The sequence below is a fragment of the Cyclobacterium xiamenense genome, assembly GCF_900109255.1.
Lineage (GTDB): Bacteria > Bacteroidota > Bacteroidia > Cytophagales > Cyclobacteriaceae > Cyclobacterium > Cyclobacterium xiamenense.
Genome location: NZ_FNZH01000001.1, coordinates 692,059 through 749,729, shown reverse-complemented (window position 1 = coordinate 749,729; position 57,671 = coordinate 692,059). Strand labels below are relative to the sequence as shown.

Here is a 57,671-nt window from a genome sequence, read left to right as displayed (position 1 = left end):
CTATGAGTTGTTCAACCCTTACAAAATAGATCTGCCAATTCCTGAACATGTTATGGAAATTCTTGTCAATGACGACAAAATAGGTAAATACGATGAGCACTCTACCACCATTATTCCGGCAAAATCTTCCAAATTGATTCATTATGAGTTAACCATTAATTCTGATCAGCTCAAGAACATGATGGGGAAAAACAACAAGATTTCCTTTAACACCTCTATTGAAATGGATCTTACTGCATTTAGTAAGGTGTTACCGAATTATCAGTTGAGCGTATCGGAGGATTTTGATTTAGAAACATCCGAGTTAACACCAATGATCAATAATTTGCTTCAAAGAAAGATCGGAAAATTTAACTTTTCCTACGAGCACGCTACACAGATAAAAATCCCGGCACCTCCCGCTATATCTAAATCTACTGATCCAATAGAAATAAACTTATTAGGTGCTGGAATTAGTGCGATAAACCCTAACGCAATTAAAAACGCACTGATTCCTTTTGGTGATTTATTAGTAAATGGGGAGCTGGATGGCTTAAAGGATCCCTTTATTGATGCCCTGGTCGATTTAACCGTAACGATTCCTGACCCTACCCTTTTAGAGTGGGACAGAACCAGAAGAATAAGAATGGAAACATATCTTTTAAACCTGATAAAGCCTTTTGACTCCCAAATAGTCACTAAATGGAATGGTACAAAATCTCTACTCTATCAATCCACCTCACTACCTGTAGCAGACTATTTTGTGGATAATTTTCTAAACCCCCATGTTGACAGCCAAGCATCCGTAAAATGGAATCAGTTCCAGCAGGCCTATAACCAATTGAAAACAACTGTTTTCCCCACCGAAATTCCTGGACCTCAAACGAAGGGTTTTGAAATCGCTATTCCCTTTATTTTTCATAACAAAAACGAATTCCCAATCAGTATTCCCATTTTCAGCTCAAGTCTTACGCTTTCTGGAGATAGTCCATTCGCTATGTATGTGAAGCCTAAGAAAATGGAAGAAATCGTTCATGGGGAATTACCTGCGAACCATTCCGAAATTCCTGCCAAAACTAAAGAAACCCTGTACGTGGTTTTTTCTTTCAATATGCAAGCTTTTAATCAAGGCATGTATAGCCTTTTTATGAAAAACAACTTCGAGCCCAATCTACGTGGCATGATGAGCTATGATTTTGGTTACGGACCTATGTACATTGATTACGACCTGGAAGATATGCAACTAAATTACAAATAGTAATCTTTAGATTTTCTTATGTAAACATCAAATCCATGAAAAAAAATAATTTCGTCGTACAATCAACACTAGTAAAATTTCCGCATCCTTTCTTCTCCCTATCAACCGAGTTTGTCTTTACACCTCTGCTGCCTGAACGTGCATCCAGTCGAAGTTTCTACGCCTGCCCAAGCTGACCCATCCTTCATCTTCCCAACAACGCCACCATTCGTCGTACACCGGGTGGGCGAAAGCAGCCCGGTCCCTACCCCAGCGCAAGGCATTTCTATCCGGGTCAAAATCCAGGGCAACTCCCCAGGCATGGGTCGACCATAGGGTTCCGCCGCGCATGGGTCGGTTATTGAACGCGCCACCAAAGTAATTTAGCCGCAGGGAATTGATGTCGTTTTCGCCATAGGTATCCCGAACATCCTCCAATACCTTGGTAAGGCTTTCGGCAACCTTTCGGTGGCAGGTAATTTTCGTTGCCTTTAGCCGTAAGTCCCAAGCGATTTTCAGCACAAAGGGAGCCGGGATCGTCACCAGGTTTTCACCCCGGTTGCCGTAAAACTCCAGAAACTCGGGCGTATTTTGTTTGGGCCACCGGTTGGCAGGTACGATCTCTTCCGGTCTCCAGGTGGTTCTTCTTCGGCCATGCTGAAATATAAAGGCCAATTCCTCGAAACCAAATTGGGTTTGGGTGCCCCACAAGCCGTCTACCGGCCCGCCGTCAATGCCTTTCTCTTTGGCCCCCAATTGAATCATGGTGGCAATTTTGCGGGTATTGGGCATTCGAGGATCCATTCCTTCAATTTGATGCAAGGCAGCCAGGGTATTGTCACCCAGTATGCCATCAATGGCTCCACGATACAGTCCTTTTTCTGCCAGAAGGTGTTGAACCACCATGATTTTTTCTTTCATACCATGATCTAGATAGTGTAATGCAAGATATACTTATTTCGCAATAAATCTTAAGAAATTTTGCCTTCTTTTTGTATTTCATTCCGAATACATTGCATTAACACCGCTTCTTTGATGCAGGCGTGTCCGGCGGCCAGCGTTTTTAGTCCTACTTGCTGCACGATGTTTACAATATTTGCACCCGTAAGCGGGTACTTTTTTGCCAAATCCGGTACATGCAGTCCGTTTTCCAGTTCCATGGACTCGGGTAGGTTTTTCTCCCAGAGTAAAAGCCGCTCTTTCGCCCCCGGTGCTTCAAAATCGATGATGGATTGAAATCTCCTGGTAAAGGCGCTGTCCAAATTGCTTTTAAAATTGGAAGCGAGGATCACCATTCCCGGGTGCTGTTCGATTCGCTGCAACAAATAGGAGACTTCCTGATTGGCGTATTTATCGTGAGCATCCCGTACGTTGGTTCGTTTTCCAAACAGTGCGTCGGCCTCATCAAAAAATAAGATCCAGTGCTTTCCTGAAGCCTTATCAAACAAGCGGGAAAGATTTTTTTCGGTTTCCCCTATGTATTTGGATACCATCAGGGAGAGATCGATGCGGTAGACCTCTCGATCCGTATATTTTCCCAGCAAGCCTGCCGTTAATGTCTTGCCTGTGCCGGGGGGACCAAAAAACATGACCCGATAGCCAGGTTTCACTTTTTTCTTTAAATTCCATCGTTCCATGAGCTGTTCGTTGTAGCTCAACCAGTGTTCCAGGCCCTTTATTTGAGCAAGGGTACGATCCGATAAAACCAGGTCCTCCCAGTCCAATTCGGTTTGAATCAATTCGGCAGGAAAATCAGAACTGGGTTTGGGAGTCCGCACTTTTTCAAGCAGAAGCCGATCGCTAAACTCCGTATCCAACAGCAACGGTCCGGCGTAAAATGGCTCCCCCACAGCAGTATCTCCCAAAAACAGGTACTTGTTCCGAAAAAGGAGCGAATCCTCAAAGATGCTCAGGTATTTCTTCCGGGTGGATGGGTCTCTACCGGCCAAAAGGAACAATAGGGTCTCTCCGGTTGGCAGCATTCCCCGGTGGTACTTACCCTTGTATCCGCCAATTTCAGGGAAGTCCGTACCGTCTGGAAAATAGGACTGAATGGTACGGCTAAGAAAACCGGGATCGATGTACGGAACGAGGGCCAATGCCAGCAGCAACAAATCCTGGTCTTTGATACCAAGCTCGTCGATAACTTTTCCCAGGTACTGCCTTGTATCAATAAACAGTTCGAGCTGAGGTTTTTCCAATGCCTGCGTCTTTCCACATTCGTGGTCTAGCCTGCTTTTGATCACCGCTTGCAAAAATTCCAGTAATTCCTTCATAAAACCAGTAATTCCCTCATAAAAATTGTTTCCTCATATGTTGGCCATTTTATCTGCTCATCGCTGCTGTTGGGCTGTCTCTGCCAATTTTTTATAGTGCTGGGCTTTGGGAAAGTCGGGCCGTATGGCAAGCGCTTTGTCCAACCAAAACACCGCCTTCTCCTTCTCCCCCTGTCCCAAAAAAACCACAGCCAATTCTGTCATGACCTGAAAATTTTCTGGATCCAACCGAAGTATTACTTCTAGTTGATGAATTCCGTCCGCCCCCTTGCCTATGGCCAAATAGGTAACTGCCAGGTGTTGGCGGACATCTACCTGATCCGGGTTTTCTGCCAGTGCCATTTTGAAAGCTTTTATTGCCAGACCAAAGTTTTTGAGTTGGTATTCACACTGACCGATCATTCTCCAGGCAAGGGCATCGCCGTCTTCGATTTGTATGCCATGCAACTGATTCAAGGCCTTTTCCCAGCTTTCCAGTTTCATGTATACCTTGGCCAATTCAATAGCATATTGGCTGTCCCCCTCTTCCATCAGCAAGGTTTTCCAAGTAAGGATGGCTTGCTGGTAATCCCCGGTATGGATAGACAGCTGTGCCTGACTTACCCTGGCGCCTTTATGCGCAGGGTCCAATTCCAGCGCTTGTTCGTAGCTACGTGAAGCTTCCGCGTACTTGCCCAACATCGCCAATGCGTTGCCCTGATTGACCAAAAAGTGAGGTTTTTGAGCAAATGAATATGCCTTTTCGAAAAAACTCAAGGCTTTTCTATACGCTTTCTGTTGGTGATAATACAGACCCAGGTTGTTTAGTACCGAAGGATTGGAGGGATCCAAATCGACCGCTTCCTGATAGAAGGCCAGTGCCTTGTCGTATTGCCGATTCAGGAAATACCTCGCACCCTGGTTATTTCGTTCGATTGCTTTCTCTTTGTCCATATCACTAATTTACGCAAATAAATCGTTCTTTATGTCGGAAGCAAGTCCTTTGGCCATCTGAACGACGTCCAAATCAGGGTAAATGACTTCGATATCGTCAAAGGACATGTCGAATGCTTCTCCCTCCTGGTAATGCACCGGAAAAACAATTCCAAACTGTATGGCCGGACCCCATTCGTAAGAAGCCAGGTTATGCCTCCAGGTTTCCGAGACGGAAAGAAACCCAACACCTAAACTCGCCCGAGCAAATGCATTGATTTCAAAAATAAATTTTGGATTGACGGTAATCCTTCCGTTCGCATCAAGTGCCAGGCCGGTTTGAGGACTCCAGTTGACATCCACAGCTGCGGCAGCCTCGCCCTCAAGTCCCAGGGTCCCCGTAAGTTCAATTCCCCCCGATAAGCTGGCTATTGCCACGCTCACGCCCAGGCCCAGGTCTCCGCTGAGCGTGAGGCCGGCATCTGCTGGAATCGCAAACTCACCGTGGCCGGCTACGGTGGTTTCATCTTCTCGCTCGGGATTATAGGTGATTTCTGCGGAAAGGTCCCGTAACTCACCTGGGCCAAAACCGGCCGTAAAATCGAGCCCACCTCCTATTTGTGCTACCAATCCAATACTTCTGGGACCCAAAGGAATGGCAAACAAGGGGATTTCTATCGTGGGCACACGGAAAAGGTTTCTGTTGAATTCCCGTCGTTGAAATACTTCATAGCTTTCAGCGGCCAACCGGGCATTGACCTCAATTTCCCCGTTTGGTAGCAGGCGCACTCCGGCCGTCGCTGCTAACCAGGGAGTGAGCTGCAAGGTTAGTTCCCCTCCTCCATACACCCGCATGGTTTCGTCGGGATCACCTGCAGGTTGTCCGTCATCCCCAATGGGACGATTGGTGGCCCCCACTTCCACCGTTCCGCTCAACATCCCACGGCTGTAGGCAGCAGACCCCTCTATGGTGAGCGCCCCGTTATCGTAAGTTACGGTCAAGGAAGTGGATATGCCTGGGATATCGGGTTGGGCCGTTCCGGAAACAAATACCTCATAGGATTCGGCTCCAGCTGGCTTGGATACCCTGGCTTCTACGTTCCCTCCGGTAATTCCCGGAATATCGGCACTAAGGGCAAAATTACCCCCAATGGAAAATCCCTCTTCCCCATACTGTATGTCCATGCTTCCCCGCTCGATTCCCGGAATATCCAGCTCGGCCTCGCCCGTAGCGGAGAAATTATTTTCACTGTAGGTGGCCGTAATGGTCGCATTTTTGACACCTCGTACCTTCCCTTCGGGAATACCTATTTCACCACCGATCGTCCAGGTATTCTCCTTGTATTCCACGTTGATCGCCGCGGGATCAAATAGATCGGAATCAAAATTAAAGGTGCCTTGCAACTCAAACCCGCCGGAGGTGGAAGCAGTAGCACTGATTTGGCCTTCGCCAACCTGATTGATCCCAAAATCGGTCTGTCCGGTTAATCCCAATCCATCCGCCGAACTGGCAAAAATGGTCAGCGAACTTCCGCTGATTTCAAATGGAGGAGGCACGTTGATTTGTTCGATGGGAAAGGTCTTGGACACCCGTATTTCGCCATTTGAAATAAAAAACTCAATCGGGTTTCCTTGAAAAATGGGAATACTGGGCAGAATATGGCCGTAGGCCTCAATGCCGTTGGGTTGCAGATTTAATTCAATAATATCGACCGGACTCGCCTTTTTTATTCGCAGCCCATACAGGCTCGATTTTATCGATTGCTTGGTGAGGAATCCTGCGTACTTCGATCCCGGATACCGATTAACAGTAATCACTTTGTCTTCCGGCCATGGGCTCCATGTCTTGTCGTTGGCGGGGATATTTATGGAAAGCGAGCCCAAAATTGGCGTGTTCTCTACTGCTTCCCCCTGCGTATTGAATTGCTTGTTTACAATGCGAAAGGGATTACCAAACCAATTTCGCTCGTCGCTTCCCACGGCGCTACCCTCTCCTGTCCAAATAAAGCGTTTTCCCAAGCCGCCCGACTCATTTGGAAAAACCCGCACTTCGCCCTCGTTACCAATATCGGCCAAGTTGCCTACTTCGATCGCATCCAGGTGCTCCGCATCTTCAATTTGCGTTTTTGTCCAAAATTCGTTTTCGCTGATCGCACTATCCCCACCAGGCAAACTTTCGGCTTGCGTAAAAATCAAGGTGTAATTGTTTTTGAAATATCCGTCCCCTCCCGGGTATTCGGTTCCATGCCGGTCCCGGAAGCCGGTTAGTTTCTCGGTGATTTGACCCTTGATCGTGGACCCGCTCGAACTGTTTTTGGAAGAATCCAACAATTCCATGTTAGGAAGCGTATTTGGCCAGGTAGCGGTGTTCCAATTCGCCAATTGAAGCTCCACAATATGGTCCACATCGAAATTCCTGAATGCCTTATTCTTTCCCCAAACGGGGGTGGTCAATTCCTTAGCTACGGTATCGATGTTTCCTATATACGTAGGCTTTACACTGCGACCAGAAATGGCTGCGTTAAAAACATGCGTAGTGGCTGCGGTTGGCGGCGCATGGTGGTGGTTTTCATACAAGGATGTCAACTGGCTTTTGATCGTTGTGGTGGCGATTTCTTCCTTCCATACACCATCTCTTTGGTTTGTTGAGCCTCTGGTATAATTGTTTTTTCGTTTCAACGGGGCTTTGCTGGTATACAGCGTACCCCTGTGTTCCAAAAGTTTAAATCCGGGCACCGGAATGGCATCAAAGGTGATGGTCTTTGCCGTTTCATCGATCACTCCAGTCTCTGGGCGCATTTCCGGGGGCTCGATTTCGTCTTCCCCCTCCTTTTGAATCGCTTGTGGCCTCGCAGACGAGCTTGCCCCCTGTTGCAAGGTATGGGTCAATTCGTGCGCGAGCAGGTGTTGGCCGGATGTGCTGGAAGGGTTATACGTCCCTTCGTTGAAATAAATATCCCTTCCGTGCGTAAAGGCCCGCGCGCCAATATCCTGACTCATTTGCACCGCCTCGGAATCCGTATGGATACGCACCTCACTAAAATCGGCCCCAAATCCCTGCTCCATCTGGTTCTGAGTGGCTGTCTCCATCGTTGTTCCACCCGAGCTTTGGGACAATCTTTGCTCCAACCCGGATGGGGTTGTAGATGCCTGCTGCTCCTTTTTTTGAAGCATTCCGGGCTCCCCTTCTTCTGAAAAAGCGGCCTCAGGGTCAACGGTCTGCGCCTGCACTGCTTCCTCTTCCTCCGCTTGGAGCACCTCTTCCGTTTCGGTAGGCAAGCTTTCACTCACCGAACGGGACAGCGGGGTCACCTCCGCCGACAAGGGCTGCTTGGATACAGTTTCTGCAGGGGTTTCTTTTCGTTGTACGTCCAGATCCGCTTCCTCTGTAGACGGTTCGGATCCTGAGGATTGCAATACCTCCTCGTCTGCCTGCCGTTGCAGTACCTGATCAGCCATGGCGTCGGCCTCTTGCTCGTATTGGTCACCTGCCTGCCCCACTTGAAGTTTGGCCTGAAAAAAATCGCCGCTTCGCTCCCCGGTAGGGGATTGATTGGGCTTGCCGGATGTTCGCTGAAAAACTTTCATGGCAGTATGGGTTGGCAGTTATTTTTCCAATGAATACAAATCCACCAGGCCAAAAATATCGAGTTGATTCAATTTTTTATCCCCGATATTTTGGTCGATGGTATCCAATTGGCTTTCGTTGGTTGTGACAAGCTTGGTATCCGCCTCTGCACCCGAATAACTAGGATGTCCTCCTCCTCTCCACATAATATTGTCCTTGTTTACTTTTGCATGCAAGTCTTTGATCATGGCACCGAGCGTGGATTTTTCTTCGCTTTTCTCGATCAGGTGTTTCAATCCAGCCGTATGGCCTACCTCATGGGGAATGGTATTGGCATCGGCTCCGGAAATCATATTCGGTACGTGCCTTTCGTTTAAATAAACGATGGAACCGTAAAAAGGTGCCCGCCCATAGGTCCCTTTAACTTTCGGATGGGAATTATCCAGTACAACAAACAGGTGCTCCTTTCCAAATTGCAAATCCGATAAGGTTGGAATGACACGTAGGGAGGCTGTGGTAGACACCTCGTAATGAACATCAATCCCCATGATATTTTTTACGATACTTCCCTGAAAACTGGCTTCAATCTGATTTTTCGCAGCAGCGGCGAGCCCTGCGGTGTTAAGGCTGGTATTGCTACTTTTGTTCCAAACTGCTCCCTTAAACTGCAACTGAATCTTTGCACGTATGCGTTTCTTGTCCATTCCCTGGTACACTTCACTTTTGCTCCAGTGGCCTTGCACCTGCTTTGCTTTCTGTCCTTTTTGTTGGAGGGTATGGGTAAGCTCGTGCGCCAGCAGTTTTTTGCCGTCCCGACTTCCTGGTTGGTAGTTGTTATCGTTGAAAAAAATATCGTTACCATAGGCGAAGGCTTTTGCATGCATGACCTGATTCATCCATTGTGCCGAATGATCGGTATGAATGCGTACCTTGCCAAAGTCTGCCCCAAAAGCTTGCTCCATCGATTGCCGAGTGGCGGAATCAAGTGGGTTTCCTCTACCTTTTTCCTGCTTCAGAACGGGCTCCACTTGATCGGCACGCCGCTCCTTTACCGGTTTTTCTTGGGGTTGGTCTTCCTTCGTTTGTAAGGCCTCTTCCTCTTCCTGGAGCTGCATCTCCTCTTCCGGTTGCGAGCGTACTTGTTCCTCCTCCTCTGCCTGGGTCATCTGCAGGGAATCTTCCGGTTCCTCTCCCTGCTTTTGAAGCTGGACTTCCGGGGTTTGCTCCTCTTCTTTTGAAGAAATTCGTTCTTCGGTGCCGGATGGAGCCGAACTAAAAAAACTATTCTCCGACCTTTTCTGAAAAATGGGATTGACGATTCCCACAGATGATTTTCGGTATACCTGTCTTTTCATTTCCGTGTCAATTTACCATGATACAACAATTACTTTTCTTTGCCAGGGAAGCTTTACCAGGGAAAGGTTCCAGGGCAAACTTTCCAGCAATACGTCCTGGGGCTTTCGCTCCACGTACAGTCGATCGCTTGTTTCTTCGATCACCAATTTTCCGCTACGATTTAGAAATTCATTCCTGACGGTTTCCGCACCCGTATTTTTGAGCTTTTTCCAATGATCGATCAGTGATTCCAGCAATTTTTCCGATTTATTTTTCACCGAATCGGACAGGATCGTCTCTCTGGAAAGCGGGCTTGTTAACGGTATCCCGCAGAGAAATTTTTCGAAAACCAACTCAAAGTCGAAGGGCCTTTCCCGGCGTGTAGCCAGGTAGTGGACAGCCTTGACGGCAAGTTCGGCCCGCACCAGCTTTCCCTTATCGTCTAAAAACCCGCAATCGGTAAAAAATGCGGGAAGAAAGGGGTGAACCAAAATCAATCCGGCACGGTCTACGTACTGCTGCTCTTCTTCCAATACTGGATCGCTTATGACCCGCTCCTGCATGTCCGGAGCAATTGGCTCGTTTGTCCGCTTCGTTACCGTATTTCCAGACACGTTCCGAAGGTCTTTCAGAAAGCCGGACCAAATCGAACGCGGTTCGGCGCTTTTCCCACTTTCGATACTTTTGGACAATTCATCTTCGATGCGGCGCCTGAAATCAGGGCTAGTGACTGCAAGGTATTCGCGCAAAACAGCAATCGCTTCGGCCTGCCGCCGATTGTGATGAAAAAACAGGGCGGCTAGTAGTTCCATTCTGGCCTTTCGTTCAGGAAGGCTGGGCGTTTGTAAAAGGATACGGAACGTGTCCCGGTGTAGCGGCAACCCTTCACGTAAAATGGTTTCCAGAATTTGCACGAGTTCCGACCCGGTATAGTATTTGAACAGTCGCTCCCTTACGCTTGCTTCCGCTAGCAGGCTTCGGAAAGACTCCTTTATCGTAGCCGATCCCAGCAATTTCGTTACAAGTAAAGGAGGCAAAAACGCCTCTGCAGCGGCCAAACGGTCGCACCACCACGGTAGAAAGCCCGATCGCAAGAAATAAATCCAGGCTTCACCTAATTTTTCTGAATCTTGCCGCAGGCGCATCTCACTTTTTTCCGCCAAAAAAGGCTGCCTATTTGTAGTTGCTTCCAAACCAAACGCTGGACCAGAATTGGCCGTGGACTGGGTTCCGGAAGACAAAAGGAAGGAATGCAACTCGCTTCTCAGTACTTGCATAGCAGGGCGCATGGCGACCTCCAAATCAAGACCATCGGGTAAATTAGTTGGATCAATCGTAAATTCCAGCGCCAGTGTTGGAATCTCAAGGGTTTGGTCTTCCAACTTACCGGTTAAATCCTCCAAATATTTTTCCAATAGCGGGACTATTCGTTCCCAAAAATAGTCCGTAGCGGTGCGTTCCATGTACTTACCGGATTCGGTGGAAATGGTAAAAATTTCCAGCGTTACTTTTTGTATGGTATGTACTTCACTTTTACGCATTATTTTTTTGAATCCTGATTATTTATTTCTTATTTTTACTAAGCAAAGTCGTTAGACTAAGCTATATTTTACTGGCAATAAGTATGGAATAGGAAGTGATCATAAGTCGAAAAGTCTGGAACATGCGTTCGTTTCGTGTTGTTTACATCACGTTGAGTCGCTAAGTTACTGGATTAACGAGTAAAGATTGCAGAACTAGGAAAGAAGCCCATGAGGGATCAATCGTCAGCCGGAACTTAGACGATTGGTCCCTTTTCATAACCGTATTTTTTCTTCGATCGTATCAATTACCCGCCTCCTTCTACCAGTCGCCGGTCCTTCGATGTACACATCCACCCGGTCCGTCCACTCACTCAGCAGGCGTTCCACCGTCCTCCGATCCGATTCCCTGGCCAATACGATAAATAGGGAAGCCTTTGTCGCTTGCTCTTTTTCGTGGAGTTTTGCCCGGAGGTTCAGAAACCTGAATAGTAGGTCGTTGGTGTTGGTCGTATTCCGGTATTCGTTGATCATTTCAATACTAGCCCAACTCCCATTTGCCCAATCCCCTGTCAGGTACAATTGGTGGTCGATTTCCGCCGTTGCCAGTTCGGCTTGAAGAGGGCGGATTATCCGCTGCAAGGAGGCCGGTAAATCCTGAAAACCTTGCGGAATACGGGGCTTGTTTTCGCCCGTAAACCGGGAGTCCGTTTTCAATTGTTCAATCAAACGGTACCATTCCTTCCACTTACCTTTATACGCACCGTAGTCGTCGTCCTTATCCAGCGGTGCGAATTCTTCCTGCAGTTGCAGGTAGGTAGAAGGACGATACTTTCGTACTTCCTCGCAGCGAACGGCCTGGAGACGAAAGGTTTGATCCGATTTGACCATGCCGTCTTGTGTGTACGTATACAAGGGACCATTTAGATTAAGGGTAGTATCGGCAAAGCTGATTTCGTATTGATCGTCATAGGCCCGGCTAATCACCAACCGTTTCAATGATTCATCAAAGTCGAATACCAAACCATTCGGAAACCGTTCGTTTAGCGCCTCGGTAACGGCGTGCATCCGCCGATTGAACAGATCCTCCAGGGGTATGAGAAGGGTAACCGGACCCGTAGTCAGCCGATGGCCGTTTATTTGGTAGTCCTGAACGACCAGGCGGTAATGATCGGGTTGTAATCCCGACCTGCGCCTGCTTCCCTTAAGGCTTCGGGCAAGGTTATTCAGGTATTTCAGGCTACTGATCCAGGGGTACGAACATGCAGCTACACGGATGTGTCCCGGTCCCGAAGATGCCTGTCGTTCTTCCACCCTGTAGTCCAGGGACAAATCGCCAATCACACGGTTTTCATTGCTGAGTAGAACATAGGTGCCTGATTTGGGAACACCCCCCATCGACTTCAAGGAAGAGTGCGCTTCCATAAAACTCCTGAAATCGCCAGGATTGACCGACAGGTCAAAGTGGTAAACCGTGAACTCCAACCCAAACTGATTTACCATCGAATGAAGGGACTGAAAGGTATTTTCGGCATTTGTGTTCAAATGACCACCCACGAGGTACCGATCCACGTGGGAATCCTCCATCAACAACGGATTGCTGCCGATTCCGAAGTGATAGCTTACCGGTACATGTGGCCAATGCCAGCTTTCTGCCAAATCCGGATTGTTTTGGTAATAAAAAGGTATGGCGGGAAACCGCCCATCTGGATGCATGCTTCCACTGGGTACGATTCGCAATCCTAAATTTTCTTCCAATTCGAAAGAAACCAACAACTGGTGAATTTTTTTCACAAGCGCATTGACCTTCTTGACCTGTTCAGCATAACCTGCTGAAGGCGACGGATAGCGTTGGTGGCGGTAGGATTCGTCACCCAATTTCCCCAACAAGAGGTGTTTGGGAAATGCATGCAGTTCCGGGTTCGGCCATCCATCAAGTCGCTTCAATATCCTAAAAAGTTGGTTGAATACTTCCAGCAAATCCCTCATCAAAAGGTACCGGTACTGATTGAATTGGTAGCCAGCTTCTTCTTCAAAACTAAAATGCTCAAGGAGCAATTCATCGAATTGACTTTTTAAAAGGCTCCGTATTTCCTCGTCAAGCACGAAGCCAAATTCAGCCAAAACCAGATTAACCGCGGCCTGGAAATCCGCAACGGTATTTCCCTCAAAAATGGCCTCCCGGTACACGCGGTCTAGCTGCAGAAGGGAAAGGGAGTTTTCTTTCTGGTGCACTACTTTTAGCAATTGAAGCGGGGAAAGTGCCGCAAGTGCTTCCCGCGTATTTCGTTCTCTTAAAAACAAGGGATCCTGACCGATCAGGTATTCCAATTGAACTTCATCCATCATCAGGAATCGCATCTGACTCACTTGCTCGATTCCTTGATTGTCACAATTGATGTCCCCGCAAATATCCTGGGGTTTGGGATAGCACTCCAGGTACAAAAGAAAAACCTTGTCCTCCCAACCCGGCAATTCGCTCAGGGGTCGGGCTTCTTCTTCCGTGGCTGCGCACAATTCCCAAAGAGGCATTTGGTCTCCATCCGGATAAAAATAAGGGGTATAGGAGGCCTTTTCGTCCGAAAATTCACGATAGTGCGTAAAGGTCAACTCGGAAATAGCGATCGTGTTTTCTTTGGGACGGGTTTCCGGAACCGCCTCATGGAGTACCAAAAGGTCTCCATCGGTGGTCAACCCTACACCCTGGCTAATCCGGATCACCGGCGTTTCTTCCGAGGTTTCCAGGGAGAGGGACAAGCCGTGAAAAATCCCCGCTCCATGAAGGGCCAACCGGGAGAGACGGTCCTGATCCTCAAAATAGGATATGGACTCGTTGAGCTGGGTGTGGGTAAGCACCTGATCGGGTTTGTATCGCCGGTAATTGTAGATAATGGAACTCAGCTTGTTTGACATGGCCTATAGAGTTAAATGGTTCCTAAATTCGTTCGTCCTATAATTATGGTATCGCGAAGGGCATTGCTTTCGTCTTCCTTTTCGCAATTATAAAGGGTACCGGTAGGGTAAATGGACCGCAACTCGGCAAGAGTTTGTATAAACGCTTTGTGCGCCGAATAGCTTCCCTGGCTTAAACCCACCAGAAAATCCCTGTATGCTTCTTCAAATTGGGCCAACTGGTCCGGTTGGTCCTGATTTCCGGTCTGAGGCTTGCCAATCCAACAAATTTTGGCGAGTACATGGGCCGGCAGCTCTTCCCGTATCAGGTTTTCCAGATAATCCCGAAAATCCCGGTCCGCAAACCGAAAGGTATTTCCCGGCAATACTACCGTAACTCTAAACGAATACGGGTCCAGGCAGGAACCTGGCTTACAATCCGCCTCGCAAAAGGGCAAAAAGGTTTTTTCCTCCCCTCCCTCGGGATTAAAATCCGGCCGGGTCAAAATATTTTCCACCAAAAACATCCCTTCGTCGTCAAACTCCAGGTCCATAAAATCCTTAAATGCCAGCAAAGCAGCAGGAAAGTTTGGAAAGGAATAATACCGGTACTGACTGGCAATGATGTAATCGGGAGAAGCGGCATCCTGCACGGACGGATCAACGATGCTGAAAGAAAACCTGCCAGAGGGAGAAAGGGTCACACGAAAACAACCTACCGAAAATACGTCTTCAGGGATCCCTTCAAGGTCCTGAAAATACCGCTCCAACGCTTCTTTCGGAAAAGCTTTTACCAATTGAATGGTCAGGTAAATCTCCTGATGGGCGGCCGTTCGGCTTGGATAGTCATCGGTAGAGCTAAGCAATACACTTCTACGCTGGTCACGGATTCTCCAGCGGTACACGGCGTTCCCTTCTGCATTGGTAAGGGGATATATTTCCACAAACGACCGGGCCAGATTTTTTCGCATAAATTTGCGAACCCCTGCCAATAATGCTACCCGCCTCTCAAAGCCGGAGGTATTGGTCGTATTCCACAAATTTTCAATTGGTTGCCGGTAATAGTTCATTGCCGTTGCCCGGCTTGAACTAAATGATCCGTATTCCTTTAAAAAATGGGCTTTTGTGTCCAGTACTTGCTGATTGACTCCAGACCCATAAATCTTTTTCATTAGAAAGGCATAATCGCTGAATTTCTCGGCAAACCTGGCCAATAGGTGATCCTTAATTTTTTGGTTACGGGCATTGGCCTGATCAAACGGTGAAAGCAGGCTTTCCTGAAACGATTCGTCGGCATACATATCGGGCAAAAATCCCTCCTGATCTCCGATATCGGTAACTGCTTGCGAAAAATAGGTTTTCTCAGCGGTGGTAAACACCGATAACAGGGATTTAACCTGGGACACGTGTTTGAAATAGCTAGCCAAAATCTGGTCAAAAAAAGTCAAATACGCTTTAAACTGTTTGACTTTGGCCTTTTGCTCCACGGATGCAGATTCCGGCAGCCCTATAGGCCCTACCCCGTACACCTCCGGAAAATCGTTGCGAACGCTAAAAAACTCACCCAATGCGTAGCTTTCGGGTTGGGGAAACGGATAGGTTTTGCTTCGTTCCTCGTATTGCTTGCGGTATTGTTCGTTTTGCAACTCGTTTTTGATGGTGCGCACCCTGTCCTCGTCCACATTTACCGGAAGTAGGCCTTTGTAGAAATTAAACTTGCTAGAATCACAAAGTTTAGGTTTTTTGCCGGGATCGATCGGTACTACCCAAGCGCCATTATCGCCACTTTCGTCACAGGTATTGATGCGAATATCCCGGACGAAATTCACTCCCGGTACATTCATGATCAGTTGGATAATATCCGATTGGCGGACCTCCGTACGCAAGGTTGTTTGCTTGACTTCCTCCGGATCTAAAAATCCATGTTTCAGCAAGGGACCTTCTACTATCTGATCGGTGGGATATCCTTTTTCCAACATTTCCCGAAATGAATAAAAACGAAGATCGGGAGCGAAATACTGTTCAATATTCCATTGAATGGTGGCTGAAATTTGCTCTTCGTCGGATTCTGGCGCTACGTCAATGACTGCACAAACCTGAATTTGATGGGGCAATACCTCGGACACTTCTACCAAATCCTCGCACAAATTTCGATGAGCATGATACAGCCTGAAAACTTGTTTTTTAATTGCTGCAAGCGATACACCAGGTTCCAAATCCAGCAAAATATGGTACAGTCCCTTTAATTCAAAAGACTGCCGGTCCTTTTGGGCCAGTCCTTCCCAAATATCAGGCTGATAAGAAAGGATGTGGTTTTTGCAATCTGCATATACCGTTTTTGTGTAGGGATGCAACCAGCAGTTTCGAACCCCCTTCAAATCTATAAAAAGCATGCGGTAGTCCAACTCAGTCAGCGCTTTGCAGGGCAGCACGTCCGGTGCCAGATGAAAATGGTCGGATAGAAAATTTCGTTTGTCTCCATCGAAAATAAGGTCCTGAACGGGTAAGGAAAGCCGATATCCCAAATCCGTGATCGCATAGCTTAACACTTCCAGTAGGGTAATGCCTGGATCGTGCGTGTTGTAATCGGTCCACAGGGAATGGCTCATCTCCCGAATCATGGAGATGCCTTTTTCCCTCAAAAACTGAAAATCCAAATCGTCGTTGCCGCGAACATTTTTGGAAATGGGGTCATATGGGGTAGTACCTCTAGTCATGGATATCGGTTAACTCATTTCGTATAGGGAAATATCATGGGACTTGGCGGAGACCAGGATGTGCAGCGGGCTTTTGGGGAATAAATCTTCCTTAATCTCCACCCCATTTTTATACAGAACTGGTTGCTGAATAAAATCGACATAGTCAAGTTTTTCAAAAAAATAGATCAGTCCGCTTCTATTTACATAGCTACTAAAATCTATCGCCTGCCGATCACCGGTGGTCCACGGAGATAGAAACCCTATCAGCGCCTTTTCCATTTCATTCAAATAGTGAGCTGCATCCAGGCCGGGCTTGAACCGGACTTGTACCTTTACTTTGATTTCTTCATAAACGGGATTGATTACCTCAAGCTGTACCTGAGGAGCAGTTTTAAGCCGAAGAAAGGATGCGATGGCTGCCAGCTGGGCACCACTTAACGTTGGCTTGAATACATCGAATACGTTTTTGTTTACCGTATCGGGAACCACCACAAGCAGTACCTTTCCGGGAGCTAAAAAAGAATCAGGCGTACTGTGGTTCAAGCATTTTACCCGATAAACCTCGGGAAACTCCTGAAGCACCAGTTGCTCGTAATCCCAAAGAGATACCGCTCGGTTTTTGTGCCGCAACCGCTCACTTACCCGGGTATAAAATGCCCGATCGGATTCTTCGGCCTTGCCTCCGACGGAATTAAACGGCTGATAAACCGACTTAATTCCCGCTTTCCGCTCGACCATTTTACCAATACTTTCTGCCGGCAGCCCGTGCTTGAGATGCGCCAAATCGTTTCCACGGTTTTCAAAACGCGTTTTTACTGCCTGGGTGTATACGCCAAGCATTCTGCTGCTGGCATCGAAGGGAGCGGATGAGTGTACCTTAATCCATACCAAATCCCTGGACATTCGGTCATGGGAGTCAAATGCTCCTTCCGGCAAGGACACAACCAAAATACCCGAACGCAAAAAATTCTGTGTCTGGTTGGACACAATCTGCTCTTTGGTCAATAGTTGCCAACGATTGCCTGTCAGGACCTTCCATTGCAACGATGACTCTTGTGCAGAACCGGCATTGGATGGATTTTCGCTACCCTCAAGCACCTGAAACAGGAGCGAAAGCTGCTGATTTTTCTGCAGGTCTTTGATCCCCAAAAACAACTCTCCTCCCACTCCCGGAAATGCCAGCAAATACTTTTCCTCCAAAATGGCTGATGCGTCTCGCTCCATTGCATCTTCAAAATACCCAAAATCATCTCGGTGAAACAACGACAACTCCCCGGATTCCTCTGCAGAAAGAGAAAAGCTATGTTGGGTATCAAAACTGATTTCCAGGTTTTCGAGCAAGGGTGTATAGGGCTCGTTGGGGATGGGCGTTTCCGGTTGGTCACTGGCCATGGCCAGCGCATAGAGCCTGGGAAAAAGCTCGTGGAGAAAGGATTGCAATAACGTGAACTTTACTCCCCCACTTGCGGGCATACTGGTTTCTCCGGGTTTGGAGTTAATTTCGGATTCCAACACAAAGCTCCCGGATTTTTTTTCCAATAAGGTTTCCGAGGGCAGGTAGGTGGTCCAGGATTGCCCGTCTCCTACCGAAACGGCAGCCGAAAAAAACGCTTCGCTTTCTACAAGGAGATTTGGCGGGTCGGTATTGACCACTATCTGGTTGGCAAGCAGAGGCGCTTTCAATCCGCTCGGTTGCCATAGCAACGTTTTTACGGGGGGAGTAGCGGCTGAAACCGTCCGGAAATGTTGCGCAAGATAGCTGTCTTTACTCAAATAATCATTGCCCAAATTCCGGTAACCAAAATACCATTCCTTGAAGTCTTCCGGGGTGTTGGACCATGTTCCCCGTACCGTCACTTTGCTGGGAGATTTTTTCTCCCAATCCGGATACCGAATGTACCAGCTGCTGCCTTTGCGCGGAATACTTCCAAACGGTTGAAAAGGCTTCGAGGCATTGATTACGCCCAGGTCGGATTCCAGCGTTGGCTGCCGGATGCTGGTATTCCGTGTGGTGAGGTTGATTTTTTGAAGGGCTGTTTCGCTCAGGCCTTTAATCCAATCGTAGGCTTTTTTGGAGGCACATTTCAGGTCAAACCAGATCAACGGATCTCCCCCACCCGGACTCGGTCCATGAATTGCCTCCTGCGGAGCGGTTAGCGGGCCCAGGCTTTTTGGCAGGTAGAGAACCACTACCAGTCGGTTAGCAGCCACCGAACAAACCATTCCCTGTTTCGGATGATTGCTTGGCGATAGGGAGATCCATTCCTTTGCCCCCGTACAATGGCAGGAAAAAAGCTGCGCCACATCGGCGTCGGTGCCCTGAAAGGGAAGGTTTTTTTTGAATTCAAATTCAAAGGAAAGATACCTATCCGCGGCGTCCGAGGACCAAAGCACTGCCGCTGCTAGCCCAAAACCAAACGAGGCGTTTGGCAACGCAGGCCAATCCTTATCCGCCAGGGTATGGCCAAACGGCCACCAGCCTTGATTGGAGCGAAGAAAGGACGCACCGGTTCCATCCAGCGAATTTGCCACCTGACTAACCTTTACCTGTTTGCTTCTCCCGTCGGCAAACCGGTTTTTAACTTGCACTACCTGGGCTCGGTTGGCAGAAAACTCCGTGACGGTGCGGTAATGCCGACTAAGGCCTTTTTCGTCCTTCCCCCCGTCAAATGCGGTTCCGATCGGTAAGTGGACCGGTTGGTTTTTTGCCACTTCCACCACCACAAAGGCTTCATCGGGTGCAGCAGCCTTGTTTGGCAGATTCAGGACCGAGCGGTAATAAAAATCCAGGTGTCGCTTACCTATTCCGTTCATTCGTTTGCGGGAGTATTCCAGCAATTCCAGAAAAGCGACCAACACGGTAAGTTGAGGGGCTAAATTTCCAGATTCCGAAAACGCGGCAAGTTTATCCCGAAGGTTTGCTTTCAGTACTTCATAGGCACGAGTTCCTTTTTGGGGTACGTCTGCTATATCCAATAGCTCGGAGAAAAACACCTGCCAGGTGTGCACCGGTTGCCCCGAGCCGGAAACTGGCAAAAAGGGGATAAACTGCGCAAAATTATGGGCAAAAAAGATCCAGTCTTCCACATCCAATGCCATCAGGTCCAGGCTGTCCGGATTGAGGTCGGGCTGCTCCCTATCCTCCCGCGACCTGCCCTTCCGCCACAATATTCGCAATATGTTCAGGTTTTCAGGTTGCATGGACACTATATTCCGTTTCCTTCATTCAGGTAGTAAGGGTAAACCAGGTTACGTCGGGAGTTGGTACCCCGCACGGTGTAGCTGAGGTTGATAGTCAACTTGCCACGAATTAATTCATCTTCTTCAATTTCTATTTTTTCTACTTCGATCCGGGGTTCGTGGTACAAAATGGCGGTTCGAATGAGTTCCGATACATAGGTAAGGGTGGTGCGGTTCAGGTTATCGAATTGAAGTTCATCCAACTGGCAGCCGTATTTGGGCTGCATCACACGTTCACCCAATCGGGTGGACAGCAAGATCCACAAACTTTCCTGAATATCAGCCGTTCCTGAGGACATGTCCACCGAACGGGTATTTGGATTAAATGCAGGTGGAAAACTCCAGCCTTTTCCTAAAAATCCCATTTCTTCCTCCATGTCGTAACAATTTAGTTCATTAACCAATCAAAACTGTAGGAAGCCCAGCCACTATCGAGCCTCCGTGTGCCGTGGTATCCCCCAGACGCGCTGCAGGCATACCCGCTATTAAAACGGTCGCAGAGCCGGCTACAATCGCGTCCGGCGGACCCGAACAGGTGGCCATGTCTCCCACCTTGGCTGCGGGTAATCCCCCGATTAAAACCGTAGGCTCTCCCGGAGGCATAATGGGTCCACCTACATGGGGTGGACCACCCGGGTTCACCATCGGGCAAACGTGCATGTCGGTAATTCTGGCTGCTGGCATTCCCATTTTACGATCAGTTTATTCGTATCAACGATCCTTTCACGGTGGTTACGGCACTGCTGGATAAGGTGGACCCGGCCGAACCTTCCGCTGAAAATTCAGCCTGGGCAGCAATGTTCACGTTGCTCCCCTCCAAAATCAGATCACGGGCAGCCTTAAGTGTCAGGTTTCCCGAACTCTCGAAAACCATACCATCCGAATTAACTACCAGAGAATTTCCATGTTCGTCCGATACGGATATTTCATCGGCATCGTCGTCCAGGTGTAGTTTTTTTCCGGCAGGTGTTTCGAGGGTCAGGGCGCCTAGTTCATCGTCCACCAGGAGCTTGATACCTGTCCGGGACAGATACCCTTTTTGGTGATTGTCGTCACTACCGGGTATGGGGCTGGTATTTTTACTGCTATGCAAGGAACCCAATACTACTGCCTGATTTGGGTCTTCGTTGATAAAGCCCACAATGACTTCGTCTCCGATTTCGGGCCGAAATACGAAACCCCTTTCTTCTCCGGCCTCCAGAGAGGCCACGCGGCACCAAATCCCCTGCTCGGCATCGTTGATGATCGGAAGGGTAACCATGATTCGTTCTTCCGCTTCCGGGTCATCTTGCAGCTGAGAAACCTTTCCTACCTGCAATCCCTTCACAGCAGCGACAAGCCCTGAAGCGGCAGGGCCATGCAGGGGTACTTTTTCGGAAAACCATTGTGGATCCAATCCAAACTGAACATCGACGGTCCAATTTCCCCCAGCTAATTGGTGCAGCACTCCCGAAACATAGGCATTGCCTGAAAAACGGTCACCAACACCACTTAACGCAATTATTTTGCCTGGTACTACCTGAGAGATGCCCTGAAACTTAACCCTTCCTCTTACTTTCGCTAACTGCCGGATGAGCCAATTGGCATCTGCCCATTCCTGAAGACTGCTTTCCGAAATCCGCCCTCCGTTTTTCAATTCCAGCGGTCCGGTTCCCATTTTCTCTGCCAATTGACTGGCAGAAATGTTTCCCTGTAAACCCAGAGCCGGATCAGTACCTGTTATCTTCACCATCGATTGATCCGTCGTATTCCAGGCATAGGATTCCACGGATGAGAACTGGTTTCTGCCATCCATTTCTGCATCGAACTCCAGTATATTGGCTCCGAAGGTGGCTGTCTCCAGTATTTCCTGCGACAAATCAGGCTTTGCTACGAAAACCGTCCCGTCTTCTACCCGCACCACCATGCCGTTTGCCTGTGCCCGGGTCACTAGAAAATCCCAATCCGAACATTGATACTGGATCAATTCCGGATGTACATAGTCGATCGATTCTACCGCTGCCTGCAACCCGTATTTCACAATGAGCGCTTCCATGAGTTCGCTATCGGACTGTTCGTAATAATACGCCGAATTTCGGCCTTGTGTCATTTTGTAAGCGGGATCCCTGCATTCAATCAGCAGTTGCTGACTCCCATCGCGGATGCGTAACCGATGATTGACAATCAGTCCCTTGAACAAGCGTGCATTATCACTGTGGTACCCGGCCAATACTTCGATTTCATTGCCCGGCAAGAAGGTTTCCTCGTTGCTCAAGGGAAAATCCCTGTTGGGAACATCTCCATCCAATAGCGTAATTTTCGCGAATGGTATCCGGTTGACTTCTCTATGGACAAAAACGGACTCAATGTGAACGGTATCTGGAACCGATTCATCCCCGACTACGAGTTCCAGGGTTACCAGGTCGGCACTTCTTCCGGTTTGGATTACATCGTTATTGCGCATGTCATTGCTTTTGTAAGGGCGGGAAATAAATCGCCTGGCCCGGTTTTAAGTTCCTAAAGTTTACCAGTTTATTGGCTTTTGCCACCTCCAGGTAATAGGCCGGATCGCCATAAATGCGGTGGGCCATTAAGGGAAGGGTGTCACCGGCCTTAACCGTCCGGAAATGGGTAAGATCCGGAGAGCTATTGTTTTCTTTCGCTGCCCGCAGGTTGTCTTCTACAAATCCCTTAAATTTGGCCTTTGCCAACGCACGAAGGGGGGTACCATCAGCTCTAAAAAGCTTAAACTCCAGCGACATTTCGGTAAGGCAACCTTTAAACAATAGGCTTCCCCAGGATATCAGAACATAATTCGGCTTGTGCTCTTCGCCATTGTAGTCCAGCACCACTTTCTTAAAATGTTCGATATCGTCAATAACTCCCGCTTCTATCGCTTCCTTTCCTGGTACGATCCCGGTCCGGTCGAATAAAAAATCAAGATCAAGTTCTTCGGGAAGTTTTTTATTAAACCGCGTAGGCGCAGCACTGGTACCCGGTGCCTGATCTTCATTTTGGTCAATTTTGTAGCGGTACAGGTATTTCTCCGGATTCAACAAGGTCGAAAACTCTCCCCCAGCCACCTTTTCGTTAAACTCCGGGTCGCTGTAGGCCACTACTTTCAACTTTTCCAGTTTTCCTTCATTCATCGCTATTACCGTTCTTTTTGAAGTTTGAGTAGTTCCATAACCTGTTCTACGCAGAGCGCCACCAGTTCCTCTTTACCCGCACCTTTTCCTGAATTTTTTTTCCCAGGCTCATCCACGTGAATTTTTATGTGCAGTTCTTTTATTTCTATGGGCATTAATCGAGAATTTTAAAGTATTGGTAAGAAAATTCCAGGGTTTCGATCACCAGTTTGCTTTCCTCGGCATTAAAATCACCCACCACCCATTTTACCGGAAACGCGTGCACAACATTCCAGGTGCGAAGGGGTTCATGCGTCTCGTTAAGCAGGCGAATGGTCAGGTTTTTTGGAGAAAAGGCAAACGATTCCATGGCATCCCTGCACCATTGAATCAATTCAGAATCCATCGCCATCCCACGTTTTAGAACCAAATTGGGATACTTGGTCCGAACCGGGAATTTATGCTTAAACCTGTTTTCACCGCCTTCGGCGAATTCTTCCGTTTCAAGGTCAACTGTCAACCCGGAAACAGATTGGAACTGGGTATCTGCTTCCTCTCCTTCGAGTCCGGAAAAATTAACGGAAAAATGGAATCCAACCGGAGGGTACGTCATCGCCATCCTTACTCGTTTTGAATGCTCAGGCCTTCGTGCACCAGTTCCATGCTCTCAATGGCCACTTCGTTTCCGTCTGCTTTTAAATCGGTGGATTGAACCTTGGTTGGCCAGGCATTTTTCACCTTCCATACCACCACCGGCTCGTGCTCTTCATTAAGTAGGGATATGGTGATATCCCTTCGCTCTATTTGATTTAATTGCACCGAATTCCACCAGGTATAAAACTCGTTGTCGGTGGCAAAGGTCCCCCGTTTCAAGGTGATGTTGCTAAATTTCTGCATTCCTGGCATTTTAATCTTGCTGTATTCGGGGCTCGCTCCGTGCCGGTATTCGATGACTTCTGTTTCCACATCCAGTCCAGAGACTTCTGTAAACCCGATATTTGTCCCAGCCCATTCTACCTGGAAGTGAAACTTTGATAATGGATAACTCATGGTTTGTTACTTTTAAAGGTGTGATTTAACTTTTTCAGGATTCCTGCATTTTGTGAGAAAATTTAAGGATAATGAATTCTGCCGGCCTTACCACAGCCATACCGATCTCTACATTCATTCTTCCTTCCAAAATATCAACGGCAGTCATGGTCTGACCAAGTCCCACCCGTACGTAAAACGCATGCTCCGGTTTTGCACCGGCCAGTGCTCCGGCCCTCCATTGCTGAATTAGAAAGTTTTCAATCATGGCCCGAACCTTCACCCAGGTATTGGCATCGTTGGGTTCGAATACGAATTGTTCGGTAGCCTTTTTTACCGATTCTTCGACCATGTTAAAAAAGCGTCGGACCGATACGAAACGCCATTCGTTGTCGTTGCCCGCAAGCGTACGGGCTCCCCATACGAGCGTGCCCTTCCCGGTAAACGACCGGATGGCGTTGATCGATTTTCCCGCCGTGGTATCGACATTTAGACGGTCCTGCATGTCGTTGGTGATTTTGAGGCTTGGCTTGACCACGTATTTTAAGGATACATTTGCTGGAGCCTTCCAAACCCCGCTATTCGAATCCACGCGCGCGTAAACCCCCGCGATCAGGGAGGATGGGGGCAACACCACCTTTAATTTGTTAATTTCCGCCTTGATGGTATTGTACGTAGCGCTATCGACGGCCTCAACTTCACTCAGAAACAAGCCATCCAACTCTCCTTCGGAAACCATATCCAATTCCTCTATATCCAGCAGCGCATCCAAAATCGGTGGATCAATCAAGTCCAAAATACCTTGAAGCAGCGTGTTCATGTCGGCACCGGCAATTGCCGTTTGGGCAGACCCTGAAGCGGACTTGACAGTCGCTCCATCTTCCGTAGCAATGAGACTGTCCAATCGTCCTTGCAATTCCTGAATTAAGGTCGGCAAGGTGGCAGCCGGCTCCAATTCATCGTTTAGGGCAGCCGCTGCATCCGTGGCGACCGTGGCAAGGGCAGCATCTACTTCCGCTGCCAGCGCAGCGACATTGTTGGTGTCCTCGACCACTTCCTGCATCAAATCCACGAAGCCATTCAAATCATCCACTACTGCCTGCAACGGGTCGATGACCGAAGACTTATTGGTCACGGCATCCGGATCTGAACCTGCCTGAATGCTCGTATCCGCATCGGCAAATGCAGTGCTATCTGCCGGTAGATCCGCCACTATTCCTTCTGCTTCCCCGAGGATATCATCCAATTCTTCCAATATCTCCGAAACCGGCGACGCATCGGTAATGGAGTGGGTGAGTTCGATTTGCTCCGCATTGTACTGGTAGTTCAGTATCGTTTCCAAATAGGGGAAATATACCGCTCCGTACTTTTTCTCCTCCAAATCAGAGGTAATCAACTCCCGTACACCCGTTTCCAGGGAAATCTCTGTCTCCATCGTATTGGTGTACGTATCTACGATCGTAAACCGATCCCTCATCTTTCTGCACTGAGCAAGCGCGTTGTTGTACAGGGAATAAAACTCGCTGGGCTCGGGTAGTGCAGTGGCATCTGGGAAAAGAATCAGGGTGGGCTCGTCCTCTTTTTCCAATTCCAGCAAACCCGCGTTTAATGCTGCCAAGGTCACCGGCGTCACCGGGTCGGCATCGTCATAGACACCCACGGAGAGGATGTAGCAGGGACCTCCCCCGTTGGCAAAATAGGCCTGCATGGAATAATACATTAAAAACGGAGATTTGTCTTCCGGATTGGGATGTTCTACCAACACGTTTTTCTCACCCAGTTCCTCCGTCACCTGCACGCGAATACCGGTTTCCGGTTGGGGCCCGCCGAAAAAGGTCTCGTATTCCAATAAGGAAACGATTCGTTTCGGTTGGTTCAAAAGGGTTTCGCTGGTATCTGCTTCCTTTTCCCGGGCTTTTTCGGTGTAGCCAATAAATGCCGGTATGGCGGTTTCTACCTGCGCTACCGAGGGAGGAAATTTGGAGATTTCCTCAATGTATACACCCGGGGTTCTGTAATTTGCTGCCATGATTCATCCTGTTAAATAGTGATTTCTGAATAATAATTGTTTCCATCTGAGTAAATGTGTTTAATCCCCGGATTGGGGAACCTGAATTGACTGCTTATTTCTGGGACTACGTCGAAATCGGTATCGGGAACGAGTTCCACAAAGCCTTTTTTCGTAAGCGGTTTGGGCTGATTCGTTTCGATCTCCTCCCCACTTGATGCCTGTTTGTACTTCCAAAAGGTGCTTCGATTGGAAAAATGGATTTTGAATACCGTTGGATTGATTTTCAACGTCCCGTCCAAATTGATTACGTTGCGAACGCCCGATTCCCCATGCATACGAATCAAGAGCAATCCCACCGGTACAGGCGACACGCCCAATTTTGCGTACCTGTCCTTCACTTGTTGAAAATTCTCCTCCGGAATCAGCCAATCTTCCGAAAAAACATCGGAATCGCTTTCAAGGGAAATAAGTTCCACATCCACACCCTCCGTGGCTTCCGGTAGAAAATTTGAAAAAAACATTTTTTGCCCGGATAAAAAAGGCATTTGCGTGTAATTCTCGAAGTAAGGATCGCGGTATTCCACGAAAAATCCCAGGGTGAGATCCGGATCCAAGGCGATGAAACTCTCCTGAGAACCCTCCTCCCGGCTGCGAATCAGTACGGTAAAGCTACTCTCCCTGTGCTTGAGCAACAGTTGAAATCTGTTACACAGCCGGACGGTCTCCAAAGAGGGCCGGATGGATAAAAAATCCTGCCATCGATAGCCCGAAAGCGCGGCCTGCTGATCCGCCACCGACATGCTGCCATAGGTTTCCTCCCCGTTGTTCAAATGATACTCATGCAAAATGCGAACCGAAAACAAGGTAGTGTAAGCTGCAGTAACCATGGTTAGGACTGGTTTTTTACATTAGATCGAATACGTTGAATCAGTGGCGCCTCGCCCTGTCCCATGTCCCTTTCCAGCGGTAATAGATTCAGCTGATACAATACTGCAGGCAACTGCTTGCCCCCCAGCGTACCCCAAATAAAGTTCAACTCCTCAAACGTCGGCGTGTACAATTCCATCGTAAATCGGAAATTACCCACGTGTTGCATGGAGTCCAATTCCCTGTCAAAGACAGTGTTCCCTTGCGTAAAAAGCTTTTTACCCTGAAAAAAGGAAATAACCGCCGCTAAATCTTTCAGCGATTTGCTATACATGTTCCGATTTGCCGAAAATAATAGAAAGAGATGCAAGTGAATCACCCGGTTGCGGTACTGAATCTGATCTTCCCTAAACTGGTGATTGGGGAAATTTTTCATCGTTCCTTCCTCATGGAGGTTTACCAGGGTCAATACCATTTTATCCCGCATTGCTTCTGCGGCATCCGTAGACCCTTCAGCCAACGCAATGTTATCAATGATCAATTCCGAGTCCTCCAGTCCAATTTCCTGGAAGTAATGATTGATCTCCTCGCTTAAAATCTGAAAAATTTCGAAAATCATAGGGCCAAAATCAGTATCGAAGAAAAGAACACCAAACCGTTCATCGAAACCCGCTGCCTAAACTACCGAAGGAACGTTCTGCCGGATCGGCTTAAAAACCGGCAGAATACGCACTCAATTACGATTTGGTGGTGAGTAAATTCCGAGGTTAATGGTACCGTCGAAAGATTTACCCACCAATCCAAATTTGAAAGAAATTTAAGTCAAATCCTAATCTTTTTGCGAATAATTATTGCTAAAAAAATGAGAAAAAAAATATAGAAAAATACAGTTTTCATAACAAATCTATTTTTTTGGTATTAAGCTAGTAAAAAAGAATATTTATCTTATTCCATTCATTCCGGTAATTGCAAATCATCCTTCACGCTCGTATGCTGCTAATCGTTTGCATCGTCTGCGTGATTTGAAATCCCTGCATACGCCGAAAAAATACCGGTTTTTTTTAGGTATCGCCATTCTATTTGGGAATAGCCACAAAATAGTAGTACATGCTGCCCTGCATTGTCCTGCAATCGCCCGGGCAGAATGGTTTTCCATGGCTAAAAGCATTAGAGGAGACCCTTCCGGGATCAGGCCCGGACTTTATTATCGATAAGGAGTGCCCACACCAATTGTACGAGAAAGGCGTTTGATCCGGCAAAAATGAAAAAACACAAGAACTAGGATTTGCCTATTTTCTCTAAAATCTTATACGTAATCAGGTAGGTGGGACGAACGCCGTCTTTTCCAAGGGCGCCAGAGGCCAGGGTGCTTCCCGTTTCCAGAGGGTTGTCCGAGGCATAATAGGCGTACATGACCTTTACGCTTTTGCGGATGCTGTTTCGGATTTTGCTGGCGGCTTGTATGGCTTTTTGGTAATGTGCTCCTTCCATCTCCAAGCCAATGGCTTTCCAGGAGGATTCCATAAAATAACTGAGCACGTCCCTGTTTTGCAAGGAAGTACCCAATACGGTAATCATGGGGCCTTTGTAGACACCCAGCCCATATCCCGCAAAGTCGTCCACATCCAACTCGTTTTTAAACGGATAATTGTCGGCCGTTCCCTCGAAAACATGGGCGTCCGGAATCATCAAGTCCCCTTTTTTTCCTTCCAGGATCCCCGCCTTGCCCATGATGGACGTAGAAACGATGGTAAGTGGCCGCTTTTCATCACCAGAACCATAGGGTTTCAACAGTTCGTCGAAGCATTCGTAGGCTTGTTCGCCAAACGCATAGTCCATGACTACCAAAACAGGTCTCTTTTTCCCGTTCTCCGGTAAGGACACGCCAGGCAAAAGCGTATTGGAGGTCATTCTACCGGTGTCGATTACCTGCACGCCGATATTTGTTCCAGAGGTATCTGGCACCGCTATCAAGCCGTGGCTTTTGGCGTATTCTTCGATCTCTTTTTCCTTATTTCCTTTGGACTGCAAACTGATTTTCAAGGCCATTTCTTCGATGGCTTCGTAGCTATCCAGACCCAGCGCCTGATGACCGTATACCGTATTGACCACGCTATGCAGGTTGGCGCTGATGACGTGAATCGGACGCTCAAGTAAGTTTTCTTCGTCCAACACCTGTTTGATCGTATTGGCCCAGGTTTCCCCGTACACGTGGTGTCCAACCCGCTCCCGCAACGTAGCCGAAAAGGAGATCTCCCGGTCGTTGTTTTCAACCGCTTCCTCCATGGATAACCTACCCATGTGGTACACAATGGCAAAAAGGCTGTTGCTGTTCCGGGAATTTTCGAATTTCTTTACCGCAGCTTTGGTCTCTTCAAACGTTCTGCCGGTGAGATGCGACAAGTACGAACAGGCGGCTTCTTTGCTAAACTCCTCGCCCTGATTTTCTTTACTTACCACTTCCTGTAGCTTTCGCCAATTCAGGTTGATCCGGCCTTTGGGATCGGTACTGTTTTTGCGGATTTTTTCCGACTCGATAAAAAGAAAGGTCAGGTGCGTCAGGATATCGTAGATATCACTTTTCCCCCGGGTCATTTCTACGTACATCTGCTCGGCGTCCACACGGTAACAATTTCGTTTCCGTTTGGCCGGCACAAGTGCCGTAAACCCAGAATCCTCGTATCCTTCCCTACTTATCAGGCGAATAAACCGGCATTCTTCGATGCCGCGCGGCAATCGTTCCATCACGTACAACAAACCGTCCAATTCCAGCTTTTCCGGGTCGGTCACGTATCCATAGATCTCCGGACTCAACGTAAGCAGGGCCTGCACCAGGGATTCTCCGGAAATACCCGTTGGCTTGTAATTTCCACGCATAAACAAGTGTCGCATGGTGATATAAAGTCGCTCGATAGCCGATCGGGATTCCTGGGCTTTGGTACGTTTCATGGTCGTTTTCCAATTAAAAATTTTTCGAATCTACGGGATTTTACCTTAAAAAAATACGGTCCACCGGTTTAACAAGCCTACCTGCCCCTATCGCAACCTGTCGGCGAAAGCTTGCTTGAACTTTTCTACTTTGGGCCGGATAACGAATTGGCAATAGGGTTGGTTACCGTGTAATTCAAAATAATTACGGTGGTAATCCTCCGCCGGATAGAAATTGCGGAAGGGGGTAATTTCCGTAACAATCGGATCATCAAATACCTTGGATTTCTCTAAGGAATCCAAGTACAGCTGAGCCTCTTCTTTCTGACGTTCCGAATGGTAAAAAATCGCCGAACGGTATTGAGGGCCTACATCCGCACCCTGTCTGTTAAGGGTGGTGGGATCATGGCTGGACCAAAACACCTCCAGTAAATCCCTAAAACCGATAATGCCAGGTTCGAAGATAATTTGTACCACCTCCGCATGTCCAGTGGTACCGCCCACTACCTGCTGGTAGGAAGGATCTTCAATATGGCCCCCGGAAAATCCGGATTCTACGGATGCTACCCCTTTTAATTTCTGAAATACGGCCTCGGTGCACCAAAAACAACCGGTTCCAAAGGTGGCAACGGATTTCCCCTCGGGGACGTGTACATCGGTTTTCGGTAATTCATTCATATTGCTTGCTGTTTTAGTCGTATGGTAACAGACTCCGGAGGTGAAAAGTTTGGGTTTAGGGGTTGACCTGCCGCCAAAACCTCCAAAAAATCGTTTTGATAAAGCCATAGCAGCGCCTCCATTTCCTCCTCCATAAAACAGTGCCAGTCATTCGGGTAGATCCACTGCACCACGTCGGAGGGGGGAAAGTAACTGCCTTTTTTTCTTTTGGCCATTTCCATGGTAGCCACCACGAGTACGTCTTTTTCCAGGTAATTCATAGCGAGAAAAGATTCAATTGTCCGTTTCGTTTAAATTGCGTTACATCAAATTCCGGCATGGTCCGTTGCGGGTCCATGTATTTGTTCACGGCGGCTCGAAACAAACTTGAAATACTCTGGGCCAACACCCCTTCTCCCTTCATTCTTCTACCCCATTGTACGTCATTGGATTGACCGCCATGGAGCGATTCGATCTGGTGCATGACTTTATTTTTCCGATCGGGAAAGTACGCCTCCAGCCAATCCTGAAATAATTTTTTCACGTGTCCATTCAGTCGGACAACGGTATAACCCGCTTTTAGGGCACCTGCGGCCCCTGCCTCCCGAATAAGTTGGGGCATCGCTTCCAGGTTTATACCCGGAATAATTGGAGCAACCATTATGCCACATGGGATCCCACAAGAAGAAAATTTTTGTATCAGGTCTAATTTTTTGCGAGCGGTAGCGGTTCTGGGCTCCATTACCCGCTTCAGCCTGGCATCCAAGTGGTTAATGGAAAAATAAACATGTACCAGCTTTTTTTCGGCCAGCGCGCGAATGGTCTCCCGGTCACGATCTATCAGGCTGTTTTTGGTAATGATACTCACCGGATGGCCAAACTCGAGGCATAATTCAAGAATGGATCCGGTGAGTTTAAATTTCCGCTCAGCGGGCTGGTAACAATCCGTATTCCCGGAAAGCACCATCGGGCGCGGCCGGTAGTTCTTCTTCTCAAATTCCTTCCGAAGGAGACGAACGCAGTCTTTTTTTACCAAAATTTTACTTTCAAAGCCCAATCCTGCGTCATAGCCCCAGTATTGGTGACTGTTTCGTGCATAGCAATACACACAGCCGTGCTCACACCCTTGATAGGGATTGACTGAATAACTAAAGGGAATATCGGGACTGTCGTTAAAACTCAATATGGACTTGCTTTCCACCTGGAGAAATTCAGTGGCTGGACTGACATCGGGCTCAGTCCAATCGATTCCTTCCGGAAATTCACGCACGAATTCACTTTTCTCGAACACATTTGCCGGTCGGTTGCCGGTTCCCCTACCTGTTGGAACATTTGGATTCATCCCAGGCAATATAAAAAAAGGATCTGAAAAATCGGTAAATCAGGTGTTGCAGATAATGATAAATGCCGGCGGAAAATTCTTGAGGGTAAAGGCCGTGCGGATGTTGCTAAAATAAGAGGCAAATTGAAAGCGAAGCAAGTACGAGTAACAAATCTGAATAAAAAAACCACTCGGCTTAAGCATCAAGCTACTCTTCTCGTAGATGGCTGTCCGGGACTCTTTCGGTATCAGACTAAAGGGTAGCGAAGAAAGTATCAGGTCTACCTGCTGTCCATCCAAATAATTGTCAATATTCTCCGCCGAATCGCAAATAATTTTGACGTTGTCGGTACCAAACTGACGGCGTAGGTTGGAACAAAAATGTTCGCTAATCTCAAATACGTAAAGTACCGAGTCGGCATCCATCCGATCAATAATTCCCCGCGTGATGCTACCGTCGCCTCCGCCGAGTTCCACAATGACCTTTGCCCCCTTAAACTCAGCGAAGGACAACATTTTATTCACCAATGATTTTGAACTAAACGTTACAGCACCTGTAGTTTTTATGTTGACAAACAATTCTTTAAAAAGCGAACTTTTATTCATTGGTTATTGGAATTAAGGCTGGGAAATATCCGATCTCTACGCTACGTAGGGTTTACTATTGGTTTCTAAATTATTCACAAATTTCAAAGTTACTAAAATCGGCCTCATATAACTCATGTTTTTCAAAAAAAGGAAAATCATTTGGCAGTTGACTTTCCAAAACCGGTGACAATGAGCCATTCCTGTAGGAATCCGCCAGATAAAAACAATTATGTTTATATATTTGAAAGTTTCTGATTTATTTTATCCCTTGAAAAATCCTTACTTTCGGTTAATGCGCTCCCACACAATCGCTAAATATTTGATTTTCTGCTGGTCTTTTTTCCTGTGTACCATCCTTAGCTTTTCCCTGTACGCACAAAGCGATAACGAAGGAAAAAGAAGGTTGGGTAGCAGCTATTTTATTTCGAATACCACGCTAATCCCTGAGCCGGGAAAACTCCTGCAGAGACAAAACATCTTGTTCGAAAATGGCGTCATTACGGCTGTTGGCCGTACCATTTCCCTTCCTCCAGAGGCCCAGGAAATAAAAGGGGACTCGCTTTTTGTGTATGCGGGATTTATAGACATGGCAAATAAAACCGGAGTTACGGAGCCCGAAATCCCTGAAAAACCGAAGGACTTCGATTCTTCAAACCCGGCACCCGAAATCGCAGGTATTCATCCTCATTATCGGGTGAGTTCCCATTTCCTGGAAAACAACCCGCACGACAAGGAATGGAGGCAGCTGGGGTTTACGCTGGCCCAGAAATTACCCCTTGGGAAAGGAATGCTTCCGGGAACATCCGCCTTGTATACCTACGGGCAAGAAGGTACCAACAACCTACTGGCGGAAAACCAAAGCCTGTACGTTAAATTCAGCACCGTGGGAGGCGTCTACCCGAACACCGACCTGGGGGTGATGGCAAAATGGCGGGACCTGATGCAAAATGCGCGTCTTTACAAAGAACACGAAACCAGGTATGCGCTGGATAAAGGCGTTCCCCGGGTAGAGAAAAATCCCGTTCTCGCAGCCCTCATCCCCGTGATAGACCGAAAAATGCCGGTACTTTTGGAAACTTCCGATGAACTAGACATCCAAAGGGCGTTAAAAATCCAGGAGGAAAACGAGCTTCGGCTGATCCTAACCGGGGTGAACGAGGGAGTTCAGTTGCTCCCAACACTCAAAGAGCGGGGAATTGGGCTGGTACTCACCCTTCATTTACCCGAAGATAAATTTTCCGAATCCAGTCCAGATGAGGCAGGAGACGATTTTGAATCACGGAAGGAGCGAGTAAAGGCAGCTTACCAGCAATCACTGAATTTTGCCGGAAACGTGGAAAAAGCCGGGATTCCGTTTGGTCTGACGACCAAGCACCTACCGCGGGGGGATTTTTACAAAAATTTGCAACTGATGATTAAAAACGGACTATCTGAAGAAGGGGCTTTAGCGGCATTAACGGTAAATCCGGCCACCTTACTGGGTATATCGGACATGGCCGGAACGGTTACCGAAGGGAAAATGGCAAACCTGCTGCTGATGTCCGACACGCTTTTCTCGGAAGCATCTAAGGTGCGTATGGTAATTGCCGACGGCTACGTGTTTGATTACTCCGAAAAAACGGATAAGAACAAAAAGGAGGAAACGATTTGGGAATACGAAGCAAAAACGCCCGGCGGAACATCCCGCGGTACCTGGAAGTTTAGCCGAAATGAAGGAAAATGGACCGGATCCGTGACCTACGAAAACCCCGAGGGATCCGGAACGCGAACCGCTCCTACCCGAACCGAGGAAATCAATGCAGACAGCATGCGTTTCTCTTTTTCGGTTCCGGTACGAGGCGAGGATCTTGAGGTAACGGTATCCGGTACAATCAGCGGAGACAGTTTCTCAGGAGAAATGAAACTAATTGGCTATGAAAACTTTCCAGTGAAAGCCAGTAAAAAAGATAAACCGAAACGAAGCAATGAGCTATAAACTACTACTTTCAGGACTACTCCTTAGTAGCGTCGTCACGACGAGTCTAGCCCAGGAAGGAAAAAAAGGTGACGTATTCATCCGGAATGCCCAGGTGCTTACCGTCACAAACGGCATGAAAGAAAACACGGACGTTTGGGTGAAAGACGGCTTGATACACCGAATTGGAACCCAACTTGAAGCACCAAAGGGCGTGCCGGTGATCGATGCTTCGGGTAAATACCTCATGCCTGGCATCATCGATGCCCACTCTCACGTCGCACTCGAATCAATAAACGAGGCAAGCAGTCCGATTACGGCAGAGGTGAAAATGGAAGACGTGGTGGATCCCTTTGCTATCGGTATTTACCGGGCGCTGGCGGGAGGTACAACCGTTTCCCATGCCATGCATGGATCTGCCAATGCCATCGGCGGGCAAAATGTCACCCTGAAGCACCGCTATGGCACCCGGAACCCGGGAGAATTGGTCATGAAAGAGGCCCCACGAACCATCAAATTTGCCCTTGGGGAAAATCCCATCCGCGTACACGGCAGAAGCAAAAACCTGCAGCCACGCTCCAGAATGGGCGTAGAAGCCGTGATTCGAAACGGATTCGAAGAAGCCCTACAGTACAAACGTACATGGGAAACATGGAAGCAAGCTTCGGAAGAAACCAAAAAACGACTGGCCCCTCCCGTATTCAGCTCCAGAATGGAAACGCTGGTGGATATTCTGGAGGGAGAAATTATCATCCATTGCCACTCCTACCGTGCAGACGAGATTTACATGCTGATCCAGGTCTGCAAAGAATACGGAATCGACAAGATCGTATTTTCTCACGTAAACGAAGGATTTAAAGTCGCACCGGAGTTGGCAGCCCATACCATGGGCGCTTCGGTATTCTCCGACTGGTGGGCATATAAATTTGAGGTGTATTACTCAACGGCCTACAATGCCGCCATCCTAACCAAAAACGGAGTCATTACATCGATCAATTCCGATTCGGCGGAATTGATTCGGCATTTGTACCACGAAGCGGCTAAAACCCAACGCTACGGAGGTTTGACGGACGAGGAAGCACTGGCATTGATCACCATTAATCCCGCCCGGCAACTGGGGATCGATCGTTGGGTGGGCTCAATTGAGGAAGGAAAGCAAGCCGACCTGGTCTTGTTTAACCAGCATCCGCTTTCCATCTATGCCATCCCGGAGATGACCTGGGTAGATGGCGTCAATTACTTTAATCGTGCAAAAGATGCTGCCGACCAACGTCTAAAGGTAGACCCGGAAGAAATCCTGGAACCCATGTACCTGCACGTAAACCACAACAATTGCATGCGTGACGTGGATTTTTATTTCACCGGATTCGGCAGAAACCTATTTCAACACAGCCATTAAACCTCCCCGCTACCTCAACCACAATGAAAAAATTACTCCCCTTACTGCTGCTACTATTTGTTAGTTTTCACCTATTTTCCCAGATAGACGGAGAGGTAATCAAACCGTACAAAGGAGATTTTTTATTGCAGCATGCACGCATTTATACGGTATCCAACGGGGTGCTGCAAGACACGGACCTGCTCATCCAGAACGGAAAAATCGCCGCCATCGGCAAAAACCTTCCGGAAGGGAATCATTTACTCATCGATTGCACCGGCAAACGCATTTATCCCGGGTTTATCGATAGCGGCACCAGCCTCGGATTGGTAGAGGTCAACTCGCTACCGGAAACCCAGGATTACATGGAACTCGGAAAGGTAACGCCGCAGATGCAAGCGCTCACGGCGGTAAATCCCAACGCCGTTGCCATACCCGTCACCCGCGTCAGTGGGGTAACCACCGTGCTCACCCAGCCACGCGGGGGCTATTTCCCCGGAACGGCCGCGTTGATTCAACTGAATGGCTACACGCCGGATCAGATGGATGCTGGATTCCGGGGCGTATTGATGAACTTTCCCTCCGCAGCAAAGGCCGGCAATTACGACAACAGGTCTGCCGAAACGATCAAAAAAGAAGCCAAAAAAGCCCTGGATGAAATCGACGCGCTATGGGAAAAAGCAACAAGTTACCAGGCCATTCAGGACAAAGGCGGAAGCGTCGCCTACTATCCGGAAATGGCTCAGCTTGCAAAGGTGGTCACCGGAGAAATCCCGCTCTTGGTAGAAGTAAATGCTGCCGGAGATATTTTGCGCGCAATTGAATGGGTAAAGGATAAGGCCGTCGATCCGGTATTCACGGGGGTAGCAGAAGGCTGGAAAGTTGCAGAAAAACTCGCTGCTTCCGAAATCCCGGTCATTACCGGGCCCGTATTGTCCTTACCTTCCCGTCAGTCCGATCCCTACGATGCCTCGTATACCAATGCCTCGAAACTTCAACAAGCGGGAGTAAAAGTGGCCATCCGATCGCAGGACTCCGAGAACGTTCGTAATCTACCGTTTCATGCCGGATTTGCGGCCGCCTACGGAATGGGAACAGAAGAGGCCCTAAAAGCCATTACGCTGCATCCTGCCGAAATATTTCAGGTGGACGACAAGCTTGGGTCCCTGGAAGTAGGGAAAAGTGCCACCCTATTCCTGGCCGATGGTGACCCTTTCGAACCCAAAACCCAAATTGAGCAAGTATTTATCGATGGGTACAAAATCCCCATGACCAACCGGCACATTCGGCTGTATCAGGAATTCCTGGATAGAGAGATGAAACCGGAGAATTAAATCCATTTTTTTACTAATCCTGACTTTTTAACTACATTTGGGTAATTATAAAGGTGCTTTCATGAAAAAAACTGTTCCATTCTGCTTTCTGATCGTTTTTTTGTACCAAGCCTGCCAGGTGGAGGATTCGGAAGACCGGGTTCAAGTGCTGATTGATGCCACCCAACAAGAATTTGCCCCGGACAAACGCATTGCCCTGTTTGATGTTTCCTGGGAAGGGGGCGTTTTATCCGGGGAGACCAATCTCCCGGAAGCCCATCGGGCATTACTGCAAAAACTAACCGAAGAACAAATTGACTTTGTAGACAGTGTCGGGCTACTTCCAGACCCAGGCCTGGGGACTACTTACCTGGCATTGGTAACCAATTCTGTCGCCAATATCCGCAGCGAACCCAAACACTCGGCCGAACTTGCCACACAAGCATTGATGGGCACGCCGCTGAAGGTCCTCAAGGAATCCGGCAGTTGGTACCTGGTGCAAACCCCGGACGCGTACATTTCCTGGGTAGATGCTGCTGCCATCGTCCGACTTGATCCGCAGGCCATGGAGGAATGGATGGAAAAAGAAAAAGTGGTGGTCACCGAAATGATTGGGAGTGTCTATCGGAATGAAAAGCAGAACGGGATTGTTAGCGACATCACTGCCGGAAATGTACTGGAACTACTCGAAACCAGCTCGCAGGCATTTCGCGTCCAACTGGCCGATGGAAGAACCGGATTCATCCCCATCGACCAGGCCCTTCCCTATGATCGATGGAAAAACAGCCGCAGCACCGATGACAATGCGCTTATTACCACGGCCGAAAAAATGATGGGCTCCCCCTACCTCTGGGGCGGCACCTCTCCGAAGGGCCTTGATTGCAGCGGTTTTACCAAGACCATCTATTTTCTCAATGGCAAGGTGATTCCCCGGGATGCATCCCAGCAAATCCTGGAAGGCGAACTGGTCGATAGCGAAAAAAACTGGGACAATTTACAAGTGGGTGACTTGTTGTTTTTTGGCGTTCCGGCTACTGCCGAAAGTAAAGAACGGGTCGTGCATGTGGGCATGTGGATCGGAGACAATCGGTTTATCCATTCCAGAGGGCGGGTTCGCATCAGTAGTTTTGACCCCAAGGATGAAAATTACGATGCCTACGAACTTGGACGCTACTTACGAACCAAACGAATCCGCAATCAGCCGAGTGAACGCATCCTTTCCGTAGACCAAATTCTGCAATAATCATGAAAAAAGCAGCGATCATCTTTTTCATCCTGTGCAACATAGGTGCCGGGTTTTCCCAGGTGGCACGCCTCGATGGATTTTCGACGGCGGGTAGCCGCAACCAGGATGATCTGGAGGCACTGTTTCTGGAATCGGTCGATTTTCCAAGTTTTAAGACCCATTTGGCTACCATTACCCGACACCCCCACATCGCCGGAACCAAAGCAAACGAAGTCGTAAGAGATTACCTGGTACGGGTCATGAAAGAGGCCGGTCTGGAGACAACACTGTATCCCTACGATGTATACCTTCCCAGTGACCCCGGTGAATCCCTGGTAGAAATCGTCAGGCCAAAGCGGAGCCTGCTCAACCAACGGGAGGACATCCTGGAAGCCGATACCTTTTCCCGACACCCAGAGCTGAAAAAAGGCTGGAATGCCTTTTCGGGTTCCGGAGATGTGACCGCGGAAATCGTCTATGCCAACTACGGAACACAGGACGATTTTGAAAAGCTGGTATCCATGGGGATCGATGTAGAGGGGAAAATTGTCATCGCCCGCTACGGCAAAAACTTCAGGGGCTACAAAGCCAAATTTGCCGAGCAGTACGGGGCGGCCGGCCTGATCATCTATACCGACCCAGGGGATAGCGGCTTTGCCAAAGGGCTGGTTTTCCCAGATGGCCCCTATTACAACGAAAGCGCCATTCAACGCGGATCCCTGCTCACAGAAAGTTTTACCGGAGACCCCTTGACTCCATTCGAACCGGCGCTACCCCTGGGTAGCAAAACCGAAACAAAACGGCTCCGCCCGGAAGAAACCCAATTGCATACCATTCCAGTAACGCCCATTCCCTACGGAGAAGCAATGAAAATTTTGGGACAGATGGAAGGAAAGCCCGTTCCCTCTGGCTGGCAGGGTGGGTTGCCCTTTACCTATCGGTTGGAAGGCGGGCCGCAGCTACACGTACGTTTGATGGTGGATCAGCCGATCGATTTAGTACCCATTTACAACGTGGTGGGAACGTTGAAAGGAAGTGTGTATCCGGATGAATGGATCATCTTGGGCTGCCACTACGATGCCTGGGCCTTTGGGGCCACCGATCCCAACAGCGGAACGTCCATGCTGCTTACCCTTAGCGAAGCTTTGGGAAAGCTTGCCCGGGAAGTTCATCGCCCGAAGCGTTCCATTCTGATTGGGCACTGGGACGGCGAAGAACATGGTGTGATTGGATCTACGGAGTGGGTGGAGCAGATGCGGGAAGAATTGAGTGCAAATGCCGTAGCCTATTTAAATTTCGATGCGGGTGTTTCCGGTAAGAACATCGGCGGCGCTGCCGCTCCAAGTCTGAAAAAAGTCATGACCGAGGCCGCAAAAAAGATCAGCTATCCGGATTCTTCCAAATCCGTGTACGAAGTGTGGGCTGGAAATAAGCAACAACCCAGCCTGGGAAATTTGGGCGGGGGCTCCGACCACATTGCATTTTACATGCACACCGGTGTACCTTCACTTAGCGGAGGTGCGGGCGGACCAACACTCTATCATACGAATTACGATGATTTTTACTTTTACGAGAAATTTGCTGACCCGGAATTTCAAATGGGCGGTACCATCGCCCAGTGGGCGGGCATCATGGCTTTGCGATTGGCAAATGCCACCTTCATTCCCTACCACCTATCGCGGTATGCAGAAGATCTCGATCTCCACTTAACAAACGCTACCAGTCGGATTCAGGAATTTGCTTCCGGGTTTCAAGGATTTGGCCGCTCACAAAAAGCCATCGCGAAGCTCAGGGAAGTCAGTACCGAAGTGGAATCGGTACTAAGCTCCAGCCTTGCGACCGGTGAGCCCGACGCCGCAAAAATACCTGCCATCAACCGGGAACTGCTCCGCCTGGAAAAAAGCTTTTTGGTAGAAGAAGGAATGCCCTTTGGCAGTTGGTACAAATCCCTTTACGTGTCCAACGATCCTTTTAGTGGATACGCATCCTGGATGTTACCGGCCATTCAATACGAAATTTCCAAAAAGCGAACGGAAAACCTCGATCAGTTGGACGAACAATACGAAGCGGCGGTAAACCGATTGATTCAAACCATCGAGCAAATCGGGCGTATAGCAACTAGGGACTAACTAGTTAATCCAGGAAGATTTGTGAAGCGTGTGCCAGTGGACCGCTGACTACCCCGGATTTTTTGGCATTTCCTGGCTCGGAAACTCTTCTTTTCCAGGAACCCGGCTACCGCGGTACAATTCAAACACCAATAGACGGCAGTCAATGGTGCCGTTGTAGAAAGGGATTCTCCGTTTTGGCTTTAAACCAATTTTTTTACCCAGATCCAAATTGCCGGTAAAAACCAAACCAGTGTATCCGGGACAGCGTTTTTTCATAAAATCGCCGATTTCCCGATACGTCTCTTCCAATTCCTCCTCGTTCCCAAGTCGTTCTCCGTATTCAGGATTCAGGAAGACCATGCCGCTTTCGGTTTCGGGAAGTGTTGTTTCCCGGAAGTCGCAGACCTCAAACTGAATCAAATCCTCGACGCCAGCAAACCGGGCGTTTTCCTTGCTGGCTTTTATCGCGCGCTCGCTTATATCCGATGCCCAGATGATTTGGCTGTCGATCGGCTTGATGCGGTTCATCATTTTTTCCTTCAATCCGTAGTAGACGCCTGCATCGTAGCCTTTGATGTACATCAGTGCATAATCGTCTCGGTAAAGCCCCGGATACCGATCGGTAGCCATCAAAGCCGCCTCAATGGCAACCGTCCCCGACCCACACATGGGGTTTACAAAAGGGCTGGTTTGGTCCCAGCCGGAAGCCAGAATGCATGCAGAAGCGAGGGATTCCATCATGGGTGCAGCACCTGGAATTTTCCGGTACCCGTGTTTGATCAGGGTATCCCCGCTGGTATTGATGTACAAACTGGCCGCTTCTCCTTTCCAAAAAAATTGGAATACGGCCTCGTTTAAATTGGATCCCGAATCCGGTCGTATGCCAAACTTCTCCCGAAAGCGATCCGCAATGGCATCCTTTATTTTTACATTGACAAAAAGTGGATTGTCAACCGATTCGTGTTTGACATTGCTGATTACCGAAAAGTACCCATCCGGATCAATAAAATCTTCCCAAGGGATACCTTTGACAATCATGTACAAACTCTGAACATGATCCAGCGAAAACGACTGAATCTCGTACAGCACATGGCTGGCGGTACGTAAATGCATGTTCAAAAAAATACAATCGTTCAGACTTCCGGTCAATTCCACGTGCGTTCGAAATACGCCCGTAGGAATAAAGCCCAACTCGATCAACTCTGCTTCTAAAAATGGGGCATTCCGGTCGTAGCAAGTAACGACCAACCTTCCTACCTGGTCAAAATCTATCATGGGTCAAATATACCGGAAATTGTTTGCATTCGCCCGGTCAACGGGCTTCGTTTTTGGATGCGCGGAGGTCAGCCAAAGCGGCCTCGTGCTCCTGAGGACGATTCACGTTTCGAAATTCCCCTGGGTCCGGAGCCTGCAGCAATTCGATGGCGGAGTTTATCAGGACTTTCCGCGGACAGCTATACCCCTGACTCAAAAAACGCAGCAGAACCGGATAGGCACGGGGTTCCCAAAGGGTGATCAAGGGCTCTGGAAATTCGCCCTTCGGGTCCAGAAATGCGGTGGCCAATTTGGATGGGTTTCGGTGACGCACCAAATAGGCGAGGGTATCCCCTGTAAGGAAAGGCAAATCGCAGGCCAAGGTAAGCCAGGCTGATTCCGGCTGTTCCATAAAGGCCGAAACGAGTCCTCCAAAGGGTCCCAAACCCAGTATCTTATCGGTAATTACCGGGTACCTACCCGACCATTCTTCGGCCTGAGAGGCATTGCAGGACAAAAAACCGGCTTCGCAGTGCGATTTGATGAGTTGAAGCAGGTAGTCTTTTTGGCTTTGTCCGTGGTAGGAAAGCTCGGCTTTGTCTATCCCCATACGGGTACTATTTCCACCTACCAGTACCAGTCCGTTTACTTTTGGCACCCGGGCCTGTACGAATTCCATGACGAATCGGGTGATTTTATCGAGTTCATCGAATTTTAACACCGGGATGGATTGCCAGGCTTCCAGGTGTTCTTTTACTACCGGCGGTATTTCGGAAGCGCCGTCTTTAAATAGAATCAGGCTCACATCGGTCAACTTGTGCAGCTTCTTCTCCATGGGCTTTGCCGGATCAATCACCAATACCTGATGCAAGGCATTGAAATGGTTGGCATTGATCAGCACCAGGTCTTGCCGGTTAAACCACTCCCGTTGCTCAAACACGCTGGTTTCCCCGAGTCGCATGTCCAGCCGTTGGTAAACGATTTTATCCCGGTATTCCATGACACCGGGAGATTGCATCAAACTGTCAGCACTTCCCTTGCCCTCCATCAACTGATCACCTTCTTTGTGATCGGCATCTACGTATACACTGCCAATTCCGGGGCTACTATTTCGAATCAGCGCAGCAGCCAGTTTCTGAATGTGGCCGCAAGAGGTCCCCAAAATGCCCAATTCTACCCTCCCGTAATCCCCGTATCGTGGACGGGTCAATGCGGCATGCTTTTGGTGTTTATCGTTTGAAGTCACGCTTTCCTCCTTTTTTTTCATCCAACTGTAAGTCCTGAATACGTATATCGTGGGACATCCCTTTGCACATATCGTAAATGGTCAACGCCGCTACCGACGCACCCGTGAGTGCTTCCATTTCCACGCCTGTTTTTCCGGTTACTTTCGTCGTGCAGCGCACGACGACGGAGCTATCGTCTTGTGGCTCAACGGTGATTTTGCAATCGTCCATTCCCAGGGGATGGCAAAGTGGAATTAACTCTGCCGTCCGTTTTGCACCCATGGTGCCGGCAATAATGGCCGTTTGAAAAACCGGGCCTTTCTTGCTCATCAGATCGCTTCCTGCAGTCAACCGCTGCATGATCTCTTTCCCCAGGATCACCCGGCAGGATGCGCTGGCAACCCGTAGGCTGACTACTTTTTCACCCACGTCTACCATTGCCGGCAGTCCGGTCTTTTTGTCTACATGTGAAAAATCGGTATCACTCATAAGGGAACTAGTTCAGTGTTCGGCTGGGGATCGTTCGTTTAGCTGGTTATGGGCTTCGCGAATGTAACAAATCGCTTGCTTGACATCGGTCAAGGTACTGCCCCTACCCAGTGAAAGCCGTAAGGTAGCAATAGCGGTCTGGGAATCCAAACCCATGGCTAGCAGTACATGGGACGGCTTGTCGGAAATACTGCTGCAAGCGGAACCGGAACTCACCGCCAGTTTTTTGTTGATTCGAAGCAGGAATTGCTTACCCGGAATTCCGCGAAAAGAAATGTTGCTGACATGGGGCAACCTGGAATCGACGGATCCGTTACGTTGGGCGCCGTCGATTTTCAGTAACGCGTGTTCCAGGGAATCCCGAAGTTGCATTAACCGCATCAACTCTGCATCCATTCCTTGCTGCGCTATTTCGGAAGCCTTGCCAAGGCCCACGATGCCGGGCACGTTTAGCGTACCACTTCGCCGACCAATTTCCTGCCCTCCTCCGGTAATCTGAGGTTCCAGACCGACACCTCCCTTGTTTTTTCGCAAGTACAATGCCCCTACCCCTTTGGGTCCGTACATTTTGTGGGAAGAAAGTGCTAGCATGTCTACGCCCAAATCACGCACATCAACCGGCACCTTGCCCACTGCCTGCACCGCATCTGTGAAGAATACGATCCCCCGTTCGCGGGCGACTGTGGCCATTTTGCGGATGGGATGCAGGTAGCCCGTCTCGTTATTGGCCAGCATGCCCGCGATCAAAACGGTATCTGAGGTGATGCTTCTTTCCAGCAAATCCAACGACACCGAACCATCCGGTTGGCTGGGAAGAATCGTTAGTGAACAACCCTGACTTTCCAGAGTTTTTAGGGTGTCCAATACCGCCTTGTGTTCCGTAGCAAAGGTAATCAGGTGATTTCCCTTGGACCTCAACCGGGCCACTGCTCCCCTCAAGGCCAGATTAATGGCTTCTGTGGCGCCACTGGTAAAAACGATTTCCCCGGCAGAAGCTCCGATCAATGAAGCTACTTGTTCCCGCGCATTTTCCACAGCCTCCTCCGCTACCCATCCGTAGGGATGTTGGCCGCTGGAGGGATTACCAAAGTGTTCGGTAAAATAGGGCACCATTTCCTCCAGTACTGCGGGATGGCAGGGCGTGGTTGCATTGTAGTCCATGTAAATGGGGTAGTTCATACCATGTGCAGTTTTCCAAGTAATGCGGTACTTTTAGTCGTATTTGCTTCGCTGTGCCGCCAGTTGCAGGGCCTGGTAAGCGTTTACTACGCCTCCAGTAGCACTAAGCGTGTCAAATCCAATCAGCTCCTCTTGTCCCGGGAGCTGCACCTGCTCCGTTGTTGGCTTGTAGACGGATTGGATCAGGATTTCCCGAAGATCTTTGGGGTTCAAGTCCGGGTAGTACGCCCAAACCATGGCAGCAACACCGGCAACCGTCGGCGCCGCCATACTGGTACCGCTGTTGGTTTCGTATTCCGAGCCGGGAACAGTAGAGTAAATATCCACTCCCGGGGCAAATAGATCCACTCCCTCGTTACTAAAATTAGAGAAATCGGCGGCCAAATTATCCGAATCAATCGCAGCGGACGCACCTACTTCCAGCCAGGCATCAGAGGAACCCCTTCGTCCATACCAACGGTTGGGGAAGTTGTTGTCGGGATTGATTTCTTTGGAACTATTCCCGGCCGCATGGATCAAGAGAACGCCCTTTCTTCGGGCGTATTTTACGGCCTTGTCCACGTATTTTTTTCCCGGGGAATAGGATTTTCCAAAACTCAAATTGATAATATGAGCGCCGTTGTCCACGGCATACCGAATGGCGTTTGCAATGTCTTTATCCCGTTCGTCACCATTGGGAACTGCACGGACCGGCATGATCAGCACGTGCTCTGCAATGCCGTCTATTCCCAGATCGTTGCCACGTTTGGCCGCTATAATTCCGGCTACATGGGTGCCATGCGTAGCATCCGGACCGGTAGGGTCGTTGTTACCGTAATATTTCTCTTTGTAATCCTCCGGGTCGTCTCCGACAATATCGCGGGGATCAAAATCGGTATTGTAGGCATAATTGGCCTGCACTTCAAAATGCTCTACGGCTCCGTCCAGCACTTCTAAAATCTCATTGACACTAGGATCCGGCATATTAATCATCGAAAATAACTGCGAAAGCATTTCCAAGGCATTGCTGATTTCCTCCTTTTCGGACTCCATTTCGCTTAGATCTTTGAGCGTGAAGTCGTCCAACCCGAATTCCTCCTTCACCAGCCTCGCCATGTTTGTGAAGCCATTTAGCATATTGCCGTACATATTATAATTCATCTCGGCTTCTTTTTTGCTTTCTTCAAAATTTTCGTTGACCCGCTGCCAGTAGGCAAATTCCTCGCGGTCTCTTTTTTTCACATCCTCCACTGCCATCTCGCCGAATTTGGCTTTCAATCGGTTGTATTCCCTGGTCAACTCGTGTGAATCCTCTTCCACATGGCTGCCATCGGCACCCCCAATAAAATTCCATCCATGGACATCATCGATGTATCCGTTTCCATCGTCATCAATGCCATTTCCCGGAATTTCCCCGGGATTTTCCCAAATCTTATCCTTCAGATCCTCGTGTACAATATCCACTCCCGAATCGATAACCGCCACTACCACGGTACGTTTTGCACGCTTTCCGGCTAAAAACTTTTCGTGGGCTTTTTCAGCTCCCGTCCCTAGAAACCCGTCCTCGATCGGATCCAATAAAAACCAATTTGTCGGCGCCTCAAGGCTATCCTTTTCGCTAGGAAAAGTCGTTTCACCGAAGCTAATAAGCTGGAAGCCAAGACAGATTCCTGTCAGTAGCATCCAAAAAGAAATCATCGAATGTATTTTCATGAAAGTAACCGTGTATTAAAACGAATAAATAAAATTAATGGGATTTTTTATCAAATCCCTTACACCTAACGAAGGAAAGGTAGTAAAGATCCAATTTGCATCAAATTTCAAAAACGTTTACGGCAAGAATACCTTTTGTTTGGTAGCTTTTGTAGCTAAAACAGCCAACCCAAACGCAAGCCGATGTTTTCCGCCACATGGCCGTGGGCCTTCAGATCTACCCCAAAAACAAATCCCGTTGGAAACCAGTAGCTCAATGCATAACGTTGAAAGAAGCGGTGATTTTGGCCGATGAACGCTGGGTCGGTCAAGTACAGGCCCATCCGCTGGCTGAAATCTACCCGTCCGAAAACCCAATGGTGCGAAAGAAAGGCAGCCGGAACAAAACCCTGGGTTTCTGCACGGGAAGAAAGCGACTGATCCCAGGAAAGTTCGGTCCCCAGCCCCAGCTGATTGATACGCGTTAGGGTATGGATTAGATCCATAGAAATTCCGAGTGCGGGTACCCTACCAGTGTCGGCGGGATTGTCCCTAAAGGTGCCAAAGCTTTCCAAAAGAAAAGAAAGGCGGTGTCTTAGCACGGGTTTTTTATGCGCAGGGAAGACAGGTTGTTCTAACCAATACCCGACCCCTAAACCAAAGCCCGGAAAATTCATGCCTCGATTGGGCTGTCTTTGCCCTCCATTGGAAATATGGTTGTAGTGTCCGGATAGGAAAACCTCCCAGTTTTCGGACACCTGATAGGATACTTTCGGAGCTACTGCAAGCAAAAAGCTAAGCGGACTACTAAAAAAGGTGTTTTTCGGATTGCTATTTACATCGTAAACCTTCGTCAGGTAGGTCATGCCCAGGGTAGCTTTTAGGCGTAACTGCCAGTCGGCACGGCGCCAGAGTACCGGTTCAAAAAAACCAGAAAAGAAAAACGCATCTCCCAATACAGTCGGATTATTGAAATTTGTATAGCCCAACTCCCCTCCCCAGAGGTAAAAACAATTGCAATTCTCCCAGGTGGATTTCTCCAGGGATAGTTTTTCGTAGGACAAGCGGATTCCCTGCGGATGGCTTTGGGATATAGGAACCAACTCTTCCGAGTGCGGGAGAATCCAACTTGTTTGTCCTTCCATGGCGAATCTCGTGAGCCTTTGCCCCCGGGCGTCCGGAAAAACAACGAATCCGACCAGTAGAAATAGACCAATTGCTCGTGTGTGCCTCATCCGATTATCTCACTGATTTTCTGCGATATTGTTTCAAAAAAAGAAAAAAATTCACCAAATAAATTGGAAAATACTCCTTTCTGGGCTTATTTTGCTCCATCCTTTAACTTTTTAAAAGTGAAAAGGATTTATAGAGAAGAGGTAAGAGACAGGCTCGTAGACCCTCTGGCAACCTGGAAAATCCAAGGTGCCAATTCCTGCCAGGTGTGAATGGTTCCATCTGGGAATATAAATTCTACAAAATGAGGCCATTTCCGGTAAACATAAAGGATAAAATTTCCACCAAACGTATCAAAAAACTCCTCCACGCGTGCTATCAGGGCACGGAGCGGGTTTGCATGCGTTTCTAAGTGCCAATTCATGCGTATTCATCCTATCATTTTCATAAAAACATAGACCTAAAACACAACAATCATGTCAAAAACGTACCGATTCGAAACATTACAAATTCACGCAGGACAGGAAGCTGACCCAACCACCAACTCACGGGCGGTTCCCATTTATCAAACCACTTCCTACGTGTTTAATTCGGCCGAGCACGGAGCCAATTTATTTGCCCTGAAAGAATTTGGCAACATCTACACCCGGATCATGAATCCGACCACGGATGTTTTTGAAAAAAGAGTGGCTGCATTGGAAGGTGGAGTGGCAGCGGTCGCGACGGCTTCCGGACAGGCAGCCCAGTTTTTGGCCCTCAACAACTTCCTGACGGTTGGGGATAATTTTGTCACGTCTCCCTTCCTGTATGGCGGAACGTACAACCAGTTTAAGGTTTCCTTCAAACGAATTGGCATTGAGGCCCGATTTGCTGCATCCGATAAGGCAGCCGATCTGGAAGCAAAAATCAACGACAAGACAAAGGCGATTTACGTAGAAACCATCGGCAATCCGGAATTCAATGTGCCTGATTTTGAAGCCGTGGCCTCACTTGCGAAAAAATACGATATCCCATTGGTGGTAGACAATACCTTCGGTGCGGGCGGCTATCTTTGCCAGCCCATCAAACACGGGGCGACTATTGTGACCTCTTCCGCCACAAAATGGATAGGCGGGCACGGTACCTCAATTGGGGGAATCATCGTCGACGGTGGCAATTACAACTGGGGAAATGGTAAATTTCCTCAATTCTCCGAACCTTCGGAAGGCTATCACGGGCTTAATTTCTGGGAAACCTTTGGCGATAATAATCCGCTGGGCCTACCCAACGTGGCCTTTGCTATCCGTGCACGGGTGGAAGGCCTTCGGGATTTCGGTCCGGCCCTAAGTCCGTTTAATTCCTTTTTGTTGTTGCAAGGCTTGGAAACGCTTTCTCTACGGGTGCAGCGAACCGTCGACAATGCACTGGCCCTGGCAGAATGGCTGGAGCAACATCCAAAAGTGAAAAAGGTAAATTATCCCGGATTGGCTTCCAGCGCCTATCACGAGCAGGCAAAAAAATACCTCCCCAATGGCTATGGCGGGGTGTTGAGTTTCGAGCTGAAAGGTGAAAAAGAAGGAGCATCGGAGTTTATCAATAACCTCGAATTGATCTCCCACCTGGCGAACGTAGGAGATGCAAAAACGCTGATAATCCAACCTTCCGCTACCACCCATCAACAACTTTCCGAGGAGGAACAGCTGGCTGCGGGTGTTACGCCTACCCTGTTGCGGATTTCTTGTGGAATCGAACATGTGGAAGACCTAAAAGCAGACCTCAGCGCAGCTTTTGACAAACTATAATTTCATCAAATGAACCTTCAATCGCCGCATTTGACCATTGAAATGACCCGAGATATTTTTTATTGCAAGGAAGCACTCCCCTTGGAGTCTGGAGAAATATTGCCTGAGTTTCAATTGAGTTATACCACACAGGGACAGCTCAATGCCGAAAAAGACAACGTGATCTGGATCATGCATGCATTGACCGGAGACGCCAACCCACAGGAATGGTGGTCGGGCCTGGTAGGAGAAGACAAGTTTTACGACCCTGCCAATTATTTCATCATTTGCGCAAACTATCTCGGATCTTGTTATGGATCCACGCAGCCATTGAGTAGCCGTCCGGATACCGGAAAGCCGTATTATTACGATTTCCCAAACCTGACCACCCGAGACATTGCTGCGTCCCTGGACCGGCTGCGGCTGCATCTCGGCCTGGAAAAAATAAATACGGTGATTGGAGGTTCTTTGGGTGGTCAAGTGGCTTTGGAATGGGCCTATTCCCTGCAAAATCGCTTACAAAATGCCATTATCATCGCGTCCAATGCGAAAGCATCTCCCTGGATTATCGGTTTTAATGAGACGCAACGCATGGCCATCGAATCCGATGAAACCTGGGGAAAAGAACATCCAGACGCTGGAAAAAAGGGCCTGGAAACAGCTCGGGCGATTGGCATGCTCAGTTACCGGCACCCGCAAACCTTTGTCCAAAGCCAAAGTGAGACGGAAGAAAAAACAGACAACTTTAAAATAAGTAGTTACCTGCGTTACCAGGGGCAAAAGCTTGCCAATCGCTTCAATGCGCTGTCTTACTGGATTCTTTCCAAGGCCATGGATAGTCACGATTTGGGAAGAGGCAGGGGCGGTACCCCCAATGCCCTCGCCCGTATCCACTGCCGGGTGCTTTCAATCGGTGTCGATACCGACGTCTTGTTTACCTGCGACGAATCCCGGTATATCGCCCGCTACGTAGCCAAGGGTACCTATCGGGAAATCAAATCCGCCTACGGACACGATGCCTTTCTGATTGAATACGAGCAATTACATTACATCCTGCAGTCCTTTTACCTGGAAAATAATCAATAATTGCCAAACAACCCCTCATGATTCCGTACAACCGTATCAAAGAAACCTGCCTTTACATCCCAAATCTGGATAAAGCGGTGGCGTTCTACAACGGCTTATTGGAAATGCCCCTCATTTCGAAGGTTGAAGGAAGGCATGTTTTTTTTAGATGCGGGGATTCGGTTTTGCTGTGCTTTCTGCCCGAAGTAACCGAAAAGGAGAGCTGCCTCCCTCCGCATTATGCCCATGGGAAGCAACACATTGCCTTCGAAGTACCGGAAGCCGATTACCTGGCTACCCGGGCGCTTCTTCGTGAAAAGGGCATCGAAATCACCCACGAACAAGACTGGGGCCGCGATCGAAATAGTTTTTATTTTGAGGACCCCTTCGGACACGTACTCGAAATCGTTCCCACTGGCATCTGGGAGTAGTCCTGGTCTCCTTTTCCATCCCATCGTTTTCCGGAAACCTTCTGCTCATCATTTGGTAACCGTTTATTTATCCCCAAGTATTGGTGATTCCCATTTCTTTTCGAATATTGCGTAAAAACCAGCAACGTTATACCCATGGTACACCGCATTCTTCTTACCTTTCTGCTACTAGGAACCGTGTTTTTGCAGACTAATGCCCAACAAATGAACTTCCACCGCAATAAAGTAATCGCTCACCGGGGAGCCTGGAAAGCCGCTCCGTATCCCCAAAATTCGCTGGCCTCCCTGCAACAGGCAGTAGACTTGGGCTGCGAAGGATCGGAATTTGATGTATGGATGACTGCCGACGGAGTGCTGGTAGCCAATCACGATGCGGATCACGAAGGAATGGTTATTGAAGAGGTAACCTATGCCGAGCTGCTAAAAAAACCATTGCCCAACGGAGAAAAAGTCCCTACTGCCGAAGAATACATTCGGCAAGGAATGACCCAGCAGGGAACCAAACTGATCTTTGAGATCAAACCATCCCGGATATCCAAGGAAAGAGGGCAGGAATTGGCGACAAAATCGGTGGAACTGGTGAAAAGATTAAATGCCGAAGAATGGATCGACTACATCACCTTCGATTATGACATCGGATTGCGCGTATTGGCGTTGGACCCCAATGCCAACGTGGCCTATCTAATGGGAGATAAAACACCGAAACAACTAAAAGATCATGGTTTTTTCGGTTTTGATTACAACATAAAAACGGTGAAGGAAAACCCACAATGGATCGACGAAGCACACGAATTGGGCTTGACAGTCAATGTGTGGACCGTCAATAAGGAAGAAGACATGCAATGGCTGCTGGAAAAAAACGTAGATTTCATCACAACAGATGAGCCGGAAAAACTATTCTCCCTGATCCATTGAGCCCATCATGAAACCCAATACTCCCGTATACCTGCACCTGCTACTGGGAAACCTACTGTTTCTCGCCTGCTGCATCGGGTGCCAGCCAAAGGTCCCTGAACGAAAAGTAACCCACGCCATTCTCATCGGTCTCGACGCCTTTGGGTCCCGGGGTTTCCAAAAGGCCGAGACGCCCTATATGAATCAACTGGTTGCAGAGGGGGCCATCGCCCCCTTTGCCCGGGCCGTATTGCCGACCAACTCCTCCCCCAACTGGACCTCCATGCTCACTGGTGCCGATCCGTTGCAACACGGGGTCTATGACAATGCCTGGGAATTAGACAAGCAGCGGTGGCCGCCCGTGCTGACAACCGACAGTGGTCGGTACCCCAGTTTGTTTAACTGGATGCACGAGCAACTACCAGATGCCAACATGCAGCTGTTTTACGAATGGGGAGGACTTGCCCGTCTCTACGATTTGGATGCCGCAAAGCGGGTATACAAAGGAAGCAGTGGAGACGATGTTTTTTCGAAAGCCGTACAGGCATTTTTCGAAGAAAAACCAGATTTTTTATTCATTGATATCGACGAAATCGATCATTTCGGCCATCAGGACGGGCACGACTCCCGGGCCTATTTTAACTCCATCTCGCATTACGATAGCCTAATTGGTGACTTTGTGCAAAAATTGGAAGACGCGGGTATCATGGACGAAACATTGATTCTGATTACCGGAGATCATGGTGGTATTGGCAAAGGGCATGGGGGAACCAGTCTGGACGAATTAGAAATCCCCATTATCCTATACGGAAAAGGAATCCAGCCCGGCCGAGTAATTGACAAGCCTTGCTATCAGTACGACGTGGCTCCTACCCTGGCATACGCCCTGGGGATAACCCCACCCAAAGCTGGCGTGGGAAGGCCGATTGTCGAAGCGTTTGATCCCTCGGTTCCTGCCGATTCATTCGCCCCCATGCCACTGATTTTTCCTACCGGAGGATTTTTCAAACAGGACACGCTTCTGTTGGAAGTAAAATCGGATGCACCCCATGCAGAAATACGCTATACCCTGGATGGCACGGTTCCTACGGCTACCACTGGCACCGTCTATCAGGAACCCATCCACTTAAAGCGGAGCGAATTGGTTACGGCAATTTCGGTGGTCAATGGAGAGGAAAGCCGGCCTGAAATCCAACAATACCGCCTGACCACGAAGCCGGGCCGGGTCAATTGGGAATACCTGGAAGGTACGTTTTCCCGGGTCCCTGACTTCCAGGGCCTTGTCCTACAAGCCAGTGGAAAAAGCTCGGAGATCAGCCTCGAAGAAATCCCACACCGGGAAGACCACTTTGCTGTACGCTATACCGCCACACTTGTGGTCCCGACCGAAGGTCAGTATACCTTTTACCTACAGTCCGACGATGGAAGCCTTTTGTACGTGAATGGGGAACTGGTCATTGATAACGACGGCTCTCATTCTGCAACGGAAAAAAGTAACACCCTTGAACTGGTTGCCGGCAAACAAGAACTGGAAGTTCGTTATTTCGAGGACATCGCAGGAGAAACACTCCAGTTGTTTATTTCCGGCCCCGGTATTCCCCGACAGCTGGTATCTGCAGACTTTTTTGAGTAAGTCCCGATAGTGAAATTGATCGGTGCGGTGCTCGTCAGCGAACCACCGTACGTGGAATGGCTGCAGGGAGTCGACTAAGCATCTCGTTGTTTAGCAATTGCGTGACATTGGTAAAGCTGGAAACGTTGATCACGCTATTGTTTTGCCGCCCGATCAATACCACTTCTTCGCCTACATTCACTCCTGTGATGTGGCTAATATCAACCATAAACAAGTTCATGTTAATCAAACCCACGATGGGTGCTTTCTTTCCACGGATGAGCACCTGCCCGCGGTTGGATAAGGCCCTGGGGTAGCCATTGGAATATCCCAGCGGAAGCACCGCAATCGTCATTTTTTGTGTGGCCTGAAATGCGGTACCGTAGCCAATAAATTCCCCTTCATTCACTTCCCGAATATCCATCACATCTGTCTTCCAGCTGAAAATCCGTTTCAAAGAAGTATCTGCTTTTTTGTTGGTCTCGTGCAAATGGGAAAAATAGATATCCGGACTGGGCCAGAATCCATACTGGGCCACACCTATCCGAACCAGGTCGTAGACGGTATCTTTCATCGCCAATGCAGCCGCCGAACAGGCAATGTGCCGCAACTGAGGCAAGAATTTTTTTTCTTTGCACTGCCGGAGAAATTCCTTGTAGCGTTTGTGCTGCCGATCGATTTTAAATTGATTGCTTGCACTTTCCGCTCCACCAAAATGGGTGCACAAGCCTTCAAAAATGAGCCAGTCGGTATTTCTTTTGAGGTAGGCAAGCGCTTTGGGAAACTCCTTGGCGTGCATTCCGGTTCGATTGGCGCCCGTTTCTACCTCCAGGTGTATTTTTGCTTTTTTCCCAACCCGCTTTGCGGCTTCCAATGCCTTCGGCAAGCGGTCAAAGTAATAGACAAAAAAAGCTATTTCATGAGATATTGCCCACTCCAGATCCTCTTCGTAGATGATACCCATGATCAGAATCTCACTTTCCGGCTTGCATACCTGCAATACCTGTTCTGCCTCAAACGAGGAAGCCACGCAAAAATGATTGATTCCACAGCGTTCGGCCATAGGTACGAAGGACTCAATCCCGTGGCCATAGGCATTTGCCTTGACCACAGAAGAGAGTATGGGTTTCTCACCTATTTTTTTACGGATAAAGTTAACATTGCTCTTATAGGCACTTTGTTTTAATTCAATTCTTGACGAATGTTTTACCATTGTTTTTTAATTTCCAACCATGTATAAGATTTCCCCCAGCTATTTTTGGCCAACTTTCTGACTTCGTCCACTTCCTTCTGAGGGATTGTTTCCATTTTGGAAGCAGCTTCCAGGTTATTGTAATGAAAGGCATACACCCTGGCGGCAAACTGATAAATAGGCAGGGACGATTCTCCATGAATTTCTCCCTTTCCGTACACTGAGGGCTTGATCTCCTGTCCCCAATCCTGTCGGCCTTCGTTGTTGGGGTTTAGGAAATAGGCGCGAACAACGCCGGAAGGATCCTCGTCCACCCGAAGAAGCGAGACGGCGTGGAAGCCCAGCATTTCGCCTTTGGCCGAGGTGATAAAAATCCCGACGGGATTGGGATATACCAGGCGGTGGCCACCGTTGAAACGTGGATGGCACATCGAGTAAAACACACGCACAAATCCATCAAAATCAACAATGGCATTAGACAGGTAGTCGTAAGCGGAGGCAAATCCGATTTGGATCCATTGTCCGTACAATCCTGGATTTACCCATTTATGTGGATCCTCTCCCCGCCCGGACGCCCTTCGCATCATCTCGTTATACACCCTGTCAAGCTTGGGCACCAGTGTTACGGATACCGCATCCAGGTGATGATCCAGGTTTTGAACCAATCCGGCAGGCGTGGTGGAATAGCTGATTTCCTGACCCTCAAAACGGAAACTGAGATTATCGTATACCGCTGCCGTTTGTACCATATGAATCAACTTTGCCGGGGCATGCTGGCTCCACATGCTTATGCCCCGCGCACTCTGACATGTGGGGTTATTTCCCTGTCCTACCCCGAGCGGCTGTCCCAGAATACGAAAAAGGGCTCCGATCAAGTACTGTTTGGGCGTTACTTTTTCGTGGGGTGTTCGGGTGGATTTCAGGATGCGACGGGCGACTTCGGGATGAACGGTGATCTTGGTCAAGTTGAAAAGACCGGAGCGAACCGCTTCCCGCGAAATAATACCATTCTCGAGCATTTTCGCCAGGCCAAAAATACATTGGGCGTTGAAGGGATGAATTACCTGTAAAATCAAGAAACAGACAAAATCCTTGAACTCATTAAACCGCGCAAGACCGGTTGGATTCAGGCCCAAACAAACCGGTATCAATTCCTGGTAATCCTTTTTCACCAGGTGCACCAATAACACCGCTTGGTAGGTACTGACCAATCCGAACTGCAACATGCTGTTTCCCAGAGCACTGGCCTCTTCCTCGAGTGTTTCAATTTTCATTCGGTTAAGCGCTTTTCCATAAGCCAGGTGATCCTTGCCCGCTGCTCCCGGGGAGGGTTTGTAAATCACTCGCTGGAAAGCCAATAGTTCCATATCGGCCGGATCATCCGGATTCAGCTCAATTTTCTCCTTCACCAACGCAATGATTCGACGCTGTTTTTCTGTAACTACCGGGCGCTGTTCACAAATAAGGGTTAACTCTTCTACCAACTTGGACTTTACTTTTGAAAGCTCAATTTTTTCCAAAATAAACTGGAAAAGCGCATGAACCTTGGTGAGTTCATGCGCACTCATGGCGAGGCGGGTCTCCTCTTGGGGTTCGTTGAAGACAAACTCCAAGTTATGCACCAGTACTTCCTGGAGGTAGCTATCCGCTTCACCCTGCTGTTCCTCACTGCCCGCGATCTCTCCTTCCAGCAATGCAAGCATACGCAGCTCGCTCAGGAGTTCGATGGTAGAATTAGGGTGACCACTTTTGTAGGTGCCATTGACCAATTGGGGCACCAGCTTATCCGGGTGTTCCCAGGGACCGCCTTTGAAAATTCCTGCTTCGGTTAGGTCAGGAATGCGTTGGTAAACCTCACGGATTCCCTGTAGTGTCCCACACCAGGTATCCAATTGCCCCATAATTTTCTGGGCTTTCTCCCCTCTCGTCAGCGATGTAGCCGACTTATAATTCTCAAACAACTCGTCAAAAGACGCCAGGTTGCTTTCTGAGATCACTCCTTCTTCTTGCATAAAATTGGTTTACTTAAACTCGATTCTAGTGATAAAAATCCACATTTTCATAATGCAGCAATAATTCTGTCATCCGATCGGGATCCTCTCCCTTAAAATTGACTGTTCCAAAATGGTTGCCAAAGCCTTCCCGATCGCTAATTTTCTGGCTGCTTAATGGCGGTACCAGGTTGTGATCCAGAAAATAGGACTCTTCCTTCAATTCTTCTGGAATCACCAATTTGGAAATCTGATTTTTATGCGGGTAAATCATCACATTTCCATAGAACGTTTCGGGCCGCGCATCCAAGGGAGGCAATAGTTGTTGCAATTCCTCTTCGGTAAGCTCGGGATCGTGGCACATAACGAACGCAGCCAGCGCATCAAAGCCATAGGCCTGACCGCAAAGTTCAAGAATGTGCCCGCCGGGAATCCGGCATGCCACCTCTCCAAAGCTCAATTCATCGTTTTCTGTTAAAAACCATTCGGGATGGATCATGCCGTATTGAATACCAAATAAATCAACCAGCTTTTGCATTTCTTTCAATATCTTCTCCCTTTTGGTATGTAGGTAATTTCCCTCGGGGATAAAGTTGGAGTACCCAAGCTTTACGTATTCGGTGATATTCATAAACCGGATTTTCCCACCGTGGATAAATGCCTCACAGCTGAATTCCCGTCCGGGCAAATGGCTTTCCGCCAGACAGGGGAAGTCATCGTCCTGGCATTTGGTATCGATATCGGATTGTGAGCGCAGCAACCGGTGTCCGACCGTTCCCGCCGAAGCAAATGGCTTGATGTGAACCCAACTGTCCTCTTCTCCGTCAATTTGCAGGTTGGCCTGGTTGAGCCTATTCATGAAGTTTTTAACACCCTCTTTGTTGTATACCTCTTCAAAAAGTCCTACCCGCAATCCGCCGATCAACGCTTTTCTTTTCATCATCGCTTTGTTTCGAAAAAGGAAAGCCCGATTCAACACCCGGGGATCATCCCGGTACAGGGAATTCAGTGCCCCAGCCCATTCCACCGTTTCTTCAAAGAGAGGAACCGCCACGTCTGCACCAAAGGCATCCAATTTTACCTTTAAATCCAGCGAATTCGACGAATCGCTCCATTCATTAAACGCGTAAGAAACAAACGGAATGTTGTGCTCCTTCGCATATTCCTCAAAATCCGGGTAAGAAACTACCACATACGGTTTGTTGAGCTTTTGCATACTTTCTATGACGGGCAAACTCCAGCCCATTAATGCAAAACATTTTGCCATTTCGTTTTATCTGTTTGGTTCAACTAGTCCATGCAACAAAAAACAGGCTAAAGTCAATTTATAGAAAAATATAAAAAAAACTTCCTAGTAAAATGAATAAATGTCTTTAAATAATTAAAAATATAACCATTAATTTAAATTTATACCTTTAATTAATCCTGAGAAATTCAAGAAGCAAAACGACTGCCATTGCATGGAAAAAGACCGCTGCATGGCCGACTGCAATATCTGGGTCCAAAATTTGTATATTTGATCAAATAAATAAATATTTGTATGGTTTAAAATGAAAAAAGAAACGCACATAGCATCCAACCCCTACC

44 protein-coding genes and 1 riboswitch (1 of these 45 running past the window's edge) are annotated in these 57,671 nt (G+C 48.4%); of the genes, 11 read left to right on the top strand and 33 right to left on the bottom strand.

The window, feature by feature from the left end; genetic code table 11:
* Positions 1–1,237: the 3' portion of a hypothetical protein gene (locus BMW71_RS02675; RefSeq protein ID WP_143057532.1), read on the top strand. The gene continues 176 nt to the left of window position 1, outside the view; 1,237 of the gene's 1,413 nt are visible here — the last part of the coding sequence; its start codon lies off the left edge, out of view; its stop codon occupies positions 1,235–1,237.
* A 117-nt stretch (positions 1,238–1,354) separates the two neighbouring features.
* Here BMW71_RS02675 and BMW71_RS02670 read toward each other — a convergent pair whose 3' ends face one another.
* The 24 genes from BMW71_RS02670 to BMW71_RS02560 form a co-directional block, all read right to left on the bottom strand.
* The gene (locus BMW71_RS02670; protein ID WP_092169097.1) at positions 1,355–2,137 is read right to left on the bottom strand and encodes a M15 family metallopeptidase; all 783 of its coding nucleotides are present in this window, start codon (positions 2,135–2,137) and stop codon (positions 1,355–1,357) included.
* A gap of 50 nt (positions 2,138–2,187) precedes the next feature.
* Positions 2,188–3,492: an ATP-binding protein gene (locus tag BMW71_RS02665; protein WP_092169094.1), complete on the bottom strand. Its 1,305-nt coding sequence runs from the start codon at positions 3,490–3,492 to the stop codon at positions 2,188–2,190.
* A gap of 57 nt (positions 3,493–3,549) precedes the next feature.
* Positions 3,550–4,425 (bottom strand): tetratricopeptide repeat protein, encoded by an 876-nt coding sequence (locus BMW71_RS02660; RefSeq protein WP_092169091.1) that lies wholly within the window; start codon positions 4,423–4,425, stop codon positions 3,550–3,552.
* Positions 4,426–4,434: 9 nt separating this feature from the next.
* Positions 4,435–7,992 (bottom strand): eCIS core domain-containing protein, encoded by a 3,558-nt coding sequence (locus BMW71_RS02655; RefSeq protein ID WP_092169088.1) that lies wholly within the window; start codon positions 7,990–7,992, stop codon positions 4,435–4,437.
* An 18-nt stretch (positions 7,993–8,010) separates the two neighbouring features.
* Entirely contained in the window at positions 8,011–9,327 is a 1,317-nt protein-coding gene (locus tag BMW71_RS02650; protein ID WP_092169085.1) for an eCIS core domain-containing protein, read from the bottom strand.
* Positions 9,328–9,339: 12 nt separating this feature from the next.
* A complete protein-coding gene (locus BMW71_RS02645; protein ID WP_092169082.1) occupies positions 9,340–10,848 on the bottom strand; it encodes a contractile injection system tape measure protein in 1,509 nt (502 codons plus the stop codon).
* A 255-nt stretch (positions 10,849–11,103) separates the two neighbouring features.
* Positions 11,104–13,740: a hypothetical protein gene (locus BMW71_RS02640; protein WP_092169079.1), complete on the bottom strand. Its 2,637-nt coding sequence runs from the start codon at positions 13,738–13,740 to the stop codon at positions 11,104–11,106.
* Between the two features lie 11 nt (positions 13,741–13,751).
* Positions 13,752–16,436, bottom strand: coding sequence for a hypothetical protein (locus BMW71_RS02635; protein ID WP_092169076.1), 2,685 nt, complete (start codon positions 16,434–16,436; stop codon positions 13,752–13,754).
* Positions 16,437–16,445: 9 nt separating this feature from the next.
* The gene (locus tag BMW71_RS02630; protein WP_143057531.1) at positions 16,446–19,619 is read right to left on the bottom strand and encodes a baseplate J/gp47 family protein; all 3,174 of its coding nucleotides are present in this window, start codon (positions 19,617–19,619) and stop codon (positions 16,446–16,448) included.
* 5 nt (positions 19,620–19,624) lie between these two features.
* Positions 19,625–20,035, bottom strand: coding sequence for a GPW/gp25 family protein (locus BMW71_RS02625; RefSeq protein ID WP_092169070.1), 411 nt, complete (start codon positions 20,033–20,035; stop codon positions 19,625–19,627).
* A gap of 19 nt (positions 20,036–20,054) precedes the next feature.
* Positions 20,055–20,348, bottom strand: a complete 294-nt coding sequence (locus tag BMW71_RS02620; RefSeq protein WP_092169067.1) for a PAAR domain-containing protein — start codon at positions 20,346–20,348, stop codon at positions 20,055–20,057.
* A 7-nt stretch (positions 20,349–20,355) separates the two neighbouring features.
* Positions 20,356–22,101, bottom strand: coding sequence for a type VI secretion system tip protein VgrG (vgrG, locus tag BMW71_RS02615; RefSeq protein WP_092169064.1), 1,746 nt, complete (start codon positions 22,099–22,101; stop codon positions 20,356–20,358).
* A gap of 1 nt (position 22,102) precedes the next feature.
* Positions 22,103–22,786, bottom strand: coding sequence for a CIS tube protein (locus BMW71_RS02610; RefSeq protein ID WP_092169061.1), 684 nt, complete (start codon positions 22,784–22,786; stop codon positions 22,103–22,105).
* 5 nt (positions 22,787–22,791) lie between these two features.
* Complete coding sequence (locus BMW71_RS23650; RefSeq protein WP_174238267.1) at positions 22,792–22,941, bottom strand: DUF5908 family protein; 150 nt, start codon at positions 22,939–22,941, stop codon at positions 22,792–22,794.
* A complete protein-coding gene (locus BMW71_RS02605; protein WP_092169058.1) occupies positions 22,941–23,384 on the bottom strand; it encodes a phage tail protein in 444 nt (147 codons plus the stop codon). The genes BMW71_RS23650 and BMW71_RS02605 overlap by 1 nt, the downstream gene beginning before the upstream one ends.
* A 2-nt stretch (positions 23,385–23,386) precedes the next feature.
* Complete coding sequence (locus BMW71_RS02600; protein WP_092169055.1) at positions 23,387–23,815, bottom strand: phage tail protein; 429 nt, start codon at positions 23,813–23,815, stop codon at positions 23,387–23,389.
* A gap of 34 nt (positions 23,816–23,849) precedes the next feature.
* Positions 23,850–25,823 carry a phage tail sheath family protein gene (locus tag BMW71_RS02595; protein WP_092169052.1) on the bottom strand — a complete coding sequence of 658 codons (1,974 nt, stop codon included), beginning with the start codon at positions 25,821–25,823 and terminating at the stop codon, positions 23,850–23,852.
* Positions 25,824–25,834: 11 nt separating this feature from the next.
* Positions 25,835–26,692, bottom strand: a complete 858-nt coding sequence (locus BMW71_RS02590; protein WP_092169049.1) for a hypothetical protein — start codon at positions 26,690–26,692, stop codon at positions 25,835–25,837.
* A 2-nt stretch (positions 26,693–26,694) separates the two neighbouring features.
* Positions 26,695–27,291, bottom strand: coding sequence for a Pvc16 family protein (locus BMW71_RS02585; protein ID WP_092169047.1), 597 nt, complete (start codon positions 27,289–27,291; stop codon positions 26,695–26,697).
* A 659-nt stretch (positions 27,292–27,950) separates the two neighbouring features.
* Positions 27,951–29,621, bottom strand: a complete 1,671-nt coding sequence (locus tag BMW71_RS02580; RefSeq protein ID WP_092169045.1) for a DUF6909 family protein — start codon at positions 29,619–29,621, stop codon at positions 27,951–27,953.
* Positions 29,622–29,708: 87 nt separating this feature from the next.
* Positions 29,709–30,278 (bottom strand): peptide-methionine (S)-S-oxide reductase MsrA, encoded by a 570-nt coding sequence (gene msrA / locus BMW71_RS02575; protein ID WP_092169043.1) that lies wholly within the window; start codon positions 30,276–30,278, stop codon positions 29,709–29,711.
* Positions 30,275–30,538 (bottom strand): hypothetical protein, encoded by a 264-nt coding sequence (locus tag BMW71_RS02570; RefSeq protein ID WP_092169041.1) that lies wholly within the window; start codon positions 30,536–30,538, stop codon positions 30,275–30,277. Before BMW71_RS02570 ends, msrA begins: the two co-directional genes overlap by 4 nt.
* Positions 30,535–31,599: a PA0069 family radical SAM protein gene (locus BMW71_RS02565; protein WP_092169039.1), complete on the bottom strand. Its 1,065-nt coding sequence runs from the start codon at positions 31,597–31,599 to the stop codon at positions 30,535–30,537. The genes BMW71_RS02570 and BMW71_RS02565 overlap by 4 nt, the downstream gene beginning before the upstream one ends.
* Before the next feature lie 39 nt (positions 31,600–31,638).
* Positions 31,639–32,184: a class I SAM-dependent methyltransferase gene (locus tag BMW71_RS02560; protein ID WP_092169037.1), complete on the bottom strand. Its 546-nt coding sequence runs from the start codon at positions 32,182–32,184 to the stop codon at positions 31,639–31,641.
* A 274-nt stretch (positions 32,185–32,458) separates the two neighbouring features.
* Here BMW71_RS02560 and BMW71_RS02555 point away from each other — a divergent pair, with 274 nt between their 5' ends.
* The 5 genes from BMW71_RS02555 to BMW71_RS02535 all read left to right on the top strand — a co-directional run bounded on the left by BMW71_RS02555 (position 32,459) and on the right by BMW71_RS02535 (position 40,165).
* Positions 32,459–34,141: an amidohydrolase family protein gene (locus BMW71_RS02555; RefSeq protein ID WP_177179559.1), complete on the top strand. Its 1,683-nt coding sequence runs from the start codon at positions 32,459–32,461 to the stop codon at positions 34,139–34,141.
* Complete coding sequence (locus BMW71_RS02550) at positions 34,131–35,519, top strand: amidohydrolase family protein (RefSeq protein WP_092169031.1); 1,389 nt, start codon at positions 34,131–34,133, stop codon at positions 35,517–35,519. The genes BMW71_RS02555 and BMW71_RS02550 overlap by 11 nt, the downstream gene beginning before the upstream one ends.
* A 23-nt stretch (positions 35,520–35,542) precedes the next feature.
* Positions 35,543–36,832 (top strand): amidohydrolase family protein, encoded by a 1,290-nt coding sequence (locus BMW71_RS02545; protein WP_092169028.1) that lies wholly within the window; start codon positions 35,543–35,545, stop codon positions 36,830–36,832.
* A 61-nt stretch (positions 36,833–36,893) separates the two neighbouring features.
* Positions 36,894–38,054: a C40 family peptidase gene (locus BMW71_RS02540; protein WP_092169025.1), complete on the top strand. Its 1,161-nt coding sequence runs from the start codon at positions 36,894–36,896 to the stop codon at positions 38,052–38,054.
* A gap of 2 nt (positions 38,055–38,056) precedes the next feature.
* Positions 38,057–40,165, top strand: a complete 2,109-nt coding sequence (locus BMW71_RS02535) for a M28 family peptidase (RefSeq protein ID WP_092169022.1) — start codon at positions 38,057–38,059, stop codon at positions 40,163–40,165.
* 48 nt (positions 40,166–40,213) lie between these two features.
* On the opposite strand, the gene BMW71_RS02530 is transcribed toward BMW71_RS02535, so the two are convergent.
* The 6 genes from BMW71_RS02530 to BMW71_RS02505 form a co-directional block, all read right to left on the bottom strand.
* Positions 40,214–41,422 (bottom strand): THUMP domain-containing class I SAM-dependent RNA methyltransferase, encoded by a 1,209-nt coding sequence (locus BMW71_RS02530; protein ID WP_092169019.1) that lies wholly within the window; start codon positions 41,420–41,422, stop codon positions 40,214–40,216.
* 37 nt (positions 41,423–41,459) lie between these two features.
* Positions 41,460–42,647 (bottom strand): NTP transferase domain-containing protein, encoded by a 1,188-nt coding sequence (locus tag BMW71_RS02525; RefSeq protein ID WP_218145546.1) that lies wholly within the window; start codon positions 42,645–42,647, stop codon positions 41,460–41,462.
* A complete protein-coding gene (moaC, locus tag BMW71_RS02520) occupies positions 42,631–43,116 on the bottom strand; it encodes a cyclic pyranopterin monophosphate synthase MoaC (RefSeq protein WP_092169013.1) in 486 nt (161 codons plus the stop codon). Before moaC ends, BMW71_RS02525 begins: the two co-directional genes overlap by 17 nt.
* Before the next feature lie 12 nt (positions 43,117–43,128).
* Complete coding sequence (locus BMW71_RS02515; protein WP_092169010.1) at positions 43,129–44,295, bottom strand: cysteine desulfurase family protein; 1,167 nt, start codon at positions 44,293–44,295, stop codon at positions 43,129–43,131.
* Positions 44,296–44,328: 33 nt separating this feature from the next.
* Positions 44,329–45,987, bottom strand: a complete 1,659-nt coding sequence (locus BMW71_RS02510) for a S8 family peptidase (protein WP_092169007.1) — start codon at positions 45,985–45,987, stop codon at positions 44,329–44,331.
* Between the two features lie 155 nt (positions 45,988–46,142).
* Positions 46,143–47,111 carry an acyloxyacyl hydrolase gene (locus BMW71_RS02505; RefSeq protein WP_177179558.1) on the bottom strand — a complete coding sequence of 323 codons (969 nt, stop codon included), beginning with the start codon at positions 47,109–47,111 and terminating at the stop codon, positions 46,143–46,145.
* Positions 47,112–47,326: 215 nt separating this feature from the next.
* Positions 47,327–47,436: riboswitch (SAM riboswitch) on the top strand.
* Between the two features lie 179 nt (positions 47,437–47,615).
* Between BMW71_RS02505 and BMW71_RS02500 the strand changes: the two genes are divergently transcribed.
* The 5 genes from BMW71_RS02500 (at position 47,616) to BMW71_RS02480 (ending at position 52,922) form a co-directional block, all read left to right on the top strand.
* Positions 47,616–48,920, top strand: a complete 1,305-nt coding sequence (locus tag BMW71_RS02500; protein ID WP_092169002.1) for an O-acetylhomoserine aminocarboxypropyltransferase/cysteine synthase family protein — start codon at positions 47,616–47,618, stop codon at positions 48,918–48,920.
* Between the two features lie 9 nt (positions 48,921–48,929).
* A complete protein-coding gene (locus tag BMW71_RS02495; RefSeq protein ID WP_092168999.1) occupies positions 48,930–49,985 on the top strand; it encodes a homoserine O-acetyltransferase family protein in 1,056 nt (351 codons plus the stop codon).
* Between the two features lie 20 nt (positions 49,986–50,005).
* Positions 50,006–50,395: a VOC family protein gene (locus BMW71_RS02490; protein ID WP_092170189.1), complete on the top strand. Its 390-nt coding sequence runs from the start codon at positions 50,006–50,008 to the stop codon at positions 50,393–50,395.
* 135 nt (positions 50,396–50,530) lie between these two features.
* Positions 50,531–51,310: a glycerophosphodiester phosphodiesterase gene (locus BMW71_RS02485; protein ID WP_317041121.1), complete on the top strand. Its 780-nt coding sequence runs from the start codon at positions 50,531–50,533 to the stop codon at positions 51,308–51,310.
* A gap of 7 nt (positions 51,311–51,317) precedes the next feature.
* Positions 51,318–52,922 carry an alkaline phosphatase family protein gene (locus tag BMW71_RS02480; protein WP_092168996.1) on the top strand — a complete coding sequence of 535 codons (1,605 nt, stop codon included), beginning with the start codon at positions 51,318–51,320 and terminating at the stop codon, positions 52,920–52,922.
* A gap of 34 nt (positions 52,923–52,956) precedes the next feature.
* On the opposite strand, the gene alr is transcribed toward BMW71_RS02480, so the two are convergent.
* The 3 genes from alr to BMW71_RS02465 are packed head-to-tail and all read right to left on the bottom strand — an operon-like array spanning position 52,957 to position 57,351.
* Positions 52,957–54,114 carry an alanine racemase gene (gene alr / locus BMW71_RS02475; RefSeq protein WP_092168993.1) on the bottom strand — a complete coding sequence of 386 codons (1,158 nt, stop codon included), beginning with the start codon at positions 54,112–54,114 and terminating at the stop codon, positions 52,957–52,959.
* Positions 54,108–56,105 (bottom strand): hypothetical protein, encoded by a 1,998-nt coding sequence (locus BMW71_RS02470; RefSeq protein ID WP_092168990.1) that lies wholly within the window; start codon positions 56,103–56,105, stop codon positions 54,108–54,110. The genes alr and BMW71_RS02470 overlap by 7 nt, the downstream gene beginning before the upstream one ends.
* 25 nt (positions 56,106–56,130) lie before the next feature.
* Complete coding sequence (locus BMW71_RS02465) at positions 56,131–57,351, bottom strand: ATP-grasp domain-containing protein (RefSeq protein ID WP_092168987.1); 1,221 nt, start codon at positions 57,349–57,351, stop codon at positions 56,131–56,133.
* Positions 57,352–57,671 lie beyond the last annotated feature (320 nt).

Bases quoted from the DNA above. Each gene is read 5' to 3' on its own strand.
- BMW71_RS02670 (WP_092169097.1), bottom strand. From the start codon at position 2,137: ATGAAAGAAAAAATCATGGTGGTTCAACACCTTCTGGCAGAAAAAGGA.
- BMW71_RS02665 (WP_092169094.1), bottom strand. From the start codon at position 3,492: ATGAAGGAATTACTGGAATTTTTGCAAGCGGTGATCAAAAGCAGGCTA.
- BMW71_RS02660 (WP_092169091.1), bottom strand. From the start codon at position 4,425: ATGGACAAAGAGAAAGCAATCGAACGAAATAACCAGGGTGCGAGGTAT.
- BMW71_RS02655 (WP_092169088.1), bottom strand. From the start codon at position 7,992: ATGAAAGTTTTTCAGCGAACATCCGGCAAGCCCAATCAATCCCCTACC.
- BMW71_RS02650 (WP_092169085.1), bottom strand. From the start codon at position 9,327: ATGAAAAGACAGGTATACCGAAAATCATCTGTGGGAATCGTCAATCCC.
- BMW71_RS02645 (WP_092169082.1), bottom strand. From the start codon at position 10,848: ATGCGTAAAAGTGAAGTACATACCATACAAAAAGTAACGCTGGAAATT.
- BMW71_RS02640 (WP_092169079.1), bottom strand. From the start codon at position 13,740: ATGTCAAACAAGCTGAGTTCCATTATCTACAATTACCGGCGATACAAA.
- BMW71_RS02635 (WP_092169076.1), bottom strand. From the start codon at position 16,436: ATGACTAGAGGTACTACCCCATATGACCCCATTTCCAAAAATGTTCGC.
- BMW71_RS02630 (WP_143057531.1), bottom strand. From the start codon at position 19,619: ATGCAACCTGAAAACCTGAACATATTGCGAATATTGTGGCGGAAGGGC.
- BMW71_RS02625 (WP_092169070.1), bottom strand. From the start codon at position 20,035: ATGGAGGAAGAAATGGGATTTTTAGGAAAAGGCTGGAGTTTTCCACCT.
- BMW71_RS02620 (WP_092169067.1), bottom strand. From the start codon at position 20,348: ATGGGAATGCCAGCAGCCAGAATTACCGACATGCACGTTTGCCCGATG.
- vgrG (WP_092169064.1), bottom strand. From the start codon at position 22,101: ATGCGCAATAACGATGTAATCCAAACCGGAAGAAGTGCCGACCTGGTA.
- BMW71_RS02610 (WP_092169061.1), bottom strand. From the start codon at position 22,786: ATGAATGAAGGAAAACTGGAAAAGTTGAAAGTAGTGGCCTACAGCGAC.
- BMW71_RS23650 (WP_174238267.1), bottom strand. From the start codon at position 22,941: ATGCCCATAGAAATAAAAGAACTGCACATAAAAATTCACGTGGATGAG.
- BMW71_RS02605 (WP_092169058.1), bottom strand. From the start codon at position 23,384: ATGGCGATGACGTACCCTCCGGTTGGATTCCATTTTTCCGTTAATTTT.
- BMW71_RS02600 (WP_092169055.1), bottom strand. From the start codon at position 23,815: ATGAGTTATCCATTATCAAAGTTTCACTTCCAGGTAGAATGGGCTGGG.
- BMW71_RS02595 (WP_092169052.1), bottom strand. From the start codon at position 25,823: ATGGCAGCAAATTACAGAACCCCGGGTGTATACATTGAGGAAATCTCC.
- BMW71_RS02590 (WP_092169049.1), bottom strand. From the start codon at position 26,692: ATGGTTACTGCAGCTTACACTACCTTGTTTTCGGTTCGCATTTTGCAT.
- BMW71_RS02585 (WP_092169047.1), bottom strand. From the start codon at position 27,291: ATGATTTTCGAAATTTTTCAGATTTTAAGCGAGGAGATCAATCATTAC.
- BMW71_RS02580 (WP_092169045.1), bottom strand. From the start codon at position 29,621: ATGAAACGTACCAAAGCCCAGGAATCCCGATCGGCTATCGAGCGACTT.
- msrA (WP_092169043.1), bottom strand. From the start codon at position 30,278: ATGAATGAATTACCGAAAACCGATGTACACGTCCCCGAGGGGAAATCC.
- BMW71_RS02570 (WP_092169041.1), bottom strand. From the start codon at position 30,538: ATGAATTACCTGGAAAAAGACGTACTCGTGGTGGCTACCATGGAAATG.
- BMW71_RS02565 (WP_092169039.1), bottom strand. From the start codon at position 31,599: ATGAATCCAAATGTTCCAACAGGTAGGGGAACCGGCAACCGACCGGCA.
- BMW71_RS02560 (WP_092169037.1), bottom strand. From the start codon at position 32,184: ATGAATAAAAGTTCGCTTTTTAAAGAATTGTTTGTCAACATAAAAACT.
- BMW71_RS02555 (WP_177179559.1), top strand. From the start codon at position 32,459: ATGCGCTCCCACACAATCGCTAAATATTTGATTTTCTGCTGGTCTTTT.
- BMW71_RS02550 (WP_092169031.1), top strand. From the start codon at position 34,131: ATGAGCTATAAACTACTACTTTCAGGACTACTCCTTAGTAGCGTCGTC.
- BMW71_RS02545 (WP_092169028.1), top strand. From the start codon at position 35,543: ATGAAAAAATTACTCCCCTTACTGCTGCTACTATTTGTTAGTTTTCAC.
- BMW71_RS02540 (WP_092169025.1), top strand. From the start codon at position 36,894: ATGAAAAAAACTGTTCCATTCTGCTTTCTGATCGTTTTTTTGTACCAA.
- BMW71_RS02535 (WP_092169022.1), top strand. From the start codon at position 38,057: ATGAAAAAAGCAGCGATCATCTTTTTCATCCTGTGCAACATAGGTGCC.
- BMW71_RS02530 (WP_092169019.1), bottom strand. From the start codon at position 41,422: ATGATAGATTTTGACCAGGTAGGAAGGTTGGTCGTTACTTGCTACGAC.
- moaC (WP_092169013.1), bottom strand. From the start codon at position 43,116: ATGAGTGATACCGATTTTTCACATGTAGACAAAAAGACCGGACTGCCG.
- BMW71_RS02515 (WP_092169010.1), bottom strand. From the start codon at position 44,295: ATGAACTACCCCATTTACATGGACTACAATGCAACCACGCCCTGCCAT.
- BMW71_RS02510 (WP_092169007.1), bottom strand. From the start codon at position 45,987: ATGAAAATACATTCGATGATTTCTTTTTGGATGCTACTGACAGGAATC.
- BMW71_RS02505 (WP_177179558.1), bottom strand. From the start codon at position 47,111: ATGGAAGGACAAACAAGTTGGATTCTCCCGCACTCGGAAGAGTTGGTT.
- BMW71_RS02500 (WP_092169002.1), top strand. From the start codon at position 47,616: ATGTCAAAAACGTACCGATTCGAAACATTACAAATTCACGCAGGACAG.
- BMW71_RS02495 (WP_092168999.1), top strand. From the start codon at position 48,930: ATGAACCTTCAATCGCCGCATTTGACCATTGAAATGACCCGAGATATT.
- BMW71_RS02485 (WP_317041121.1), top strand. From the start codon at position 50,531: ATGGTACACCGCATTCTTCTTACCTTTCTGCTACTAGGAACCGTGTTT.
- BMW71_RS02480 (WP_092168996.1), top strand. From the start codon at position 51,318: ATGAAACCCAATACTCCCGTATACCTGCACCTGCTACTGGGAAACCTA.
- alr (WP_092168993.1), bottom strand. From the start codon at position 54,114: ATGGTAAAACATTCGTCAAGAATTGAATTAAAACAAAGTGCCTATAAG.
- BMW71_RS02470 (WP_092168990.1), bottom strand. From the start codon at position 56,105: ATGCAAGAAGAAGGAGTGATCTCAGAAAGCAACCTGGCGTCTTTTGAC.
- BMW71_RS02465 (WP_092168987.1), bottom strand. From the start codon at position 57,351: ATGGCAAAATGTTTTGCATTAATGGGCTGGAGTTTGCCCGTCATAGAA.